Raw genomic sequence first — 56591 nt, 5'->3', positions numbered from 1 at the left:
ACCTTCGCCAACGACTGGCTGCGCGCCGACCACCCGGACATCAGCGGCACCCAGGCCGTCGCCATCAAGGTGCAGGGCGACCGCAGTGCCTTCCTGCACTGCCGTTTCCTCGGCCACCAGGACACCCTGTACGCCGACTCGACGGCCCCCGGCACCTTCGCCCGCCAGTACTACGCCCACTGCTACGTCGAAGGAGACGTCGACTTCGCCTTCGGACGCGCCACCGCCGTCTACGAGCACTGCCACTTCCGCACCCTGAACCGGACGGACCTGGCCGGGGCGCCGTACGGCTTCGTCTTCGCGCCCTCGACCGCTGTGGCCAACCCGCGGGGCTGCCTGGTGGTGCGGAGCCGCGTCAGCAGCGAGGCCCCGGACGCCTGCTACAAGCTGGCCCGCCCCTGGGTGCCCGGCTCCGACCCCACCGCCCGCCCCATGCTCACCGTCCGCGACACCTGGCTGGGCCCCGGCATCGACCCGGTCGCGCCCTACACCGACATGCGGGACGCCTACCCCTGGCAGTCCATGCGCTTTCGCGAGTACCGCAACCCGGGACCGGGCGCGGTGATCACCGTCCCCGCCGACCGGCCCCAGCTCACCGACGCCGAAGCCACGCTGCACACCCCGGCGGCCTACCTCGGCGACTGGCATCCCCGGCCGGCCCGCTCACTCTGATCGACGAAAGGACCCGCACGTCATGCGTCGCATCAGCACACTCACCGCATGCTCCGTCGCCGCCGCGTCCCTCGGACTCGGCCTCCTCGCCACCCCGGCCCACGCGGCGACCGTGGCCGTCAGCAACTCGACCGACCTGTCCAACGCCATCAAGAACGCCACCGCCGGCACGGTCATCCAGGTGCGCGGCGGCACCTACTACCCGACCGCGACCCTCCAGTCGACGGCCAACGGCACTTCGTCCTCCCCGATCACCCTCACCGCGTACGGCTCGGAGACCGTGAAGATCGACGGGTCCTCGCTGCCCTCCGGCTCCTGGATCTTCAAGCTGACCGCCGACTACTGGAACGTCTCCGGCATCACCTTCCAGAACTCCCCGGACAGCGCGGTCGTCTGCCAGTCGTGCACCGGCACCAACTGGAACAACATCAAGACCGTCAACGGCGGCGACTCCGGCTTCACACTCACCGGGGACGGCACCGTCAACAACACCGTGAAGAACCTGGACAGTTACGGCAACTACGACGCCGCCACCCACGGCCAGAACGCGGACGGCGTCGCCATCAAGTTCGGCTCGGGCACCGGCAACAGGGTCACCGGCGCGCGCCTCTTCAACAACTCGGACGACGGCATCGACCTGTGGTCCTTCTCCTCGCCGGTCACCATCGAGCACACCTGGTCCTTCGGCAACGGCAAGAACCGCTGGGGCGACTTAGCCTTCGAGGGCAACGGCAACGGCTTCAAGCTGGGCGGAAACGGCGTGACGGTCGCCCACGTCGTCAACAACTCGGCCGCCTGGGACAACGCCGGCAACGGCTTCACGGAGAACTCCGACACCGGCGCGATCGTCATCAACCGCACCACCGCCTACGCCAACGCCAAGTGGGGCTACTACTTCGCCACCAGCTCCGCAAAGCTCGGCAGGAACCTGGCCGTCGGCAACGGCAGCGGCCAGGTCGGCAAGGGTTCCAAGGTGACCTCGGCCGGCAACAACTGGGACTCCGGCATCAGCACCCCGTCCTTCGTCTCCACGGACGCCTCGACGACGTACAACGCCCGCACAACGGACGGCTCCCTGCCGACGACGACGTTCCTGACGACGGGCAGCACGACGATCGGAGCGACGATGAACTAGAGGATGAATGAGCGGCCGGAATTGCCGGGCCGGGTTCCATCCGGCCGTCCTGCCCTGCGGGTGCCGCAGCCGGCACAGCAACGTCACCGCCAAAGCGACCCGGCCCGACGGCGCTTCGTCGGAGATCTCCACGAAGCTCGTCGGGCCGATGCCCCCCCAGGAACTGCGCACCTTCGTGACCGACCCCAACTGACCGGCCCGTCCCTCAGGCCGAATTGGAGTGTATCGATCGGATAAACAGACTCGCGTTCGGGTTGTGATGCGCGTAGACAGTGCGTGACCTGGTGCAACAATCACCGAACACATCCCGGAGTTTCCATGCGGAAGTCCCTCAGGGCGGCTGCCGTCGTCGCGGCCTGTACCGTCGCGGGCGGCGCCCTGTACGCCGCCGGCGCGGCCACGGCCGGTCAGTCGACGGCGAACTCGACCCACGAGCCCTACAACATCGGGCTCCTGGTGAAGGACATCGACACCTACTACGGCACCACCGCCGACAGCAACGGCGTCTACCAGGCGTCCCCGGACAGCCCGTACGCCCAGGACCTGGCGCGTATGGACGCCGACGCCAAGCGCTACATCGACAAGGCGGCCCGCAAGGCGCACCGCCACGGCGAGAAGCCGGCCGTCGTCTTCGACATCGACGACACGCTGCTGCTCAGCCTCGACTACGAGAAGCGCTACAACTACACGTACAACTCGACCACCTGGGCCGACTACGTGAACAAGGCCGACCGTCCGGCCGTCTTCGGCAGCCCCGAGCTGGTGCAGTACGCCGCGTCCAAGGGTGTCGAGGTCTTCTACAACTCGGGTCTCAGCGAGGCGCAGCGCAGCGCCGCGGTCGAGAACCTGAAGAAGATCGGCGCCGATGTGAACCTCGACGCCGACCACATGTTCCTCAAGGACAAGGCCAACCCGCCGGCCTACCTGGGCGACTGCGCCACCCCGGGCACCTGGACCTGCACGACGGTGCAGTACAAGTCCGGCACCCGCAAGCACATCGAGGACGACCTCGGGTACGAGGTCATCGCCAGCTTCGGCGACCAGTACTCGGACCTGGAAGGCGGCTACGCCGGCCGTACGTACAAGCTGCCCAACCCGACGTACTTCGTCAGCTGATCCCGTCCGGATAGGCAGCGAGCAGCCGCTCGTACTCGGCCCCCGTCACCGGCAGCACCGTGCCGTGGCGGGGGCTGGCGGGCAGCGCATAGTCGGTGGACCGGGTCCACTTGCCCGAGGCGAGATCGGTGGTCTCGAAGGGCACATAGCCGCGCAGCCCGTACTCGTCGATGAACAGGTACCACTTGTTCTCGGTGTTCGACTTGAACACCGTCGGCCCCTCGCCGCGCTGGATGGAGCCGCTGCCGATGCAGTCGGCCACGAAGCCGTACGACGTGTCGGTCAGGTCCGTGGACTTCTCGGCCGTGATGAACTTCGAGCACGGCGAGCTGGAGCCGGGGTCCCGTTCGTCCTTGGTGAAGCGGTAGTACGTCTTCCTGTCCTTGATCACCGTCGAGTCGATCACGGAGTAGCCCGGGTCGTCCCAGACCTTCGGCTCGCTGAAGGTGCGGAAGTCCTTGGTGGTCGCGTAGAGCATCCGGTTGTACGTCGAGCCGGTGTGGTCGGGGTCGTCGGCGGCGTACAGCTTCGACGCCCAGAAGACCACGTACTCGTGCAGCCGGTCGTCCCAGTAGGCTTCCGGCGCCCAGGTGTTGCCCGCGTTGTCCGGTGCCACCTTCACCAGCCGCTGGTCCCTCCAGTGCACCAGGTCGGTGGACTCCCAGACCATGATGGATCTGCTGCCGTGCCGCTGGACGTAGTCCCAGCTGCCGCTGCTGTTCCGGTACATCCGCAGGTCGGTGGCGATCAGATAGAACCTGTCGCCCTTGGGGGAGCGGATCACGAACGGGTCGCGCAGGCCCTTCTCGCCGATGGTCGACGTCAGCACCGGCTTGCCCGCGTTCAGCTCCCGCCAGTGCAGCGGGTCGTTGCCCTTGCTGAGGGCATAGCGGATCTGCTCGCCGTCGGCGGTGCCCTCGCCGGTGAAGTACGCGAAGAGATAGCCCGCGTATGTGGGGTGCCGTGTGTGCGCGGAGCCCGGCGGAGCGGTCAGCAGGGTGAGGAAGAGGGCGGCCAGGAGGGGGGCCAGCAGGGTTCTGGTTCTGAGGCGCATGGCAGTCCTGTGGGAGTTTGGGGATTTCTGTTGATCGGTGCGCGCTCTCGGAGTGTGTCCAGTGACGATCAGCACGTCAATCGGTGTGCGGGCGTCTCGGGCGGCCGAAAGTTTCGGTCGATTTCGCTCGGGTGCGGCAACCCGCTTCGGCCATGGCGGCGACTGGAGTGCATCCCAACCTCCTAGGAAAGGAACGGCCAGTGCCGCAGAGCACCGGACGCCACCGCAGGACGCGCACCCTCTCGATCGCCGCCGCGGTGGCCGTGGCCGCGGGGGCCGGCGGCGTCTGCTTCGGCCTGTCGAACGGCGGCGCCCAGGCCGCCACGACCACGGTCACCGTGTCCACCACCGCCCAGCTGGAGTCGGCGGTCAAGAACGCCGCCGCCGGTACCGTCATCCAGGTGCGGGGCGGCACCTACCTACCCGGCCGCCACCCTCAAGTCCACGGCCAGCGGCACCAGTTAGCGCTTCCTGGTTGCCGCTGCCGGGGGCGGGGTTGCCGCCGTCTTCAAGATTCTTTACGAGTCGCCTTCGTCGTTCGCATGGGCTGCGAAGCCGCCGCCCACGGAGCGCTGCCGGCCGTCCGCCGTGCCGGTGATCGTGTAGCTGTCGTCCTTCGCGTCCCGGCCGCCGCGCTCGTGGTTGTACTGCCCGGCGAACACCCACTCGCCCTTGGGGACCGTACGACCCTCCTTGAGCACCCAGGTGTAGACCAGGAAGCCGTCCTGCTCGCCGACCGTGAGGGTGAAATCCTGCTCCGGCAGTGAGCGCCAGGCGCCGGCCGAACCGACCCCACCGGTCTGTGCGATCTTCAACTGCACGGTGAGGGACGTGAGTTGCTCGCTCGTCTTGAGCGTGAGGTTGCTCTGCGCCCAGAAGTCGTTGCTGTGCGGGTCCACTGATCCGTCCGACCGCAGCGGGCCGTCGCTCTCGCCGGCGGCCGGCGGAGTTGCGGAGGCGGAGGCCGGGGGCTGCGTGGAGGGCGAGCTGCTCGGCTTGTGGGACTCCGGCGCCCTGCCCGGCGTCGGGTCCGCCGGCGGTACGGGCGCACGGCTCGTCGCGTCCGGTGACGGCGTGGGGGTCGGCGAGACCGCGACCGTCTGCTGCGGCGGGTGGCTGTCGTTCCTCACCGCGGACGCCACCGCGTAACCGCCGACCGCGAGCATGCCCGCGACCGCGGCCGTGGCACCCACCACCCGCGCCCAGCCCCACACCGGCGCACGCGTGGCCCGGTGGTCGGGGCGGCTGTGCCCGCTCATCCCCCGCTCGATGCGGGCCAGCATGCGGGCCCGGTCGGGCTCGTGCGTCTCGGCCGCCTCGTGCAGCCGGGCGCGCAGCTCGTCGTGCACGTCCTGCTGCCTCATCGGTCCGTTCCTCCGGTCTCGCCGCCGCGCGCCATCGTCGCGTGCACCCTCTGTGGAACGCCCTCGGAGCCGAGCAGCCTCTGTAGCTCGGCCATGCCCTTGGACGTCTGGCTCTTCACCGTACCCACGGAAACACCCAGGGCGAGAGCGGTGTCCTTCTCCGACAGGTCGAACGCGTGTCGCAGCACCACACATGCCCGTTTCCGGAACGGCAGCCTGCGCAGCGCCTCCTGTACATCGACCACGCCCGCTATGTCGGGGTTCTCGGTCTTCTCCTCGCGCTGCGACCAGAACAGGGAGATCCGCCGGCGTTCCCGCACGGCGCTGCGGATACGGGTGCGGGCCATGTTGGCGACGACCCCACGGGCGTAGGCGACCGGGTGGTCCGCGGCGCGCACCCGGTCCCAGCGGTGCCACAGGGCGAGCAGCGCGTCCGCCGCAAGATCGTCGGCGGCGTCCGCCTCGCCGGTCAGCAGATGTGCGAGGCGGGACAGTTCGGCGTAGTGCCGTTCGAAGAAGGCATGGAACTCCACGGAGGCGGCGTCGTCGACGACAGTGCCCACGGGCGACCTCTCTGTGCGTGTCATGTGAATGCCATGTGGTCATCCGGAGGTGGCCCGGACGAGATCCGGAAGCGTAGCAGCGATCAACCGCTTGGTTCGTACGGGGCTTCGAACGCGGTCTGGCGGGTCGGCCCTGATTCCGTAACACGGCGAAAACCTGAAACGCGTTCAACGCGGGAACAATCCAGCCAGCATCCGCACTCGATCCATCAGGCAACAAGGAGCAGCCGCATGTCCGACACCAAGAAGGCGGCCGACCGGGCAAGTGCCGCGCCACCAGCGGCGAACGGCCTCGACCGGTTCTTCAAGATCTCCGCGCGGGGATCCACCCTCGGCCGGGAGATACGAGGCGGCTTCGCCACCTTCTTCACCATGGCCTACATCCTTGTCCTGAATCCGATCATCCTGGGCAGCGCCAAGGACAAGTTCGGCCACACCCTCGACACCGGCCAACTCGTCACCGCCACCGCGCTGGTGGCCTGCGTGATGACGATCATCATGGGCGTCGGCGGCAACCTCCCGCTCGCGATCGCCGCCGGCCTCGGCCTCAACGCCGTCGTCGCCTTCCAGCTCGCTCCGTTGATGAGCTGGTCCGACGCGATGGGCCTGGTCGTCCTGGAGGGCGCGCTGATCTGCGTCCTGGTCCTCACCGGGCTCCGAGAAGCGATCATGAACGCGATCCCGCAGCAGCTCAAGCAGGCGATCGGCGTCGGCATCGGCCTGTTCATCGCGTTCATCGGCTTCGTGGACGCCGGGTTCGTCAGCCGTATCCCGGACGCCGCGAACACCACCGTGCCCGTGCAACTCGGCGCCGTCGGGCGCCTCACCGGCTGGCCGGTCCTCGTCTTCTGTCTCGGCGTCCTGCTGACCATCGCGCTGCTCGCCCGCAAGGTGAAGGGCGCGATCCTCATCAGCATCGTGACGATGACCGTCGTCGCGATCGTCATCAACGCCGTCGCCGACATCAAGAGCTGGGGCCTGACCACCCCGAAGCTCCCGGACAAGATCGTCGCCGCCCCGGACTTCGGGCTCATCGGTCACTTCAGCCTGTTCGGCGGCTTCGCCAAGGCCGGTGTCCTCACCGCCGTCCTGCTCGTCTTCACCCTGATCCTGTCGGACTTCTTCGACGCCATGGGCACCATCGTCGGCATCAGCGCCGAGGCCGGTCTGCTCGACGAGAAGGGGCAGGTGCCCGGCATCGGGCGCGTCCTGTTCATCGACGGCGCCGCCGCCGTCGCCGGCGGTCTCGGCTCCGCCTCCTCCAACACCGCCTACATCGAGTCCGCGGCCGGCGTCGGCGAGGGCGCCCGCACCGGCTTCGCCAACCTGGTCACCGGCGGCCTCTTCGGCCTCGCGCTCTTCCTCACCCCGCTGCTGACGATCGTCCCGCTGCAGGCGGCGGCGCCCGCGCTGATCGCGGTGGGCTTCCTGATGATGACCCACGTCAAGCACATCGACTGGGACAGGTACGAGATCGCCATCCCGGCGTTCCTCACCATCGCCGCGATGCCGTTCACGTACTCGATAACCGATGGCATCGGCGCGGGCTTTTTGGCGTACGTCCTCATCAAGACGGTCCTCGGCAAGGCCAAGGAGGTCAACTGGCTGCTGTGGGGCGTCTCGGTGCTGTTCCTGGTCTACTTCGCGATCGATCCGGTGGAGCAGATCCTGGGGGTGAAGTAGGCGCCGGGGAGGGCAACTCCCCGGGGGCGCGGGGAACTGCGCGACCAGCCACAGTCGACCCGCAGCTGATCGCGCAGCGTCCTCACTTCAGCGCCGCCTGCATCATCGCCTTGGCCACCGGCGCCGCCAGTCCGTTGCCGCTCACCTCGGACCGAGCCGCATCCGACTGCTCCACCATCACCGCGACAGCGACTTCCTTGCCGCTGCTGTCCGACTTGCCGTACGAGGTGAACCAGGCGTACGGCGTCTTGCTGTTGTTCTCGCCGTGCTGGGCCGTACCGGTCTTGCCGCCCACGGTCGCCCCGTCGATCAGCGCGTTCGTACCGGTACCGTCCTTCACCACCGTCTCCATCGCCGACTGCAACTGCTCGGCCGTGCCGGAGCTGACGACCTGCTGCGTGTCCGCGCTGTCGTCATAGTCCTTCACCACATCACCGCCGCTGTCGGTGGTCTGCGACACCATGTGCGGCGAGACCAGCTTGCCGCCGTTGGCTATGGCAGCCGACACCATGGCCATCTGGAGCGGGGTCGCGGTGACGTCGAACTGGCCGATGCCGGAGAGGGCGGTCTGCGCCTTGTCCATGCCCGAGGGGTACACGCTGGCGTAGGCCCGCACCGGGACATCCTGCTGGTCGTTGTTGAAGCCGAACTTCTCAGCCATCGCCTTCACCTTGTCCTGGCCGAGGTCGACGGCCATCTTGCCGAAGACGTTGTTGCAGGAGTAGCGCAGGGCGGTCCGGATCGAGGCGTTCTCGCACGGAGCCGACTTGTTCTCGTTCTCCAGCGGGCGCGTCGTGCCCGGCATGACGTACGGGTCGGGGCTCACGGTGTGGTCGTCCACGTTCTTGTACAGCCCGCTCTCCAGCGCGGCCGCCGCCACGACCAGCTTGAACGTCGAGCCCGGCGGCAGCGGCTGGCGCAGCGCCCGGTTGGTGAGCGGCTTGTCCTTGTCCGCGTTGAGCCTCTTCCAGGCCGCCCCGGCCGTGTTCGCGTCGGTGAGCTGCGAGGGGTCGTACGACGGGGTCGACACCACCGCGAGGATCTTGCCGGTCTTCGGGTCGATGGCGACGGCAGCGCCCTTCGTGTCGCCGAGCGCGTCGTACGCCGCCTTCTGCACCGCCGGGTCGATCGTGGTGAGCACGTTGCCCGGGTCGGCGCGTTCACCGGTGACCGTGTCCAGCACGGACTTCAGCTGGGTGTCCGTGCCGTTGAGGAGGTCCTTGTAGATGCCCTCCAGCTGGGTCGGGGCGTAGGCCTGCGAGGCGTAGCCCGTCACCGCCGCGTACAGCTTGGCGTTCTTGTACGTCCGCTTGTATGCGAGGTCGCTCCCCTTCGTCCGCGCCGAGCCGGTGATCGAGTTCCCGGCCACGATGATGTTCCCGAGCGGCCGTGAGTACGTCTCGATCGCGTTCCGCCGGTTGTCGTTGTCGTCCGCGAGGGCCTTGCCGTCGTAGTACTGCACCCAGGTCGCCCTGACCAGCAGGGCGAGCACGAGCAGCAGTGCGAAGACGGACGCCCGCCTGATCGTCTTGTTCATCCCGCCGTGAAGACGATCGAGACACGGTCATTCGTTCCCCTGTGCCCGTTTTTCTCATCGCGCGTTCAGAAAACCGGCCTCGTACGCGGCGATCACCGCCTGCGTCCGGTCCCGGGTGCCCGTCTTCGCCAGCACCGCCGCGACGTGCGACTTCACGGTCGCGGGCCCGACGTCCATGCGACGGGCGATCTCCGCATTGGTCAGCCCCTCGGCCAGGTGCCGCAGCACCTCGCTCTCCCGCCCCGTGAGCCTGCTCACCCACGCCGGGGGCGCCGGCGCCCTGCGCGCGTGCTCGGCCGCGAGGGCCCGTACGGCCGACGGGAACAACAGGCTGTCGGTGCGCGCGACCAGCCGTACCGCCTGGACGAGCGCGTCGGCGTCCGCCCGCTTGAGCAGGAACCCGGCAGCCCCGGCGCGCAGCGCGTCGTACACGTACGAGTCGTTCTCGAAGGTGGTCACGACGACGACACGGGGCGGCTCGTCGAGCGTGGCGAGGATCTGCTCGGTGGCCCGGATGCCGTCGACCTCGGGCATGCGGACGTCCATCAGGACGATGTCGGGCCGCAACTCCCGTACGACGGACACGGCCTCGGCACCGGTCGCCGCCTCACCGACCACCTCCAGACCGGGCTCGGCGGAGAGGATGGCCCGCAGGGCGGTGCGGACCATGCGCTCGTCGTCGGCGAGGACGACCCGGATCGCGGGCGGGGTCATGCCGGTCCCTTCGTCGGTCACGTGGATCCCTTCAGCGGCAGTCGGACGTGCAGGCGCCAGGCACCGTCGGACGCGCCCGCCTGCGAGGTACCGCCCAGCAGCCGGACCCGGTCGGCGATGCCGCGCAGGCCGTGGCCGCCGCCGGGGCGGGGAGCGGGGCAGGTGTCCAGGGGGTTCTCGACGGTGATCTCCAGGTGGCCGTCGGCGGTGGAGATGCGCAGGCCGACCGGTTCGCCGGCGTGCTTGAGGGCGTTGCTCAGGCCCTCCTGCACGATCCGGTACGCCTCCCGGGAGACCAGCGGGGGCAGGGCGGCGGGGTCGGCGTCCACGGTGGCCGTCACGCGCTGGCCGCCCGCCCTGGTCCGGCGCAGCAGCCCGTCCAGATCGGCTGCGAGGGTCGGCGCGGGCGCGGTGCCCGGCGTGTCGCCGTCCCGCAACACGCCCAGCACCGCGTCGAGTTCGCCGACCGTGCGCCGGGTGGTGTCCTCGATCGCGGCGAGCGCCTCGCGGACGAACTCCGGGTCGGTGTCGAGGACGCGGCGGGCGGCGCTCGCCTGGAGGGTGACGGCGCTCAGCGCGTGGCCGACGGAGTCGTGCAGCTCGCGGGCGAGCCGGTTGCGTACGGCGAGGTCGGCGGCGCGGGCCTCGGCCGCGGCGAGCCGGTCCTCGGGCGTGGGCCCGAGCAGGGCGGGCGCCCAGCGGGCGAGCAGGGCGCCACAGGCGGCGGCGCAGGCGGCGAGGGTCAGCAGCATCGCGAGGCCGGCGATCGGTGACAGGGCCAACGCCCAGGGGTGATCGAGGGATTCGGGCAGTCCGAGCGGCCGGTCCCGCAGCGAGGCGAACAGGGGCAGCACGATGAGCACGACCGCGAACGGCGGTACGGCCAGCGACATCCCGGAGATGATCCCGCCGAGCCCCAGATGCAGGGTGAACCAGGCGGCCGTGCGCCCCCGCTCGGCCCGGGTCCGGGCCGGGCCGCGGGCCAGGGCGTCCGCGCCGACGCCGCACAGGGCGCGCGCGGCGCCCGACTCCAGCGGCCGGGTCAGCGGGAAGAGCGAGGTGACGGCGGCGATCGGCAACCCGACGGCGAACGAGCCGAGTTGCAGGGGCAGGGAGGCGAAGACGTCGTTCACGCCGGTGAACGGCCCCACGATCACCGAGCCGACGAGGACGTACGGCATGGCGAGCGCGCCGCCCAGGATCAGATGGATCCAGCGCCGCCGGGCCCGCCCGCCGAACAGGAAGCGCAACGCCTCGGTCACCTGGGGGCCTTGGCGGACCGGTCCGCGAAATGGTGGGCGGCGACGCTCGCCACGAGAAAGCCGACGATCATCTGCACAGCGTAGGTGAGGCTCATCGCCGGTGTCGGCCGGTCGGCGAGGTTGTGGGACGACACCAGGGTGGCGAGCGACACCCAGCCGCCCCAGCAGGCCACCGCCCCGGATCCGGCCCAGGCCAGGGCGAGCGGCACGGTGACCGGAAGCGGGCCACCGCGGCGGAAGGCGAGTTGGCAGGCGCCGGTGACGGCGGCCGCCAGGAAGCCGACGTACATCAGCTCCATGAGCCGGCCGCCGCTCGTGTTCCGCCCGGCCGTGACCCCACCGGCCCACAGGAGCCGGAACGTGCCCGGGACCAGGGCGAGCAGCGCCGCCGTCACGGCGGTCATCCGCTGCGCGGCCGCCGCGCTCGGCCTGGGCAGCTCCCACACCCGCCCCTGCCACAGATACCCCCACCGCTCGCGGGCGTACCCGACGAACAGCGTGCCCAGGGCGATCCCCTGCACGATGAACCCGCCGTACACGACGTCGAACACCCACGCGTGCAGGAACGGCCGGTCGTCGTGGCCCGTTCCGCTCCCGTGCACCATCATCTGCAGCGGGAACCCCACCATGATCGGCGCGAGCAGCCCGGTGGCGACCCACATCGGCACCGCGAGCAGCCAGGCGGGCACCCGCCGTCCCCACGGCTGCGTGAGCAGCAGCGCAAGCACGACGACGGCCGCGTCCATCAACACGGTGAGCCCGTTGGCGAGGGCCATGGTCACCCGGTGCTCCAGCAACGGGCTCCCGTCCGGGATACCGAGATGACTCCCGGCGATCCAGGCGACCTTGAGACAGAGATACGGCAGACAGGCGGCGATGGCGACGAGCCGCAGCACAGGACGTCGCCGCAGACCGCTGACAGCGGTCATGGTTGAGGAAGTCATGCCCCAACGCTCCCGCGCCCACGGGCCGGTCCACTTCCTGCGCGACGACGATCCGCCTCCGCCGGACGGGGGAGCCGCCGTCCTCCTCAGAGGCGCCGCGTAGCCAGCGTCAGCCGGTCCCGCGCGTCGAACAGGGCGTCCTTGATCATCTGTTCGTGGGCCGGGGTCAGGCGGGCCACCGGGACCGAGCAACTGATGGCGTCGCGGGCCGGGGTGCGGTACGGGATCGCGACGCCGAAGCAGCGCAGGCCCAGCGTGTTCTCCTCCCGGTCGACGGCGAAGCCCTGCTCGCGGACCTGGTGCAGTTCCTCGATGAGCTTCTCGCGGTCGGTGATGGTGTGCTCGGTCAGCGCCGGGAGGGTCTCCGGGAGGAGCTTGCGGACCTGTTCGTCGGTGTGGGTGGCCAGCAGCGCCTTGCCCAGGGATGTGGAGTGGGCGGGCAGGCGCCGGCCGACACGGGTGAAGGGGCGCAGGTAGTGCTGCGACTGGCGGGTGGCCAGGTAGACCACGTTCGTGCCGTCGAGACGGGCCAGGTGGATCGTCTCGGTCGTGTCGTCCGAGAGGCGGTTGAGGGTCGGGCGGGCCGCCTCCACCACCTCGTCCCCGTCGATGTAGGACGTGCCGACCAGCAGTGCCCGCACCCCGATGCCGTACCGGGTGCCCGTCGCGTCCGTCTCCACCCAGCCCAGCTCCACGAGCGTGCGCAGCAGCATGTACAGGCTGGACTTCGGGTAGCCCACGGCCTCCTGAACCGCCGCAAGGGAGTGCATACCGGGCTTTCCGGCGAAGTACTCCAGCAATTCAACGGTCCGTACCGCGGACTTGACCTGTGCCCCGCCGCCTGTCTCGCCTGCCGACATCGCCCTTGACCCCTTCGTTCGACGAGGACCTAGATATATAGTCTCCGAGCAGCACATTCATCATCAGAGACAGTGTTCAGTATATCGAACGCGGCTGATGGTTGACCCAGGAAATGCGGCCTTACTTGGAGGGACCCGCGGTGGCAGCAGCACCAGTCTGGAGTGTCGACCCGCGCACCGGGAAGCAGCGTGAACAGGTTGCGGTGGAGGCCACAGCCCAGGAGGTGGACGCGGCCGTCGGGGCGGCACACGCCGCGCGAGCCGCCCTCGCCGACCGCTCGGTCCGCTCCGCCTTCCTGCGCTCGGCCGCCGCCGGCCTGGACGCGGCCCGGGACGGCCTGGTCGAGACCGCCGACGCCGAGACCGCCCTCGGCCCGGTCCGGCTGACCGGCGAACTCGCCCGTACGACGTACCAGTTGCGGGCGTTTGCCGACATCGTCGACGAGGGCGCCTTCCTGGACGTCGTCATCAACCACCCCGACGACACCGCCACCCCGCCCATCCCGGACCTGCGCCGCTACAAGGTCCCGCTGGGCGTCGTGGCCGTCTACTCCGCCTCCAACTTCCCCTTCGCCTTCTCCGTCGCCGGCGGCGACACCGCGAGCGCGCTGGCCGCGGGCTGCCCGGTGGTCGTCAAGGCCCACCCCGACCACCCGGCCCTGTCCGAGCTGGTCGCCAAGGTGCTGCGCCGGGCCGCGGCCGAACACGGCATCCCCGAGGGCGTCGTCGGCCTCGTGCATGGCTTCGACGCGGGCATCGAGCTGATCAGGCACCCGCTGGTCACCGCCGCGGGCTTCACCGGTTCCGTGCGCGGCGGGCGGGCCCTGTTCGACGCGGCCGCCGCGCGTCCGGCACCGATCCCGTTCCACGGTGAGCTGGGCTCGCTGAACCCGGTCGTGGTGACCGAGGCGGCCGCGGCCGAGCGGGCGGAGGCCATCGGCTCCGGGCTCGCCGGATCCATGACCCTGGGCGTCGGCCAGTTCTGCGTCAAGCCGGGCCTGGTGCTGGTGCCGTCCGGCGCGGACGGCGACGCTCTTGTCAAGGCGCTCACGGACGCCGTCAGCGACACCGACGCGGGTGTCCTCCTCGACCACCGCATGCGGGACAACTTCATCGCCGGCGTCTCCGAGCGCGCTCAGCTGCCCGAGGTGGAGTCACCGGTCACACCGGGTGCGGGGGGCGAGCACACGGTGAGCGCGGGCTTCCTCACGGTTCCGGCTCAGAAGCTGGCCGAGGAGGGGGCGTACGACCTGCTGCTGGAGGAGTGCTTCGGGCCGGTGACCGTGGTGGTCCGGTACGAGGACGAGAGCGAGGCGACGGCGGTGCTGTCGCGGCTGCCGGGCAACCTGACGGCGACGGTTCACCTGTCCGGTGGGGAGGCCGCCGGTGAGGGCCGCGGTGCCGAGATCCTCGCCGAGCTGACTCCGCTGGCCGGGCGCGTGCTGGTGAACGGGTGGCCGACGGGGGTCGCCGTGGCGCCGGCCCAGCATCACGGTGGGCCGTACCCCGCGACCACCTCTACGTCCACCTCCGTGGGCGGTACGGCCATCGAGCGGTGGTTGCGGCCGGTGGTGTACCAGGGAGCGCCTGAGGCTTTGCTGCCCAAGGAACTTCGTGATGAGAATCCGCTGGGGCTGCCTCGGCGGTTCGACGGGGTTTTGGAGCGGTAACGCCGTAGCCCCGCGCCCCTGAGGTCGGCTGCCCCTGGGCAGGCACAAAGCTCACGAAGCTCCCCGGGCTCAGACACTCTCCTGCGAGAATCGGTCGATGGACATAGAGCTTCCCGAACTCCCCTTCCCCCTGCGGACCTACGGGCCCGACGGCAACTGGGCCTATGAGGGGGGTGTGCTCACCGGGTGGGCCGGGCCCCGGCAGGACCGGTTCGTCACGCCTACCGGTGAGGCCCTGGAGCCCGCCTCCGACGCGCCCCGGCTGCTCGGGGCGCCCGAGGGTGACTTTCAGCTGATCGCGCGGGTCACCGTCGGCTTCGGCGCCGCCTTCGACGCCGGCGTGCTCTACGTCCATGTGGGCGACCGCGCCTGGGCCAAGCTCTGCCTGGAGTACTCCCCGGACGTGCCCACCGTCTGCACGGTGGTCACCCGGGGACACTCCGACGACGCGAACTCCTTCACCGTGGAGGGGAGCTCGGTGTGGCTGCGGATCAGCCGCACCGGACGTGCCTTCGCCTTCCACGCCTCCCGGGGCGGCGAGCGCTGGACCTTCGTCCGGCTGTTCACGCTGGGCGAGGAGAAGGAGACCGGTGCGGCGCTGGTCGGCTTCATGACGCAGTCGCCGATGGGGGAAGGGTGCGTCGTGACGTACGACCACCTCGAGTTCCGGCCCGCCTGGCCGAGCGATCTGCGAGACGGAAGCTGAGCGTCTGTCGCGCCCGGTTCAGCCGGCACGGAACCGGAGCCGGTGCCGTCACGTCCTCCGTTGCATGATCAGTGAACGTGTCAGCGGAGCTCTGGTGATCCGCACCGCCTTGTCCGCCGAAACCGAGGTCATCGCCGATCTGCACGTCCGGGCCCGTTCGACGTACTACCCGGACGGCGTCCCGCAGGCCGACTTCGACTGGACCGAGTCCTGGCGCGGTTCCATCGAGCGCCCCGACGGACATGTGCTCTGCGCCGTCGAGCAGGGCCGGATCGTCGCCATCGCCTCCTTCCGTACCCCGGACGGCGCACCCGTGGACACGGTCAAGCTGTTCCAGTTCCACGTCGACCCCGGCCACTGGCGCGCGGGCATCGGTACGGCCCTGCACGCGGCCTGCGTGGAGGAGTGGCGGGCCGACGGCAAGCGGACGGCCGTGCTCGACGTGCACGCGGACAACCGGCGGGCCCAGGCCTTCTACGCCCGCCAGGGCTGGGTCCCCGACCCGGAGAACCCGCCCGCCGAGGGTGACCATCACCTCTTCCTGCGCTTCTCCGTGGCGGGGGAATGAACGTCGCTGTTTGAATGTTCACGTACCGGCGGAGAGAGCCTCCGTGCCGGTACGACCTGGAGAAGAGCCGAGAGCATGCGCGTCGAAATCTGGACGGACATCGCCTGTCCCTGGTGTTACGTCGGAAAGGCCCGTTTCGACCAGGCGCTGGCTGCCTTCCCGCACCGCGACGAGGTCGAGGTGGTGCACCGCTCCTTCGAGCTGGACCCGGGCCGCGCCAAGGGCGATGTGCAGCCGGTGATCACCATGCTCACGAAGAAGTACGGGATGAGCGAGGCACAGGCCCAGGCCGGCGAGGACAACCTGGGTTCCCAGGCCGCCGCCGAGGGCCTGGACTACCGGACCCGGGGCCGCGACCACGGCAACACCTTCGACATGCACCGCCTGCTGCACTTCGCCAAGGAGCAGGGCAGGCAGGACGAGCTGATCCAGATCCTGTACCGGGCGAACTTCGCCGAGGAGCGGTCCGTCTTCACCGAGGGCGACGAGCGGCTCGTGGAGCTGGCCGTCGAGGCCGGGCTGGACGCGGAGGCCGTCCGCACGGTGCTCGCCGACCCGGCCGCCTACGCCGAGGAGGTCCGGGCCGACGAGCGTGAGGCCGCCCAGCTCGGTGCGAACGGTGTGCCCTTCTTCGTCCTGGACCGCACGTACGGCGTCTCCGGCGCCCAGCCCGCCGAGGTCTTCACCCAGGCGCTGAGCCAGGCCTGGGGCGAGCGTTCCCCGCTGAAGCTGGTCGACCAGGGTGATGCCGAGGCATGCGGTCCGGACGGGTGCGCGGTGCCGCAGCACTGAGAAACCGCAGGTCGGCGCGGATGTATAAGCGCTCCTAAGTCAATCCACGTAAAAATCCGCAATGGACTACGACTTCATGGGGCCGCAGAGTGGACCCATGAAGACCACGGAGACGTTCGAGAGCCTCGTCCGCGCCGAGTTCAGCCCGGAGAACACCTACCTGAACACCGCGAGCAGCGGCCTGCTGCCCGCTCGTACCGTGGCCGCGCTGCACGAGGCGGTGACGATCCGGGCGGAGGGCAGGCCGCTCGATCCGCTGTTCGAGGACGTCGAGCTGGCCCGGGCTGCGTTCGCCCGGCTCGCCCAGGTGCCGGCGACCCGGGTGGCGGCGGGACCCTCGGTGGCCACCCAGACCGCTCTGGTCGCCGCCTCCTTGCCCGCCGGTGCCGAAGTCCTGACCGTCGAGGACGACTTCACCTCGGTCGTGAACCCCTTCCACACCAGGGGCGACCTCAAGGTGCGCGCGGTCCCGCTGGAGCGGCTCGCCGAGTCCGTGCGGCCCGGCACCGCACTCGTCGCGGTCAGTGCCGCCCAGTCCGCCGACGGCCGGATCGCCGACCTGCCCGCCCTGCGTGCGGCTGCCCTCACCCACGGGGCGCGCACCTACGTCGACTTCTCGCAGGCCGCCGGCTGGCTGCCGATGCAGGCCGACGCCTACGACTTCACCGTCTCCACGACCTTCAAGTGGCTGCTCGGCCCGCACGGGGCGGCCTTCCTCGTCGTCCCGGAGGACTTCGGCGGGCTGTCCCCGTTGCTGGCGAGCTGGGTCGCGGCCGAGGAGCCGTGGACCAGCTGCTACGGCCCGGTGGTCGAACTCGCCCACTCCGCACGGCGGTTCGACGTCAGCCCGGCCCTGTTCACCTTCACCGGGGTGCGCCACTCCCTGACCCTGATCGAGGAACTCGGCGTGGCCGCGGTACAGGCCCACGACCTGGCCCTGGCCGACCGGTTCCGGGCGGGAATCGCGGCCCTCGGCCACGAACCCCTGCCCGCCCCCGGCTCGGCGATCGTCTCGGTGCCCGGACTCGGTTCCCGGCAACCGGAGTTGAGCGAGGCGGGCATCGAGGTCTCCAACCGCGCGGGCAACCTCCGCGCGGCCTTCCACCTCTACAACACGCCCGCGGACGTGGACCGCCTGCTGACCGCACTGTCCGGCTGATCCGTTCAGGTCGCCTGCCAGGCCCCGCGCCAGGGGCCTCCGGCTGTCGCGCGGAGGCCCCTGGAACGGTGTGCGTCACGTCACCGGACGGGAGTGAAGTCCCTGGCCCCGATGAACTCCGGGCGCCGCACAGGCGCCGCGAACGGCTCCACCGCCGTGTTCTCCACGCTGTTGAACACGATGAAGACGTTGCTGCGCGGGAATGGCGTGATGTTGTCGCCGGACCCGTGCATGCAGTTGCAGTCGAACCAGGTCGCCGAGCCCGCCCGGCCGGTGAACAGCCGGATGCCGTACTCGCTCGCCAGCGCGGTCAGCGCCGCGTCGGACGGCGTGCCCGCGTCCTGCATCTGCAGCGACTTCTTGTAGTTGTCCTGGGGCGTGGCCCCGGCGCAGCCCAGGAACGTCCGGTGCGAGCCCGGCATGATCATGAGCCCGCCGTTGGTGTCGTGGTTCTCGGTCAGCGCGATCGAGACGGACACCGTGCGCATGTGCGGCAGGCCGTCCTCGGCGTGCCAGGTCTCGAAGTCCGAGTGCCAGTAGAAGCCGCTCGCGCCGAAACCCGGCTTGACGTTGATCCGGGACTGGTGGACGTACACGTCCGAGCCGAGGATCTGCCGGGCGCGGCCGACCACCCGCTCGTCGCGCACCAGGCGGGCGAACACCTCGCTGATCCGGTGCACTTCGAAGACCGAGCGGATCTCCTGCGACTTCGGCTCGACGATCGAGCGCTCGTCGGCCCGGATCGCCGGGTCGGCGACCAGCCGGTCCAGCTCGCGCCGGTAGACCTCGACCTCGTCCGGGGTGATCAGCTGGTCGACGGCGAGGAAGCCGTCACGCTCGTACGACTGGAGGCCGGCCGTCGTGATCGGGCCGGGCGTGTCCGGGGAGCCCCAGACGACCGGGTCCTGGCGGGGCGCGGTCACCTCCTCGGCGCCGCGGCTGGGGTACAGGTCGGTGACGGTGGTCATGGCGGTCACACCTCCTCGGGCTCGGTGAGCAGCGGGTAGACGCCGTTCTCGTCGTGGTCCTCCCGTCCGGTGACGGGCGGGTTGAACACGCAGATGCAGCGGAAGTCCTCCTTGACCCGCAGCGTGTGCCGCTCGTGCCCGTTCAGGAGGTACATGGTGCCGGGAGTGATCGTGTACGTCTTCCCGGTCTCGTGGTCGGTGAGTTCGGCCTCGCCCTCGACGCAGACGACGGCCTCGATGTGGTTGGCGTACCACATCGACGTCTCGGTCCCGGCATACAGGACGGTCTCGTGCAGGGAGAAGCCGACCCGCTCCTTGGCGAGGACGATCCGCTTGCTCTCCCAGGTGCCGGACTTCGCCCGGACGTGCCGGTCGGTGCCTTCGATGTCCTTGAACGATCGGACGATCACGGTGCTGTGCTTCCTCCTCGGTGGATGGTGCTAGGCGGTTTCGCGGACGGCGCGGGCGACGACGCTGAGGCCCTCGTCCAGCTCTTCGGGGGTGACGGTGAGGGCGGGCAGCAGCTTGACGACCTCGCCCTCCGGGCCGGACGTCTCGATGAGCAGCCCGAGTTCGAAGGCCCGCCGGGCGACCCGCGAGGCCCGGCCCTTGTCGTGGAACTCCAGGCCCCACACCAGGCCGCGGCCGCGGTACTCCCGCACATCGGCGAGGTTCTCCTCGGTGATCGAGATCAGCGCCTGCTCGATCTGCTCGCCGCGGGCCCGGGTCTGCTTCTCCATGGCGGAGCCGTCGGCCCAGTACGTCTCCAGGGCCGCGGTGGCGGTGACGAACGCGGGGTTGTTGCCGCGGAAGGTGCCGTTGTGCTCGCCCGGCTCCCAGACGTCGAGTTCGGGCTTGAACAGGCACAGCGCCATCGGCAGGCCGTACCCGCTGATCGACTTGGACACGGTGACGATGTCGGGCACGATCCCGGCCTCCTCGAAGGAGAAGAAGGCTCCCGTCCGGCCGCAGCCCATCTGGATGTCGTCGACGATCAGCAGCATGTCCTGCCGCTCGCACAGCTCCTTGAGGGCGCGCAGCCATTCGGGCCGGGCGACGTTGATGCCGCCCTCGCCCTGCACGGTCTCCACGATCACCGCGGCCGGCTTGTTGAGACCGGAGCCCTGGTCCTCCAGGAGCCGCTCGAACCACAGGAAGTCAGGCACCGTGCCGTCGAAGTAGTTGTCGAAGGGCATCGGCGTGCCGTGCACCAGCGGGACACCGGCGCCGGCCCGCTTGAACGCGTTGCCGGTGACGGCGAGGGAGCCCAGGGACATCCCGTGGAAGGCGTTCGTGAACGACACGATCGCCTCCCGCCCCTTCACCTTCCGGGCCAGCTTCAGCGCCGACTCGACGGCGTTGGTGCCGGTCGGCCCCGGGAACATGACCTTGTACGGCAGGTCGCGCGGGCGCAGCACCAGGTCCTGGAAGGTCTGCAGGAAGGAGCGCTTGGCCGTGGTCGACATGTCCAGGCCGTGGGTCACGCCGTCCCGGGACAGATAGTCGATCAACGCCCGTTTCAGGACCGGATTGTTGTGGCCGTAGTTGAGCGAGCCGGCACCGGCGAAGAAGTCGAGGTACGCATGTCCGTCCTCGTCGTACATCCGGCTGCCCTGCGCACGGTCGAACACGGTGGGCCAGCCGCGGCAGTAGCTGCGCACCTCGGACTCGAGGGTCTCGAAGACACTGAGGTCGGGCTGGGTGATGGTCACGGTGAATCGCTCCTCAAAGCGCGGTGGGGGTCAACGGGCCTATGCGGTAGAGGACTTCGGGGTCGTGCTGGCCGTCCGGGAACAGGTCGGCGGGAAACAGCACCTCCCGGTCGAGGTCCGCGCCGTGCCGGGCGGCGAACGAGGTGAACAGGCGCTCGGAGGCCGTGTTGCCGGGGGTGATGGTGGTCTCGATGCCGGTGATCCGGCCCTCGCCGGCCAGCCGGGCGGTCAGCCCGTCCAGCAGCGCGGCGGCGATGCCGCGGCCCCGGTGGGCGGCGTCGACGGCCACCTGCCAGACGAGCAGGATCCCGGGACGGTCGGGCCGCACGTACCCGGTGACGAAACCGACGGGCTCGCCGTCCGCGCCGCGCGCCACCGCCGAGGTGCCGGCGAAGTCCCGGCACCACAGCAGATAGCTGTACGAGGAGTTCAGGTCGAGGGTTCTCGAGTCCTTGGCGATACGCCAGAGCGCGGCTCCGTCGGACACCGCCGGTCGGTCGATGAACAGGTCTGCTTGTGCGGCAGTCATGCGGCACGAATTTAGCGAGGCAAATTCAGTAATGCACGGGCGCGGTGGCCGGGGATGCGGAATGGTGGGGAGCGGGCTGGCGAAATGCCCGGATTACCCCACCATGAAAGGGGACAAAAACACCCCATTGTGGAGTGTGTCACAGCATGGAAACCCGCTAGAAGCCCGTATGAAAAACTCCCTGTTTAGCCTCGCAAAAAGCGGGCAGAAGAATACGGGAAGCTATCGTCGGGTGAATTAGCGGGAATTGTGAAGCCCATTTGAATTCAGATTTCAGTCCGTGGTCACCGCCAGGCTGCGTCCGCCGCGCGGCGGGCTCCGGCCAGGTCCACCGTCAGCCCCCGCTCGGCGAGGGCCACCCCCAGGGCCGACAGGGAGCTGTGCACGGCACCCGGCGCCGCGTCCGGGCCGTAGTGATTGACGCGGATCATCTCCTTGGCCAGCGCGCCGCCGCCGGCGGCCAGCGGGAGCGCGGGGTCGCCCGCCAGGGCCCGGGCCACCAGCTCCGACGCCACCACCCCGGAGGGGACCCGCAGCGTCGTCGCGACCGGCGCCGCGTCCCTCGCCTCGTGGACGTAAGGCTCCAGGCCCCCGCCCAGGACCGCCGCGCCCGCCCGGGTGGCCGCAGCGGCCGACGCGTGCCGGGCCATCACCGTCTGCGCGCCCGCCGCCTCGATCCGCTCCAGGCACGCCTCCAGCGCCAGCATCTCCAGCTGGGCCGGAGCGTGCAGCAGGGCCTTGCGGCCGCCGTCGATCCAGCGCTCCTTCCAGTCGAGGAGGGAGAGGTAGGAGCGGCGCGGGGCGTTCGGGTTGGCCGCCATACGGGACCACGCCCGCTCGCTCACCGAGATCGCCGACACGCCCGCCGGGCCGCCCATCGCCTTCTGGGCCCCGATCACACACAGGTCCACACCCCATGCGTCCGGCAGCACCGGCTCCGCCCCCACGGAGGCGACCGCGTCCAGGTAGAACAGCGCGCCGTGCTCCCGCACCGCCTCGCCGATCTCCGCGACCGGGTTGGTGTTGCCGGTCGCCGCCTCCGCATGGACGAGCGAGACGAAGTCGATCTCCGGGTGCTCGGCGAAGGCCTCCCGGATCTGGGCGGGGGTGACCGCCGTGTGGAACGGGACGGACAGGTCGTACACCGTCGCGCCGCAGTCCCGCAGCCAGTCGCCGAAGGTCTGCCCGTACGGGCCCGTGATCACGTTCAGCGCGGTCGTGCCCGGACCGGCCGCCGCGCGGATCGCGCCCTCCAGCGGCAGCAGCGCCTCGCCCTGCGTGATCACCACGTCCTGCCGGGTGTCCAGCAGCCGGGCCACCCGGTCCTCGATGGCGGCGAAGCGCTCGGCGCTCAGCGGGGGCAGGTCGAGGAAGGGGTGGGTCACGGCGGGCTCTCTCTTCGTTCGCGGGGGTCGACTCCACCGATCTTAGGTCCAACGGCTCCGTAACCATCGGTTTGATTTGAGAGACTCAAACTCTTCCTTATAATCGGAACCCATAGTTCCCTCACAGGGAGATCCCCCCATGAAAACGCTCCTCGGACGCCGGACCCGCGCTCTGGCAGCCATCACCGTGACGGCCGGGCTCGCGCTCGTGGCCGGCTGCTCCTCGGACAACGGGGGGAGCGGCAAGACCACCGTCAAGGGGGTCCACCTCGTCAAGGCCGGTCAGCTGACCACCTGCACCCACCTGCCGTACCCGCCGTTCCAGTCGGAGATCAACGGCAAGGTGCAGGGCTTCGACGTCTCCCTCATCGATCTCGTCGCCAAGGACCTGGGCGTCAAGCAGCAGATCCTCGACACGCCGTTCGAGAACTTCAAGACCGGCGCGTTCCTCAACTCCGGCCAGTGCGACCTGGCCGCCGCCGGCATGACCATCACCGCCGAGCGCAAGAAGAACGTCGACTTCTCCGACCCGTACTTCGAGGCCACCCAGGCCGTCCTCGTCGACAAGAAGAGCGGCATCACCTCCCTCGCGGACGTCAAGGCCAAGGGCAAGAAGCTCGGCGCCCAGGCGCAGACCACCGGCGAGGACTACGTCAAGGGCAAGGGCTTCGACCCGATCTCCTTCGAATCCTCCGACGCGGTCCTCAACGGTCTGCGCACCGGACAGGTCCAGGCGGTCGTCATCGACTACCCGGTGGTCCAGGGCTGGCTGAAGGACAAGGCCAACGCGGACGCCTTCAAGGTCGTCGACAACCTGAAGACCGGCGAGCAGTACGGCTTCACGGTGAAGAAGGGCAACACCGCCCTGCGCGAGGCCGTCAACAAGGCCATCAAGGCCGCCAAGGCCGACGGCACCTACAAGAAGCTCTACGAGCAGTGGATCGGCCCGTACAGCGCCTCCGTCGCCTCTCCCGCCGCCTCATGACCGATACCGACGTACAACTCCAGCCGAAGAAAAAGGGACTGACCCGGCGTCAGAAGCGCAGCCTGTCCCGGGGCGTGCAGTACGCCGTCTTCGCCGCCGCCGTGATCGCCTTCGCGGTCACGGCGGACTGGGGCCGGCTGCAGAACCAGTTCGCGCAGGCCGACATCGCCCGGCAGATGTTCCCGGACGTCATCACGCTGGCGCTGAAGAACACCGTGCTCTACACGCTGTCCGGCTTCGTCGTCGGGCTCGTCCTCGGCATGGTCATCGCCCTGATGCGACTGTCCTCGGTGGGGCCCTACCGCTGGGTCGCGAGCGTCTACATCGAGATCTTCCGCGGCCTGCCCGCCCTGCTGATCTTCATCTTCGTCGGGGTCGCCGTACCCCTGGCCTTCCCCGGCACGGAGATCCCCGGCGGCACCTACGGCAAGGTCGCCATCGCGCTCGGCCTGGTCTCGGCCGCGTACATGGCGGAGACGATCCGCGCGGGCATCCAGGCCGTGCCCAAGGGGCAGCTGGAGGCGGCCCGTTCGCTGGGCTTCTCGCCCGCCCGGGCCATGGTCTCGATCATCATTCCGCAGGCCTTCCGGATCATCCTGCCGCCGTTGACCAACGAACTCGTCCTGCTCTTCAAGGACTCCTCGCTGGTGCTCTTCCTCGGCGTCACCCTGGAGGAGCGCGAACTGTCCAAGTACGGCCGCGACCTGGCCAGTACGACCGCCAACTCCACGCCGATCCTGGTCGCGGGCCTGTGCTACCTGCTGGTCACGATCCCGCTCAGCCTCGTCGTGCGCCGCATGGAGTCCAAGTCCCAGGAGGCGATCCGGTGAGCCGCCCGGAGATCCAGGTACGCGACCTGCACAAGTCCTTCGGTGACAACGACGTCCTGCGCGGCATCGACCTGGAGATCGGCCAGGGCGAGGTCGTCTGCGTCATCGGCCCCTCCGGCTCCGGCAAGTCGACGCTGCTGCGCTGCGTCAACCTGCTGGAGGAGCCCACCAAGGGCCAGGTCTTCGTCGGCGGCACCGAGGTGACCGACCCCGACGTCGACATCGACGCCGTACGCCGCCGTATCGGCATGGTCTTCCAGCAGTTCAACCTGTTCCCGCACCTGAACGTCACCGAGAACCTCACGCTCCCGCAGCGCAGGGTCCTCAGGCGGGACAAGGCGACCGCCGCCGAGGTCGCCGCCGAGAACCTCGCCCGGGTCGGCCTGTCCGAGAAGGCCGACGCCTACCCGTCCTCCCTCTCCGGCGGCCAGCAGCAGCGCGTGGCCATCGCCCGCGCGCTCGCCATGGGCCCGGAGGTCATGCTCTTCGACGAGCCGACCTCGGCGCTCGACCCGGAACTGGTGGGCGACGTCCTCGCCGTCATGCGCATGCTCGCCACCGAGGGCATGACGATGATGGTCGTCACCCACGAGATGACCTTCGCCCGCGAGGTCGCCGACCGGGTCGTCTTCATGGACGGCGGCGTGATCGTCGAGGAGGGCAGCCCCGGCCAGGTCATCGGCAGCCCCCGGCACGAGCGCACCCGCCACTTCCTGTCCCGCCTGCTCGACCCGGCGATGGCCGAGGTGGAGGAGGAGACCTCGGACCAGGTGGGCAAGACCGAGGCCTAGGGTCTTTCGTTTGGATCAGGCCGGATCAGGGCGCGGTGCCAGACCCCGCGAGCCCGGCATGATCCAAACGACAGGCCCTAGCTCACTGACAGGACCGATTGCCGGCTCATTAAGGTGCCGTACATGAGCGATCGAGCGGTGCTGCACGTGAAGGGCCGGGTCCTGGCGGGGCCCGAGGACGTCCGTGACGAGCTGTGGGTGGTCGGGGGCCGCGTCTCCTACGACCGCCCCGCCGGCGTCCGTGACGTCCGGACCGTGGAGGGCTGGGCCCTGCCCGGCCTGGTCGACGCGCACTGCCATGTGGGCCTGGGCGCGCAGGGCCCGGTCGATGCGGACACCGCCGAGAAGCAGGCGCTGGCCGACCGGGAGACCGGGACCCTGCTGATCCGCGACGCGGGCTCGCCCTCCGACACCCGCTGGGTCGACGACCGCGACGACCTCCCGAAGATCATCCGGGCCGGCCGGCACATCGCCCGCACCCGCCGCTACATGCGGGGCTACGCCCACGAGATCGAACCGGACGAGCTCGTCGCGTACGTCGCCCAGGAGGCCCGGCGCGGCGACGGCTGGGTCAAGTTGGTCGGCGACTGGATCGACCGCGACCTCGGCGACCTGTCCGCGTGCTGGCCGCGCGAGGCGGTCCGGGCGGCCATCGCCGAGGCCCACCGCCTCGGCGCCCGCGTCACCGCGCACTGCTTCGCCGAGAGTTCCCTCGGCGACCTGGTCGAGTCGGGCATCGACTGCATCGAGCACGCCACGGGGCTGACGGAGGACCTGATCCCCCTGTTCGCCTCGCGGGGCGTCGCCATCGTCCCCACCCTCGTCAACATCGCCACCTTCCCGCAGCTGGCGGCCGGCGGCGAGACCAGGTACCCGCGCTGGTCGGCACATATGCGCCGGCTCCACGAGCGGCGCTACGACACCGTGCGCGGCGCCTACGACGCCGGCATCCCGGTGTACGTCGGCACGGACGCGGGCGGCTCACTGGCCCACGGCCTGGTGGCGGCCGAGGTCGCCGAACTCGTCACCGCGGGCATCCCGCCGATCCAGGCGCTGTCGGCGACGAGCTGGGGCGCCCGGGCCTGGCTGGGCCGCCCCGGACTGGAGGAGGGCGCACCGGCCGATCTGGTGGTGTACGAGTCCGATCCGCGGGCGGACGTACGGGTGCTGGCGGCGCCGCGCCGGGTGGTGCTGAACGGGCAGGTGGTGGAGTAGGGGTGGCACGGAGGAACGGGTGTGCCCAGCGATCCGAAAACCCGTACGGAATCTCCACGATGGAGTGAAGTAACGCAGGATCGCTGACCGTTCACCCACAGTGCGTACAAGGTTGACGGGTCCCAAGCATGTTCCGTCTGGGGGTCCCACCGCCTTGAACAGCAACAACTTCCGCATGCCCGCACGCCGTCTCGCCACGGTCGCGACGGTCACCGCCCTGGCCGCAGGTCCCGCGGTCCTGGGCGCGGGCGCCGCGCACGCGACCACCGACCACGGTCGCGCCTCCGCCGTCGTGCTCCGCACCGGACTCGACGTGTCCCTGCTCAACAAGACCGTGAACGTCCCGCTCGCGGTCTCCCTCAACGAGGTCCAGGCGCCCGAGAGCGCCGAGAAGACCGCGCTCACCGCCCGGCTCGACGGCGTGGACGGCGGCAGGCCGTTCACGGTCCTCGGCGCGCAGGTCGCGTCGGCCGGAGCCACGGTGAACGACAGACTCGCCGAGGGCTCGGTCCGCGTCGCCCACGCCAGCCTGCACGTCCCGGGCCTGCCCCTGCTCTCCCTCGTGGAGGTCGGCACGGTCACCGCGAAGGCGACCTGCGCCGCGGGGAAGCGGCCCGTCGCCGCCGCGAACGTCCTCGGCGCCGTCACGGTCCTCGGCAAACGCGTCACGCTCACCGCCGGCGGCCCCACCGAGGTGAAGGTACCCGGCGTCGGAGAGGTCCGCCTCGACCTCTCCCGGCGCAGCACCACGTCCCGCACGGCAGCCGCCACGGCCCTCGAACTCAAGGTCTCCGTCAACCCGTTGAAGCTCAACGTGGCCGACGTGGAAGGAACGATTACTCTGGCCAAGGCCACCTGCGAGTCACCGATGTACCCGCCCACCGGGCACCCGGTACCGAGCCACGACCCGGCATCCGACGTGAAGCCCCAGGGCGCCCGTACCGATCTCGCGGAGACGGGCGGCAGCTCGGCGACGCCGTACATCGCGGGCGGGGCGCTGGCGTTGGTGCTGGCGGGCGGCGGAGCGGTGACGGTGGCGCGGCGCCGCAAGAGCTGAGGGAAACCCTGGTGGGGTCAGCCCAGCGCTCGCTCCAGCCCCACCAGGAATCCGTTCACCGTGGCCCTGTCCCGTACGGCCATACGTATCCAGTCGCCGTCCAGCCCGGGGAAGGTGTCCCCCCGCCGCACGGCGTAGCCCAGCTCGCGCAGCCGGTGCCGTACGACCGCCGCCCCGGGCATACGGACCAGTACGAACGGTCCCTCCGCAGGCGAAACCACCCGCACACCCCGGTCGGCGAACGCAGCCAGCCCCGCCACCAGGTGGGCCCGGTCCGCCGCGATCCGGTGTGCCGCGTGGGCCGCCTCCGCCAGCGCCCGCGGCGCCACACACGCCCGCGCCGCGGCCAGCGCCGGCGTCGACACCGGCCACAGCGGCTGAGCCCGCTCCAGCTCGGCGACCGTCTCCGGCGCGGCCAGCACATAGCCGATACGCAGCCCGGCCAGCCCCCAGGTCTTGGTCAGACTGCGCAGCACGACGAGACCGGGCACATCGGTCCGCCCGGCCAACGCCTCCCGCTCACCCGGCACCGCGTCCATGAACGCCTCGTCCACCACCAACGTCCGCCCCGGACGGGCGAGTTCGGCGATCGTGGCGGCCGGGTGCAGGACCGACGTCGGATTCGTCGGATTCCCGACCACCACCAGATCGGCGTCCTCCGGGACGTCTCCGGGATCCAGCCGGAAGCCGTCCGCCTCCCGCAGCAGCACCCGGTGCACGGTGTGCCCCGCATCCCGCAGCGCCGCCTCCGGCTCGGTGAACTGCGGATGCACGACCACCGGCTGCCGCACCTTCAGCGCCCGCGCCAGCAGCACGAACGCCTCCGCCGCGCCCGCCGTCAGCAGCACCCGCTCCACGGGCAGCCCGTGCCGCGCCGCCACCGCCGCCCGCGCGGCCCGCCCGTCCGGGTAGGCCGCGAGGGACGACAGGGACCCGGCGATCTCCTCCCGCAGCCAGGCCGGAGGCGTGTCCGCGCGGACGTTGACCGCGAGGTCGACCAGGTCGGCCCCGTCGTCACGGACCTCGGCGTCCCCGTGATGGCGCAGATCGTCCCCGGTGTGCTCAGTGCGCATGGCTGTGCGAGTGCCCCCCGTGGTGATGGTGCCCGTGGTGGTGGCCGTCGTCGTCCGGGTGGAAGTGCGGCTGCTGCGGCAGCCCCACCTTGTCCTCGAAGCCCGGCAGCGCGATCCGGTACACGCAGGAGTCGCAGTTCATCCGCAGATCGCCCTTGACGGCCTCCGCGTACCGCTCCATCACCAGGTCCAGCAGCTCCGGCTCCGGCCCGATGACGTCCGCCGAGCGCACCTCGACCTCCGGATGCGCGGCCGCCCAGCCCTCCGTCTGCTGCCGCACCCGGTCCGGCAGGATCCCGGTGAACAGGAAGTAGGGGAGGACCACGATCCGCCGCGCCCCCAGCCGCACGCACCGGTCGAGCCCGCTCGGCACGTCCGGCGCCGCCAGCGACACGAACGCCGTCTCCACCCCGGCGTACCCGCGCCCCTCCCACAGCAGCCGCGCCGCCTTGTACACCTCGGCGTTGGCGTCCGGGTCGGTGGAGCCCCGGCCCACCAGCAGCACGGTCACGTCGGCCCGGTCCTCGGGTGTACGGGCCGTGCCCCCGAGGGCCTCGTCCAGCCGCCGCTCCAGCACGTTCAGCAGCGACGGGTGCGGGCCGAGCGGGCGGCCGTAGGTGTACGAGATACCCGGGTGCCGCTCCTTCTCGCGGGTCAGCGCGGCCGGGATGTCCCCCTTGGCGTGTCCGGCGGACACCAGCATCAGCGGCACGGCCGCGAACCGCCGTACGCCGCGCTCGACCAGGTCGGTGACGGCCTCGCCCAGCGGCGGCGGGGACAGCTCGATGAAACCGCCCGCGACGGGCAGATCGGGGTGGCGGCGGCCCAGCTCCCGTACGAAGTCGCGGAACGCCTCGGCTCCGGCCTCGTCCCGGGTCCCATGGCCGGCGATGAGCAGGGCGGGCGGCGGGGTGGTCACGGTTTCTCCTCGGTGGAAATCGGGTGGTACAGCAGGGCGTTGAGCGCGGCGGCGGCGACCGCCGAACCGCCCTTCTCGGACACGTTGCTCACGGCGGGCAGCCCGCTCGCCCGCAACGCTTCCTTGGACTCGGCCGCGCCGACGAAGCCGACGGGCAGGCCGATGACGAGCGCGGGCGAGGCGTCCAGGGTCAGCAGCTCCTCCAGGGCGGTCGGCGCACAGCCGATCACCCACAGGGCGCCGGGCCCGACCTCCTCGTACGCGAGCCGGATCGCGTGCGCCGAACGGGTCAGCCCCGGCCCGGCCTCGGCGTCCTTCAGCCGGCACACGGTCTTTCGCCGGGTGATGCCGGCCGCGACCATCTCCACGTCCACGACGACGGGTGCCCCGGCGTGCAGCGCGGCATGCGCCTTGACCAGGTCGCCCTCGTCCGTGACGAGGTCACTCGCGTACTCCAGGTCGGCGGCGGAGTGGATGACCCGTTCCACCACCGCCCGGGTCAGCGGCGGGAAGTGCGAGGTGTCCAGCCGGGCGCGCAGCCGCCGGAAGGACTCCTGCTCGATGGGGTGGACCACACGGTTCACTGGACGCCCTCCTGCGATGCCTGCCAGCGGTAGCCGCGCGGGGTCACCATGCGCCCCGCGATGTCCCGGGTCGCCGTGTTGCCCACGGTCACGACCGTCATCATGTCGACCGTCGCCGGGTCGAGCGCGGCCAGCGTCGTCAGCCGGCTCGACTCGTCCGGCCGCGAGGCGTTGCGTACGACACCGACGGGCGTCGCCGGCTCCCGGTGCCCGGCGAGGATCGCCAGCGCCTTGGGCAGCTGCCAGTCGCGGCCCCGGGAACGCGGGTTGTAGAAGGTGACCACGATGTCCGCCTCGGCCGCAGCCCGCACCCGCCGCTCGATGACCTCCCACGGCGTGTGCAGGTCGGACAGGCTGATCGACACATGGTCGTGGCCCAGCGGCGCGCCCAGGATCGCCCCCGCGGCCAGCGCGGCCGTCACGCCCGGCACACCGACCACGTCGATGTCGTCGGACGCCTCGGCGAGCGCGGGGGAGGCCATGGCGTACACGCCCGCGTCCCCGCTGCCGATCAGCGCCACCGCATGCCCCTTGCGGGCCTCGGCGACTGCCGTACGGGCCCGCTCCTCCTCCGCGCCGAGCCCCGACTCCAGCACCCGGGTGCCGGGCCGCAGCAGATCGCGGATCTGGTCCACGTACTGGTCGAGCCCGACCAGCACGGAGGCACGGCGCAACTCGGCCGTCGCGCGCGGGGTGAGCAGGTCCCGGGCACCCGGGCCGAGCCCGACCACCGCGAGCCGCCCGCGCCCCGGACGCCGTACGACGGCACAGGTCGCCATCGCCGGCCGGGCCGCCGACTTCCGCTTGGGCACGAGGAGTTCACCGCCGCGCACGAGTGCGGCCGCCTCGGCGACGGACGGGGTGCCGACGGCCGCGAGCGGCGCGTCCGACGGGTTGGGCACCGCCACGGCCGCCAGCTCCTCGGCCGGGTACGTCACCAGGGGCACCCCCAGCCGCTCGGCGGCGGCGACGATGCCGGGCTCCTCGGACTTGGCGTCCACGGTGGCGAGTTCGGCCACCGCCTTCGGCGAGAGGCCCGCCTCCCGCAGCGCCTCCTCGACCAGCCCGAGCACCTCCTCGGCCGGCGCGCCCTTGGAGGCGCCGACGCCGACCACCAGGGACGGCGGCCTGAGCAGCACCTCCCGCTCGCCCGCTGCCACGGCCCGGTCGGTGAGCCGGATCGTGTACGACCCCTGCGGCGCGGTCGGCAGCGGCGGCAGCGGCCACGGCACCTCGGCCTCCAGCGCGACGGGTTCGCCGTCGAGCAGGGCCCGCGACACCACGGCGACCGACCCCTCGTAGGGGAACCCGAGGGTGTCCAGACCCGGCAGCCCCACGGCGTCCGTCGCGGTCGTCACCACCGGCTCGGCCCCCAGCAACGCGCCCACCTCGCGGGCGAGTTCGTTGGCGCCGCCGCCGTGCCCGCCGACCAGCGACACCGCGAACCGGCCGCCCTCGTCCACGCACACCACGCCCGGGTCCGCCGCCTTGTCGCCGAGCAGCGGCGCGAGCAGCCGTACCGTCGCGCCCGTGGCCAGGAAGCACACCAGCTGCTCGCACTCGGCGAACGCGGCCCGGACGGCCTCGCCGACCAGGCCGTCGTACACCCGCGTACGGTCCGGCCAGGCCGCGGCCAGCCGGTCGCGCGCCGCCGTCCCCGCCGCGGTGGCGGAAATGAGGCCGATCACTGGGCAACTCCTTCACTAGACGCCGGGGTCCTGATGCCCCACAGCAGGAAAACGGGATTGGTCGCCGCCAGCCGGGTCACGTCCCCCGGCAGCGGCGCCAGCCGCGACGACTGCAACAGCACCCCGTCACAGGTGAACCCGGCACCCGTCAGCGCCTCGCGCGCCGCCGGTACCCGGTCCAGGGCGGCCATGGCGACCACGACGGTCCGCCGCGCCCGCCGCGCACACGCCGTGACGATGGTGGGCAGCTCGCGCCCCCCGCCACCGACGAACACGGCGTCGGGATCGTCACCGAGGCCGGACAGCGCGGCCGGTGCCGCGCCGTGCACCACGTCCACGTCGACACCGTGCGCCCGCGCGTTGGCGCGGATCCGCTCGACTCCGTCGCCGGTCTTCTCGACGGCGACCACGGCCGCGCCGAGCCGCGCGCACTCCACGGCCACCGAACCCGAACCCGCGCCGACGTCCCACACCAGGTCGCCCAGGCGCGGCCCGAGCCGGGCGAGCGCCAGGGCCCGCACCTCGAACTTGGTGATCATCGAGTCCCGGTGCGCGAACTCGCTCTCGTCCAGCGCCCACCGGTCCGGCCGCGCGGGCACCCCGGCGACCGTGCGCACGGCACCGAGCGCCCGTGTCTCGTCCAGGCACAGCACCACGCTCACCGCCGTACCCCAGTCCCGGGCCGCGGCCTCGGCGGGCGTCACCCGCTCCACACGCTCGCGCTCCGGATCGCCGAGCGCGCTCGCCACCACCAGGACACGGTCGTCGCCGAGCGCGGCCCCCAGCTCGGCGGGCCCGGCCCCCGGTCCGGTCAGCACGGCCACCTTCGGGTGCGCCCGGCACACGGTGACAGCCGTACGCAGGTCACGCCCGTGCGCACTCACCACCACCGCGTCGTCCCAGGGCAGCCCGAGCCGCGCGAACGCGGTGGCCACGGAGGACACCCCGGGCCGCACGTCCAGCCTCCCGGCCCCGAACCGCTCGGCCAGCGCCCGCACGATCCCGAAGAACCCGGGATCCCCGGAGGCCAGCACGACCACCGGCAGCTCCTTGCCGACGTACTCCCCGATCGCGTCCAGGGCGGGCGCCAGCGGCCCGAGCACGATCCGCTCCGCGCCCTCGGGCAGCCGTACGGCGTCCAGATGGCGCCGCCCGCCGACGACCAGAGCGGCACCGGCGAGGACGTCCCCGGGAACCGGCGGCGCCTCCGTCGACGTACCCGTACCGACGACCGTGATCAACTGTTCGCACCCCGTTCGCGCAGCGCCCGCCGCGCCTGGGGATCGGCCTTGCGGTACCCGTGGAAGTGACCGGGGTGGTACAGGTGCGAACGCGTCCCGTGGGCGTCCAGCGCCGGGCCGACCAGGAAGAGCGTGTGCTTCCAGAGCTTGTGCTCCTTGACCGTCTCCTCCAGCGTGCCGATCGTGCACTTCACGACCAGCTCCTCCGGCCAGGTCGCCTGGTAGGCGACGACCACCGGGGTGTCCGTCGGGTAGCCGCCCTCCAGCAGCTCCCGCACCAGCTGGCCGCTGCGCGCCGCCGACAGGAAGAGCGCCATGGTGGTGCCGTGCCGGGCGAACTCGCGCACCTCCTCGCCGGGCGGCATCGGCGTCTTGCCGCCGCCCAGCCGGGTCAGGATCACGGACTGGGCGACCTCCGGGATGGTCAGCTCGCGCTGCGCGAGCGCGGCGACGGCGGAGAAGGAGGAGACGCCGGGCACGATCTCGGTCTCGATCCCGATCTCGGCGCACCGGTCCACCTGCTCCTGCGTGCCGCCCCACAGTGCCGGGTCGCCGGAGTGGATCCGCGCGACCCTCAGGCCCTCGGCCCCGGCCCGCCGGTACACGGCCACGACGTCCTCCAGGGACATGGTCGCCGAGTCCAGGATCTCCGCGTCCACGCGCGCGTGCTCCAGGACCTCCGCCTGGACCAGGCTCGCGGCCCAGATCACCACATCGGCCTCCGCGATCGCGCGCGCGGCGCGGAACGTCAGCAGATCGGCGGCGCCGGGGCCGGCACCGACGAACGTCACCTTGCCGGTGGGGGCATCGGCCATGGGAAGGGGTCCTCTCGTACGGAAACGCAGGTCAGAAGCGGGTGGAATGTCAGGGTCTGGGGCAGTGCGGACCGCGCCGGATGTGCGCGAAGGCCCCTCCATCGGATAGCAAGGGCCTATGGCGGTCTTTGTCGCGCTCGGCGCGTTCCTGATGACGCTGGCCGGCGGCTGGACGGCACAGCGCGTGACCGACCGTCGCCATCTCGTCCTGGGACTGGCCGGCGGCCTGATGCTGGGCGTGGTCGGACTGGATCTGCTGCCGGAGGCGCTGCACGCGGCCGACCGCGAGATCTTCGGCGTACCCGCGGCCCTGCTGCTGTTCGTGGCCGGCTTCCTGCTGGCCCATCTGGTGGAGCGCACGCTGGCCGCGCGCCAGGCGGCCCACGGCGGTGACGAGCACAACCACCGCGCGCCCGAGGTGGGCCTGACGGCGGCCGCCGCGATGGTCGGCCACAGCGCCATGGACGGCGTGGCGATCGGCGCGGCCTTCCAGGTGGGCGGCGGCATGGGCACCTCCGTCGCACTCGCCGTGATCGCGCACGACTTCGCCGACGGCTTCAACACCTTCACGATCACGAGCCTGTACGGCAACGAGCGCCGTCGCGCGATACGCATGCTCGTGGCCGACGCCTGCGCCCCCCTCGTGGGCGCCCTGTCGACCGCCTTCTTCCACATCCCGGAACCGGTGCTCGGCGGCTATCTCGGCCTCTTCGGCGGTGTACTGCTCTACCTCGCCGCCGCCGAGATCCTCCCCGAGGCCCACCACGAACACCCCGCCCGCTCCACCCTTCTCTGCACAGTGGCGGGCGCGGCCTTCATCTGGCTGGTGGTCGGCATCTCCGGCGGCTGACCGCACCGGCCGCCTCACAGCTTCCCGCCCCGCCCGCCGTCGCGCCGCGGCGGCGCGATCAGCGTCGAGAGGTACGGCAGCGGCTCCCCGTCCAGCTCGGCGGCCGGCCGCACCGACTCCTCCGGCAGCCCGAGCGCCGACCCCCACACGGCGTTCCCGATCCGCCCGGTCTCCCGCAGCGCCTCGGCGACCTCGGCGGCCTGCCGCCCGAACTTGTACGCCACGACGGTCCCCGGCCCGGCCAGCGCCTCCTTCAGCACGGCGGAACCGGCCGTCACCGGCACCAGCGTCAGCGGCTCGGTCCCCTCGGTCAGCACGGCCCCGGACCGCGCCGCCAGGTCCTGCATGGCGGTGATCCCGGGCACGGTCTCCACCACGGCACCCGGCACCAGCTCCACGATCGTCTGCGCGAGATACGTGAACGTCGAGTACACGTTCGGATCCCCGATGGTGGCGAAGGCGACGGACCCGTGCGTGCGCAGCAGCCCGGCGACCCGCTCGCCCGCCGCGTCCCAGGCGGCCTCCCGGCGCGCCCGGTCGGTCCGCTCGTTCAGCGCGAACACCACCCGGACGACCTTCTCCTCGGGCACGTAGTGCAGCACGGTCGCCTCCGCCCGCCCCCGCTCCCCGGTGTCCATCACGGGTACGACGACGACGTCGGCCGCGCGCAGCGCGTTGACCCCCTTGACGGTCACCAGCTCCGGGTCACCCGGACCGACCCCGACTCCGATCAGCCTGCTGCTCATGACGTCCGGCACCTCTCCACGAACCGACGGGCCACACCGGGCTCGGACGCCCAGTGCGTGTGCAGATAACTCGCGTGCACACCCTGCTGTACAAAACCTTCGACCCGCCGCACCGGGGTCCGTACACCCCAGGCGGGAGCCGCACCGGCGCCGGGCTCGACGACCGTGCGATGGAACTCGTGCCCGCGCATCCGCGTCCCCGCGACGGCCAGCACACTGTCTCCGACGGCCACCGCGTCCCGGTAGCCGAGGGTGAGCCGTTCCGTCATCCGCGCGGTGGCGTCCAGCACCCCGCACATGGGCCGCCCGTCCAGCTCCCGGCAGAGATAGAGCAGCCCGGCACATTCGGCGGCGACGGGGGCGCCGCTCAGTGCCAGTTCGGCGATGGCCTTACGGAGGGGTTCGTTGGCCGACAGCTCGGCGGCGTACACCTCGGGGAAGCCACCACCGATGACCAGGCCTGCGGTGCCGTCGGGCAGTTGCTCGTCGCGGAGGGGATCGAAGGTGACGACTTCGGCCCCGGCGGCGGTGAGGAGCTCGGTGTGCTCGGCGTAGGAGAAGGTGAAGGCCTCACCGCCGGCCATGGCAACACGCGGCGCTCGCTTCTCGGCCGACCTCGTCGGGTGGTCGTGGGCGGGCACGACGGGGGTCCAGGGGGCGGAGCCGCCTGGGAGGGCACCGGCAGCACGGGCAAGTGCCTCCAACGCGGCCAGGTCACACCCCTGAGCCACCTGCGCCGCCATGGCCCCGACGGAGTCGACCGCGGCGGAGCGCCGTTCGGCGACCGGCACCAACCCCAGATGCCGAGAAGGCGTATCCACCTGGGCAGCCCGCCGCAACACACCCAGCACAGGCACCCCGGAGGAATCCAACGCCTCCCGCAACAACTCCTCGTGCCGGTCCGACCCGACCTTGTTCAGGATCACGCCCCCGATCCGCACCTCCGGATCCCAGGACGCGAACCCGTGCACCAGCGCCGCCACGGACCTCGACTGCGACGAAGCGTCCACGACCAGCACCACCGGCGCCCGCAACAGCTTGGCGACATGGGCCGTGGACGCGAGTTCCCCCTCGCCCGCGGCCCCGTCGTACAGCCCCATCACGCCCTCGACCACGGCGATGTCGCAGCCGCGCGCCCCGTGCAGGAACAGCGGAGCGACCAGCTCCGGCCCGCACAGGTACGCGTCGAGGTTGCGCCCCACGCGCCCGCTGGCGAGCGCGTGATACCCGGGGTCGATGTAGTCGGGCCCGACCTTGTGCGGGGACACGGTGAGCCCCCGGCCGGCCAGCGCCGCCATCAAGCCCGTGGCAACGGTGGTCTTGCCGCTGCCGGACGAGGGCGCGGCAATGACCAACCGGGGCACAGAAGTCACCACTCGATGCCCCTCTGACCCTTCTGACCGGCGTCCATCGGGTGCTTGACCTTGGACATGTCGGTCACCAGATCCGCGAGGTCCACCAGCTTCTCCGGCGCGTTCCGCCCGGTGATCACGACATGCTGAGTACCGGGCCGGTTCCGCAGCACCTCCACGACCTCATCCGTGTCCACCCACCCCCAGTGCATCGGGTACGCGAACTCGTCCAGCACGTACAGCTGGTACGTCTCGGCCGCCAGGTCCCGCTTGACCTGCTCCCAGCCCTCCCGGGCCTTCTCCTCGTTGTCCATCTGGGCATCGCGCTGGACCCAGGACCAGCCCTCGCCCATCTTGTGCCAGTCGACGGTCCCGCCCTGCCCGGAGGCGCCGAGCACCCGCAGCGCGTTCTCCTCGCCGACCTTCCACTTCGCCGACTTGACGAACTGGAACACCCCGATCGGCCACCCCTGGTTCCAGGCGCGCAGCGCAAGACCGAAGGCGGCCGTCGACTTGCCCTTGCCGATCCCGGTGTGCACGACGACCAGTGGCCGGTTACGTCGCTGACGCGTCGTCAGGCCGTCGTCCGGTACGACACTCGGTTGTCCCTGCGGCATTACGCGGCCCTCCTCGAAGTCCCCTGCACGTCCCTGACCAGCCCGGCGATGGAATCCGCCCGCAACTCGTCCAGCGTCACCGCCGTACCCCCCAGCTCACCCGCGAGCTGCCCGGCGAGCCCGAGCCGCACCGGCCCCGACTCGCAGTCCACGACCACGGACGCGACCCCCTCGGCCGCGAACAGCCGCGCCGCCCGCCCCGCCAGCGCCACCGGCTCCGGACCACCGGTGGCCCGCCCGTCCGTCACCACCACGACCAGCGCCCGCCGCGCCGGATCCCGCAGCCGCTCCACCCGCAGCACCTCGTGCGCCTTGAGCAGCCCGGCCGCGAGCGGGGTACGACCGCCCGTCGGCAGCGACTCCAGCCGGGCGGCCGCGGCATCGACGGAAGAGGTCGGCGGCAGGGCGACATCGGCCGCGGCGCCCCGGAAGGTCACGAGCCCCACCTTGTCCCGCCGCTGATAGGCATCCAGCAGCAGGGACACCACGGCCCCCTTCACGGCGCTCATCCGCTGCCGCGCCGCCATCGATCCGGAGGCGTCCACGACGAACAGAACGAGATTGCCCTCGCGGCCCTCCCGCGTCGCCTGCCGCAGATCGTCCCGGCGCAGCACCAGCCCCGGCCCGGACCGCCCCCGCGCCCGCTGGTGCGGGGCGGCGGCCTGCACGGTCGCCGCCAGATGCAGCTTGGTCAGCGTGCCCTGGGGGCGCCGGGCCCCGGTCGTGCGCCCGTGCTCGGTCCGCGCCCGCGAGCGCCGCCCGGCGGCACCCTCACCGAGGCCCGGCACGCTCAGCACCTTCGTACGAAACGGCTCGGCGGCCCGTACGGCCGACTGCTCCTGCGCACCGGAGGCCTGCGGCTGACCGCCGTCACCGGCCTCGGGCTGCGCGGCAGTGCCGCCGTCGCCCTCGGGACCGCTGTCGGGCGCCGGCCGGCCACCGCCGCCACCGGGCCCGTCGGGGTCCGGATCGTCGTCGCTCTCTGCGGAGAACTGCTCCAGCGTCTCGTCCAGTTTGTCCTCGTCAAGACCCGGCGCGTCGAACGGATTCCGCCGCCGCCGGTGCGGCAGCGCGAGCAGCGCGGCCTGCCGGACGTCCTCGGCGAGCACGTCCGTCCGCCCGGCCCACGCGGCCAGCGCGGTCGCCGTACGCGCCATCACGATGTCGGCGCGCATACCGTCCACCTCGAAGGCGGCACAGGTCGCGGCGATCTGCCGGAGAGCGGCGTCGCCCAGCCGGACCTGCGGCAGCAACTCCCTTGCCGCGACGATCCGGTGCCGTACGGCCGCCTCCTCCTCGGCCCACCGTGCGGCGAAGCCGGCCGGGTCGTCGTCGTAGGCGAGCCGCCGCCGTACGACCTCCACCCGCTGGTCCGGCTCCCGCGAAGCCGCGACCTCCACGGTCAGCCCGAACCGGTCGAGCAACTGCGGCCGCAGCTCGCCCTCTTCGGGGTTCATGGTGCCGACGAGCAGGAACCGGGCCGCGTGCCGCACCGAGACACCCTCGCGCTCGACGTAGGACGCGCCCATCGCCGCCGCGTCCAGCAGCAGGTCGACCAGGTGGTCGTGGAGGAGGTTGACCTCGTCCACGTACAGGATCCCGCGGTGCGCGTCGGCCAGCAGCCCCGGCTCGAACGCCTTCACGCCCTCGGCGAGCGCCCGCTCGATGTCGAGGGCGCCGACCAGCCGGTCCTCGGAGGCGCCGACGGGGAGTTCGACCATCCGCGCGGGCCGCGACGTACCGGCCCCGGTCTCGTGCGGGCCGTCCGGGCAGGACGGGTCCGGCGCCGCCGGGGCACAGGAGAACCGGCACCCGGGGACCACGGACACCTCCGGCAGCAGCGCCGAAAGGGCCCGTACGGCCGTCGACTTGGCGGTGCCCTTCTCGCCGCGCACCAGCACACCGCCGACCGCCGGCGACACGGCGTTCAGCAGCAGCGCGAGCCGCAGGTCGTCCTGGCCGACGACGGCCGTAAAGGGAAAGGGGGTGGTCACTGGTCGCCCTCCAAGTCGCCTTCCAGCTCCAGGTACGTGGCGCGCAGCCGCTCCAGCGTGTCCGCGTCCGGCTCCGCCCACAGCCCGCGGTCCGCCGCCTCCAGCAGCCGCTCGGTGATCCCGCGCAGCGCCCACGGGTTGGACTTCTTCATGAAGTCCTGGTTCTCCGGGTCGAAGACGTACTCCGCGCTGAGCTTCTCGTACATCCAGTCGTCGACCACGCCCGCCGTGGCGTCGTAGCCGAACAGGTAGTCCACGGTCGCCGCCATCTCGAAGGCGCCCTTGTAGCCGTGCCGGCGCATGGCCGCCATCCAGCGCGGGTTGACCACGCGGGCGCGGAAGACGCGGTGTGTCTCCTCGCCGAGCGTGCGGGTCTTCACCTGGTCCGGTACGGCACTGTCACCCACGTACGCCTCGGGGTTGGCGCCCGTCAGGTGCCGGACCATGGCGACCATGCCGCCGTGGTACTGGAAGTAGTCGTCGGCGTCCACCAGGTCGTGCTCGCGGGTGTCCACGTTCTTCGCCGCCACGGCGATCCGCCGGAACGCGGTCTCCATGTCCCCGCGCGCCGCCCGGCCGTCGAGCCCGCGCCCGTACGCGTACCCGCCCCACACCGCGTACACCTCGGCGAGGTCCGCGTCGCTGCGCCAGTTGCGGGCGTCGATCAGCGGCAGCAGACCGGCGCCGTACGCCCCCGGCTTCGAGCCGAAGATACGGGCCGTCGCGCGCCGCCGGTCACCGTGCCCGGCGGTGTCCTCGTCGACGTGCGCCCTGACGAAGTTCCGCTCGCCCGGCTCGTCCAGCTCGGCCACCGTCCGCACCGCGTCGTCGAGCAGCCCGACGACGTGCGGGAACGCGTCCCGGAAGAAGCCGGAGATGCGGACCGTGACGTCGATGCGCGGCCGGCCCAGCTCCGCCAGGGGGATCACCTCGAAGCCCGTCACCCGGCGCGAGGCGTCGTCCCAGACCGGACGGCAGCCCAGCAGCGCCAGGATCTCGGCGATGTCGTCGCCCTGGGTGCGCATCGCGGACGTGCCCCAGACCGTCAGCCCGACGGACTTCGGGTACTCACCGGTGTCGCTCAGATACCGCTGCACCAGCGACTCGGCGAGCGACTGGCCGACCTCCCAGCTCAGCCGGGACGGAATCGCCTTGGGGTCGACGGAGTAGAAGTTCCGGCCGGTCGGCAGGACGTTGACCAGACCCCGGGTCGGAGAGCCCGACGGGCCCGCCGGGACGTAACCGCCGTTCAGCGCCCGCAGGATGTGCCCGATCTCGTCGGTCGTGCGGGCCAGCCGCGGTACCACCTCCGTGCAGGCGAACTCCAGCACGGCCACCGCGTCCGGGAGTTCGGTGCCGATGGCCTCGCGCACGAGCGCCGGGACCGCCGTACCGTCCCAGCCCCGCTCCTCCATCCCCTCGGCCAGTCGCCGGCACAGCTGCTCCAGCAGGTCGATCGCGTCGGCGGCCGTGCGCGACGGACCCTCGGCCAGGTCCGTCAGCTCGACCGGCACCTTCACCGGCGCGCCCGGTTCGGCCAGCAGTTCCTTCTCCACCAGCCCGAAGTGAGCGGCCAGCGACGCCCGCAGCCCCGGCAGCGCGTTCGCCTGCCCGCCCCACACCTGTGAGGCCCGCAGCACCGCGAGGACCAGGTTCACGCGGGGCTCGGCGACCGGCCCGCCGCCCAGGATGTGCAGGCCGTCCCGGATCTGGACGTCCTTGATCTCGCACAGATAGCCGTCGATGTGCATGACGAACTCGTCGAAGTCGTCGTCGTCCGGCTGCGCGTCCACATGCAGGTCGTGGTGCAGCTCGGCTGCCTTGACCAGGGTCCAGATCTGCGCCCGCACGGCCGGGGCCTTCGTCGGGTCCAGGTCGGAGACGAGCGCGTACTCGTCCAGCAGCTGCTCCAGCTTGGCCAGGTCGCCGTAGGTGTCGGCACGCGCCATCGGCGGTACGAGGTGGTCGACCACCGTGGCATGCCCGCGCCGCTTGGCCTGGGTGCCCTCGCCGGGGTCGTTGACGATGAACGGGTAGATCAGGGGGAGGTCGCCGAGGACGGCGTCCGGCGCACAGCCCCCGCTCAGCCCGAGGCCCTTGCCGGGCAGCCACTCCATCGTGCCGTGCTTGCCCATGTGCACGATGGCGTCCGCGCCGAAGCTGTTGTCGAGCCACCTGTACGCCGCCATGTAGTGGTGGGACGGCGGCATGTCGGGGTCGTGGTAGATCGCGATCGGGTTCTCGCCGAAGCCGCGCGGCGGCTGGATCATCACGACGACGTTCCCGAACTGGAGGGAGGCGAGGACGATGTCGTCGCCGTCCACGTACAGGCTGCCCGGCGGCTCGCCCCAGGCCTCCAGCATGGCGTCCCGCAGCTCGGGGTCGAGCTTGTCGAACCACGCCCGGTAGTCGGCCAGCGGCACCCGTGCGGGCGCGGCGGCCAGCTGGTCCTCGGTGAGCCACTCGACGTCGTGCCCGCCGGCCTCGATGAGCCGGTGGATCAACTCGTCGCCGTTGTCGGGGTATTCGGTGAGGCCGTAGCCGGCGTCCCGGAGGGCGTCCAGGACGCGCACCGCCGACGCGGGCGTGTCCAGGCCGACCGCGTTGCCGACGCGCGAGTGCTTGGTCGGGTACGCGGTGAAGACGAGCGCGAGCTTCTTGTCGGCGTTCGCCTTGTGCCCCAGCCGCGCGTGCCGTACGGCGATTCCGGCGACGCGCCCGGCCCGCTCGGGGTCGGCGACGTACACCGGCACGTCGTCCGGGCCCTGCTCCTTGAAGGAGAACGGCACCGTGATCAGACGCCCGTCGAACTCGGGGATCGCGACCTGCATCGCCGCGTCCATGGGGGAGAGGGCGGCGTCGGACTCGTCCCAGGCGCTCTTGGAGGAGGTCAGGCAGAGGCCTTGCAGAACGGGCACGTCGAGGTCGGCGAGTGCCCCGATGTCCCAGGCCTCCTCGTCGCCGCCCGCCGAGGCCTGCGAGGCGTGCGTGCCGCCGGCGGCGAGGACGGTGGCGACCAGGGCGTCGGTCCGGCCGAGGATCTCGTACAGAGCGGCGTCCGCGCCCCGCAGCGAACCGCAGTACACGGGCAGGGCGTTGGCGCCGTGCGCCTCGATCGCGTCGCACAGCGTGTCCACGAAGGCGGTGTTGCCGCTCAGCTCGTGGGCCCGGTAGAAGAGCACGCCGACGGTGGGACGTCCGTCCCTGATGTCGTACGAGCCGTGCACCCCGTACTCCGGCATCTTCCGCGGTTCTTCGAACCCCTCACCGGTCAGCAGCACGGTGTCGGAGAGGAACCGGGCCAGCTCGGTCAGGTTCTCGGGCCCGCCCTCGACCAGGTACTTCAGCGCCTCCGCCACGACACCCGCCGGAACGGACGACTCGGCCATCAGCTCGGCGTCCGGCACGGCCTCGCCGCCCAGCAGCACGGTCGGGATCCCGGACGCCCTCAGTGCGGCCAGCCCGTCCTCCCAGGCGCGCTTGCCGCCCAGCAGCCGTACGACGGCGATGTCCGCGCCCTCGATCAGCCCCGGCAGCTCCGCGGCCACGTCGACCCGGGTCGGGTTGCCGATCCGGTACGCGGCGCCGGAGGCCCGGGCCGCCAGCAGATCGGTGTCGGCGGTCGACAACAACAACACTGTGCTCATGCGGGTGCTCCCGGTGGAATGAAAGGCAGTCCTTGCGGCGCGCCCGACTCGATGAGCCGCCAGAGCGCGTCCGTGTCCGCGTGCTGTTCGATCAGGTCGCCGAGCCGGTCGAGCTGCTCCTCGCGCAGCGCGGCGAACGAGGTGTCGGGGGCCGGCACGAAGCGGCGGCCCGCGGCGGCCGCCACCTCGCGCAGGAAGGCCCGCCGGAAACCGTCCGACTCCAGGGAGCCGTGCCAGTGGGTGCCCCAGGCCTGGCCGACCCGGCAGCCGTCCAGGAAGGCTTCACCGCCTGCGACTTCGGCAACCCCGTGATGGATCTCGTACCCCTCGACGTGCTCGCCGAGGGCCTCGCCCGCGGGCCGGGTGAGGATCTTCTCGCGGGCGAACCGCACCCGCACCGGCAGCACCCCGAGGCCCTGGACCTGCCCGGCGCGCGACTCGACCTCGTCCTCGATGTGCTCGCCGAGGATCTGGAAGCCGCCGCAGATGCCGAGGACCGGGCGTCCTTCCGCGGCCCTTCTGACGAGGGCGTCCGCGAGGCCCCGCTCCCGCAGCCACGCGAGAGCCCTGACCGTCCCCCGAGTTCCCGGGATCACCACGAGGTCGGCGTCCGCCAGCTCCTCCGGCCGGTCCACGAACCGCACCACGACACCCGGCTCGGCGGCCAGTGCGTCCACGTCCGTGAAGTTGGACATGAGCGGGATCGCGCAGACGGCGACGCGCAGGACGTCCTCACCGACGGGCGGGGCGGTGTTCGACTCGCGTACCGTCCCGCGCAGGGAGACCCTCAGGCCGTCCTCCTCGTCGATGCCGAGCCCGTGCCGGAAGGGCAGCACGCCGTACGTGTGCCGTCCGGTGAGCCCGTGCAGCATGTCGAGTCCGGGCTCCAGGAGGGAGACGTCCCCGCGGAACTTGTTGACCAGGAACCCGGCGACCAGCTCCTGGTCCTCGGGCGAGAGCAGGGCGACCGTCCCGAAGAAGGAGGCGAAGACCCCGCCCCGGTCGATGTCGCCGACGACCAGCACGGGCAGCCGCGCGTTCCGCGCGATCCCCATGTTCACGATGTCGGTGCGCCGCAGATTGATCTCCGCGGGCGAACCGGCCCCCTCACAGATCACCGCGTCATACGTGCCCCGCAACTCGGCCAGGCAGTCCAGGACGGTGCCGAGGAGCTGCTGCTGGCGTCCCCCGTGGTACCCGCGTGCGCTCAGCTCGCCCACCGGCTTGCCGAGCAGCACCACCTGGCTGCTCTGTTCGCCGCCCGGCTTGAGCAGCACGGGGTTCATCAGCGCGGTCGGCTCGACGCGACAGGCCTGGGCCTGCATGGCCTGCGCCCGCCCGATCTCGGCACCCTCCCGCGTCACGAACGAGTTGAGGGACATGTTCTGCGCCTTGAAGGGCGCGACCTTGACGCCCTGGCGCACCAGCCACCGGCAGATCCCGGCCGTCACGACGCTCTTGCCTGCGTCGGAGGTGGTGCCGGCGACGAGGAGACCACCGTTCACTTGCCACGTCCCTTCACGAGTCGGCGCGCGGCGACCGTGGCGCCGAGCGCGAGCAGGCCGACGCGGCGCGAGAGCCGTACGGCCCGGTCGATGTCGGTGACCCGGACGGCCCGCCCGGCGTCCCCGTTGAGGACGGGCCGGTGCTCGACGCGCCCGCCGTAGGACAGCGTCCCGCCCAGCCGCACGCCGAGGGCGCCCGCGAACGAGGCTTCGACGGGCCCGGCGTTGGGGCTCGGGTGCTTGCGTGCGTCGGCCCGCCAGGCGCGCAGGGCGCCGCGGGGGTCGGGTCCGGCCGCGGCGGCGAGTACGGCGGTCAGCCGCGCCCCGGGCCAGCCGGCGAGGTCGTCGAGGCGGGCGGAGGCCCAGCCGTAGCGGCGGAAGCGGGCCGACTTGTGTCCCACCATCGCATCCAGGGTGTTGACGGCCCGGAACCCGAGCAGGCCCGGCACCCCGCCCACCGCACCCCACACCAGCGCACCCACGACGGCGTCGGAGGTGTTCTCGGCGACGGACTCGACCACGGCGCGGGCGATCCCGTCGGCGTCGAGGGCCTGCGGATCCCGACCGCACAGATGCGGCAGCCGCTCGCGGGCGGCCGCCATGTCACCGGCCTCCAGGGCGCGCCCGACGATCCGGGCCTCCCGGGCCAGCGAAGTGCCCCCGACGACGGCCCAGGTGGCGGCACCGGCCAGCGCGACGGAAGCGACGGGGGAGCGGCGTACGGCCCGTTCGGCCACGACCCCCAGGGCGACGGCGCCGCCGGCGCACACGGCGGTGTGCAACGCGCCCCAGCCGCGGTGGTCGTGCCACAGCACGCGTTCCACGGCTGCGGCCGCCCGCCCGAACGCGGCGACCGGGTGCCCGCGGCGCGGATCGCCGAGGAGCAGGTCGCCGAGAAGGCCGGCGGCGGCGCCGTACGCGTACGAGCGATCGGCACCCATCGGCTCAGCCGGCCGTGGGCTCAGGGACGGGCCTGGTACTGGTCCTCGATCGGCAGCCGAGCATGGCGATATGTGTCCTCACTCAGGGTGTCCGCGCCCTGGTTCGACGAGACCGGCGGTGAGAGTTCCTGGCTCCCGGGGTGTTCTTCCCCGGTGACAGTGGCGGGACCGCGCCGGATTCGCACCGGCTTCCTCTCCTGCCGCCGTACATGGCCTGGGCAGTCCACCACGCAGCCGGAAGAGCCGTCAACTTGCCTTTGACCTGGGACGGTGGACTGTGCTGAGGCCCACATCGCCGGCCCGCCGGGCGCTGCCGGACGTCCGGGTTGCGGTGAATTCCCCTCCCCCCGGGCGGCATTCGGGGGATCCCCCTTGTGCTCACGGGAACGGGAGGATCTGCACGAGCGCGTACGTCTCATACGGGATGGAACGGACGCGGGATGGCGAAGGGCACTCCTGACGCCGAACTTCCGCGGGCGACCGCGCGGTTGCGGAGCGAGGACGGTCAGGTCACCGGCGCCGGGGCCGCGGACACACGTCCGCCCTGCCGCTCCGGCTGACACGCCGGCCCGGCAGGGCGGATGCGGACATCGAAGTCCAGGCCGTCAGGGCTTGGCCACGATCAGATAGATCCCGTAGGCCACCGCGGCCGCACAAGCCGCGAAGCACACGTACGCACCGGTCACAGCGAGCCCCGCGGACCCGCCCTGCGCGGCAGCCTTCTCGCGGCGCGACAGGCCGTTGACGCCGAGGGTGAACAGGGCCACCAGGCCCACCGTGAACGCGAGGCTGACGCCGAAGACGGAGCCGAGAGCCGCCCAGTCGATCTTCATGGGGATGATTCCTTCAGTTACCGGGTGCTCGGGTCAGACCGCGGCGGCCGGCGGGGCCGCCGGAGCCGCAGGGGCCGGGTCGGTGGCCGGGGCCGGGATCGTGGCCGTCAGGTTCTCGGTGACGGTGCCCGCGGGGGGCGGGGTCACCGCGGCGATGGCGGTGGTCACCACGCCGGCCGGCTCAGCAGCGTCGTCGGGGGCGACGTCGGTGTGGTCGACGACCTCGCGACGGGAGATCTTCCAGATCACGGCGCTGGCGCCGACGAGGAAGACGGCGACGGCCGCGGTGCCCCAGTCACCCAGGTCCGTGACGGACTCGGCGCCCGCGCCGACCAGCGCGGCGGCCGGGAGGGTGAGCGCCCAGGCGGCGAACATGCGGGTCGCGGTGGACCAGCGGACCACACCGCCCTTGCGGCCGAGGCCCGCACCCATCACCGAGCCGGAGACGACATGGGTGGTGGAGAGGGAGAAGCCCAGGTGGGACGAGGCCAGGATGGCCGTGGCCGCACTGGTCTGGGCGGCGAAGCCCTGCTGCGGCTCGAGGTCGGTCAGCCCCTTGCCCATGGTGCGGATGATGCGCCAGCCGCCGATGTAGGTGCCGAGCGCGATGGCCAGGCCCGCGGAGAGGATCACCCAGGTGGGAGGGTTGGAGCCGGGGGCGATCGCACCGCCCGCGATCAACGCGAGGGTGATGATGCCCATCGTCTTCTGCGCGTCGTTGGTGCCGTGGGCCAGGGAGACCAGGCCGGCGGAGGCGATCTGCCCGGCGCGGTAGCCCTTGCGGGTGGCCTCGCCCCCGGCGTTGCGGCCGATGCCGTACGAGAACCGGGTGGCGAGCATCGCGGCGAGTCCGGCCACGATCGGGGCGGCGACCGCCGGGAGCAGGACCTTGGTGACCAGGACGTCACCGTGGACGGCGCCGAAGCCCGCGGAGGCGACGGTGGCGCCGACCAGGCCGCCCATCAGGGCGTGCGAGGAGCTGGAGGGCAGTCCCACCAGCCAGGTCAGCAGGTTCCAGAGGATGGCGCCGACCAGGGCGGCGAATATGACTTCGGGGCGTATGCCGTTCTCGTCGACGAGACCCTTGGAGATCGTGTTGGCGACCTCCACGGAGAGGAAAGCGCCTACAAGGTTGAGTGCGGCGGACATGGCCACCGCGACCTTGGGCTTGAGCGCACCGGTCGAGATGGTCGTGGCCATCGCGTTGGCGGTGTCGTGGAAACCGTTCGTGAAATCGAACGCGAGTGCGGTTACCACCACAATCGCGAGGATCAGCGAGAAGCTTTCCATTTACCCAGGCAATCGTTCGAGGTCATTGGCTGTTGGACCGTAGGCAACCTGGGTGAACGGAAGATGAACTGAGGCGGGCTTGAGGGTGTCGAGAGTGGGGGATTGGGGTTCCGCTCGCATCTGACGCCCCAGGCGCCCCTTGGCTACCGGCCTCGCGCGAAGGCCCGCAGCCGGCTCGGCGGCCCGTTGAAGAGATTCGTGTCACCCAGCAGGCCCCCCTGGGTGCCGTACTGCCAGAAGGTCCAGGAGGGCCAGCCGCCCGGCAGCGATCCCGGCTCCGACGTGCCGTGACGGGCGATCCACAGGGGGTGGTCCGAGGCGAACGCGCGGCTGTCACCGGTGCAGGCGTCCCACCATTCGGCGGTGGTGTAGATCACCGGGCGGCGGCCGGTCGTCCGCTCGACCTCGTCGCTGAAGGACCGGATCCAGCGGACCATCCGCTTCCAGCCCAGCCCGTAGCACGGGTGCTTCTCGTCGTACGGGTTGTACTCGATGTCGAGCGCGGGCGGCAGCGTCCAGCCGTCCGCCCGCCAGCCGCCGCCGTGCCGTACGAAGTACTCGGCCTGCTCGGCGCCCGAGGACTTGTCGGGCAGTGCGAAGTGGTACGCGCCGTGGACCAGGCCCGCCTGGCGGGCGCCGTCGTACTGCTGGTCGAAAAGGGGATTGCGGTAGGTCGTGGACTCGGTCGCCTTGACGTAGGTGAACCGTGCGCCGTCCGACCGGGCGGCCGGCCAGTCGACATGACTCTGGTAGGACGACACGTCGTGTCCTCGGGGCAGCCCGGCCGCGGACACCGACGGCCCCGCGGAGGCGGCCGCCGTGCCGGCGAGGGCGAGCGTCGCCGCGGCTGTTGCCGCGAGGAGAGCCGCGCGGCGACGGGAAGGTGTGCGGTCACGGGCCATGTGTCCCCCTGGAGTGGAGGCGGAACGTCGTCCGGCGAGCGAGGAAGATCATTAAATGCCCGGTGATCGCCAATACACGCTTATTTGATTGTTTTCAAGGTGATGTTCCCCCGTTCGGGCGTACGATTTCAGGCCCGATCCTTGACGGCGGACCGCTCGACGCCGGGCCGGCTGGCAGGATCCCCGCATGGCTGAACAGCGGCGGGATCCGGAAGTGGCAGAGGCACGCGCCTGGGAGGGGGTGGTCGCGACGGCCCGCCGGACCGTCGCCGACGGGCTGGTCGTCGGCACCTCCGGCAACGTGTCGGCGCGCGTCGGGGACCTCGTGCTGGTCACCCCTTCGGGCGTGCCCTACGACCGGCTGACCCCGGACGACATCACCGGCGTCGACCTCGACGGGCGGCAGGTGCTCGGCACGCTCGTGCCGACCAGCGAACTGCCCATGCACCTCGCCGTCTACCGCACCACCGACGCCCGCGCCGTCGTCCACACCCATGCGGTGCACGCCACGGCCGTCTCCACCCTCCTGACCGAGCTGCCCCCGATCCACTACATGGCCGGAGCCATGGGCGGCCCCGTCCGGGTCGCCCCCTACGCGACCTACGGCACGGACGAACTGGCCGAGAACATGCTCCGCGCCCTCGCCGGCCGCTCCGGCTGCCTCCTGCGGAACCACGGCATGATCACCTACGGGACCACCCTCGACCAGGCCTACGACCGCACCGCCCAGCTGGAGTGGATGTGCCACCTGTGGCTGACGGCATCCGCGGTACCGGGACTGGCGCCCTCCCTTCTGACGGAGGAACAGATGGGAGAGGCCGGGGCACGTTTGAAGGAGTACGGCCAACGGAGGTGACTCCCGCTGAGCCTGCGGCTTTCTCCGAGGCGGCTCCGTGAGTCGCCGTGTGGCCGCAGGGCGGTGCCGGACCGGCGCGCACCCCTCTTCTCTTTGTCCCGCATCTTCTCTTCGTCCCGCGCCACACGTCCTCTCCGTCCCGTGCCGCACGCCGGACTTCGGCTCCGCTCAGCCCTCCGCTGGCCGTCGGCCCGGACCGCCACGACACTGGACCCGTGCGCACCGTCAAAGCGACCGCCGCCGCACTCACCGCGGTCCTGGCCGCCGGCGCGGCATCCGTGGCCGCCGGCCGTCTCGCCAGCGACGCCGCGCTGAAGGCGCCCGCGGGCCGCCCCCTGCCCACCGAACCCCGGCTCACCGTGCACGGCACCGCCGCAGGACGGATCGCGCTCACCCGCGACCTGGCCTCCCTGCGCCCCGGCACCTACGGTCTCGCCGGTGACGGCTCCCACGCGGTCGTCGGCCCCGTCCTGGAGGCGGCCGAGCACACCGCCGACACCGTCGTACGCCGTCTCGTACGCGTCACGCACGGCACCCTCGCCCCCGGCGACGCCGTCTGGCTCACCCCGAACCTGTACGTCGGCAATCCGGGCGCCGCCCTCGGCCTCGACCATGCCGACATCGACATACCCGGTGAACTCGGTGCCCTGCCCGCCTGGTTCGTGCCCGGCTTCCGGGACACCTGGGTGATCGCGGTACACGGCCTCGGCACCACCCGCGAGCAGGCCATGAACGTCATGGCGTTCCTGCACGGCCGCCGCCTGCCGGTCCTCGCCCTCGCCTACCGCGGCGACCTCGGCGCCCCGCGCCCGCCGGACGGGCTGGGCCACCTCGGCGAGACCGAATGGCGCGATGTCGACGCGGCGATCCGCTACGCCGTCCGCTACGGCGCCCGCCGGGTCATCCTCCTCGGCTGGTCCACCGGCGCCACCATGGCCCTGCGGGCCGCCGAGCACTCCGCCGTGCGCGAGCGCGTCGCCGGGCTCGTCCTCGACTCCCCGGTGCTCAGCTGGCCGGCCACCCTGCGCGCCCTCGCCCAGGCCCGCCACACTCCGGAGCCGCTGCTGCCGCTCGCGGTGCGGGCCGCGCAGGGCCGGGCCGGGCTGCAGGCCGACCGGCACGCCGAGGCCGACTCGGAGCGGCTCGCCGTACCCACTCTGATCATCCACGGCCCGGACGACACGGTCGCCCCGTGGGAGTACTCCCGCCGCCTCGCCGCCCGCCGCCCCGACCGCGTTGCCCTGCACACGGTGCCCGGGGCCCCGCACGCGGCGATGTGGAATGCGGACCCCAAGGGGTACGAGGAACGCCTGCGCCGGTTCCTGACCCCCCTGATGTGACCGCGCCCCCGATCCCGCCGTGCAAGTCGGAAGCCCCGGTTCCAGCCGTTCCGTTTAAGGCTGTACGACTGGCCTGAAGATGTCTCCTCGCCCGGCACCGGACCCGGTGCGTTGGCCAGCCCCGTCGCCCCCCGTGACATTCCGTTTGGGTTTTCGGACCGTCAACCGGAAGACTGCACCCGTGACGTCCCGTATCCCGCGCGACTCCAGGCTTCGACTCGTCCGACCGCGACCCCTGGCCGCCGCCCCCCGAGCTGTGAACCAGCGGCGCCCGCGCCGCCCCGCCCCCCGGCCACCGGAGGGCACCCCGGCCCCTGGCGAGCTGGCCAGAATGGCGCGGACCGGTCTGGCCGGCGCGGTCCGCGTCGCCCGCTGGGCCGACGCCGCTCTCGGTCCCGGCCGGGACAGCGCCACCACCGACGGCAAGGCCACCCTCTCCGACGCGACCGCGGAACGCGCCGCAACCGACCTCGGCCTGAGCGCCGCTCAGGTCCGCGCCGACTGGGACACCGCCCGCCTCGCGGGACTCATCGAGGTGCACGGGGACAGCGCGCGCCCCGGCTGGCGGCTGCGCGCCTGGGACCGCGACGACAGCGCCGTACTGCGCGGCTGGGTCGCCCTCTTCGACGCCTGGTCGCTCGCCTGCCCGGAACCGGCCGGCCCGGAGCCCGCCGCCGTGGCCGAGGTCGTCTCGGCGATGCCCCAGGTGCTCTCCTTCCTCCAGCTGTCCGCCGGTCCCGTCCCGGTCGAGCAGCTGCTCGACCTGCTCCAGCAGCGGGTCACCGAACTGCGCACCGAGCGCTGCGAGGTCCCCTACGGGCCGGGCGCCGCCGACTCCGCGGGGCCCGCGGAGACTCTGAGCCCGGCGGAACCCGCTCCTGCCGGGGACACCCCGCTCGCCCCCCTCCTCGACTGGGCCGTCAAGGCCCTCGCCTCCGTCGGCGCCCTGACCTCCGGCGACGGCCAGGCCACCCTCACCCCGCTGGGCAGCTGGGCGGTCTGGGTCAAGCTGGAGCAGATCTGCGTGGCCGCACAGAGCCCCGCCGGCAACATCGAGCAGTCCGCCGAGGACATGCTCCGCGGCTGCGCGCAGCTGCGTCCCAACGCCGCCCGCGCCGAGTACCGCGCCTGGCTCGCCGCCCGCCCCGTCGGCAGTGCCGTCACCGAACTGCTCGGCGCCGCCCGTGGTGAGGACGCCCTGCTGCGCGGTCTCGCCTTCGAGGCGCTGCGCGTCGTCGGTGCCCCCGCCGAGCCCGACGTACGCTCCGTCGTGGACGAGCCGGCCCTGAGGCCGTACGCCCTGCTGTGGCTCGCCGAGCACGACGGCATCGACCCCGAGGACGCCCACGAGGTCCTCACCCGGGAAGAGGCCACCTGGCTGTGGGTCGACACCGCCGCCGCCGTCGCCGACCATGGCGAGACCGCGATGCTGGTACGGCACCTGGAGGCCGCGGTGCAGCCCACCGTCCCCGTGCTGCTGGACGAGGTCCGCGCCGTCGGCCACCCGCGCACCGTGCAGGTCCTGGTCGCGCTCGCCGCAGCCCACCCCGACCCCGCCCTGGCCAAGGCCGTGCGCCGGGCCGCCTTCCAGGTGCACACCGGCGGATAGCCGCGGCCGGTGGGACCGGGCCGCTCAGGCGCCGATCTCGGGGGCGTACGTCCCGAAGCTCCAGATGTTGCCCTCGGCGTCCCGGGCCATGTAGTCACGCGAGCCGTAGTCCTGGTCCGTCGGGGGCATCAGGATCTCCACGCCGTGCTCGACGGCCTGGTCATGGTGGGCGTCCACGTCGTCCACGACGATGTACACCCCCGCGGGACCCGCGTCCTTCATCGCCGCGTCGAACAGGCCGCCGCGGCCCTTGGAGCCGACCATCACCGCGCCGTTGCCCTGGACCAGCTCGGCATGTATCACCGTGCCGTCCGCCCCTTCGTACACCGACAGCTCGGTGAAGCCGAAGGCCTCCGTGAGCTGCTTGATCGCCGCCTTCGCGTCCGCGTACAGCAGCGTCGGGTAGATGCTCGGCCGTCCGCCCGTGCCTGCCATGCCGATCACTCCTTCGTGCGTCGGTTGCGCCGTGGCTTCGAGTCTTGCAGCCCCCACTGACAACGCCTCGTGCGAAGCCGCCCAGCCGTGCCTCCCGGTCCGGGCGTGCTGTACGTCACGTCACCCTCCGCGCGTCGCCCGGAGCAGCCGGTCCGAACGCATGGACGTAGAAAAACAGCTTGCACGGCCCCGTTAGACTTGTCCGCATGGCCATTCTCCTCGCGCATTAGACGGCGGGAACGTCCTCAGCCGCCCATCCCGCCAATCCACCCGCCCTGGAGTCTGTCCGTGATCTCCGCCTCCGGTATCGAGCTGCGCGCCGGTGCGCGCGTCCTCATCGAGAGCGCCACTTTCCGTATCGCCAAGGGTGACCGTATCGGCCTGGTCGGCCGCAACGGCGCCGGCAAGACCACCCTGACCAAGTGCCTGGCCGGAGAGGGCATCCCGGCCGCAGGCCAGATCGCCCGCTCCGGCGAGGTCGGCTACCTCCCGCAGGACCCCCGCACCGGCGACCTCGACGTCCTCGCCCGCGACCGCATCCTCTCCGCGCGCGGCCTGGACGTGCTGATCCGCAAGATGCGCGAGAACGAAGAGCGCATCGCCAACGGCAAGGGCGGCACCCGCGAGAAGGCCCTCAAGCAGTACGAGCGCCAGGAGACCGAGTTCCTCACCAAGGGCGGGTACTCCGCCGAGGCCGAGGCCGCCACCATCGCCGCCGCACTGAACCTCCCCGACCGGGTGCTCGGCCAGCCCCTGCACACGCTCTCCGGCGGTCAGCGCCGCCGTATCGAGCTGGCCCGCATCCTGTTCTCGGACGCCGACACGCTGCTGCTCGACGAGCCGACCAACCACCTCGACGCGGACTCGATCATCTGGCTGCGCGACTACCTGAAGACCTACCGCGGCGGCTTCATCGTGATCTCCCACGACGTCGACCTGGTCGAGACGGTCGTCAACAAGGTCTTCTACCTCGATGCGAATCGTTCAACGATCGACGTCTACAACATGGGCTGGAAGCTCTACCAGCAGCAGCGCGAGGCCGACGAGAAGCGCCGCAAGCGCGAGCGCGCCAACGCCGAGAAGAAGGCCGCCCAGCTCAACGCGCAGGCCGACAAGATGCGTGCCAAGGCCACCAAGACGGTCGCCGCGCAGAACATGGCCCGCCGCGCCGACAAGCTGCTCTCCGGCCTGGAGGCGGTCCGCCAGTCCGACAAGGTCGCCAAGCTCCGTTTCCCGGAGCCCGCGTCCTGCGGCAAGACTCCGCTGATGGCCGAGGGCCTGTCGAAGTCGTACGGCTCGCTGGAGATCTTCACCGACGTCGACCTGGCCATCGACAAGGGGTCGAGGGTCGTCATCCTCGGCCTCAACGGCGCCGGCAAGACCACCCTGCTGCGTCTGCTCGGCGGGGTGGAGCAGCCCGACACCGGCGAGGTCGTCCCCGGCCACGGCCTCAAGCTCGGCTACTACGCCCAGGAGCACGAGACCCTGGACGCCGACCGCACGGTTCTGGAGAACATGCGCTCGGCCGCCCCGGACATGGACCTGGTCGAGGTCCGCAAGGTGCTGGGCTCGTTCCTGTTCTCCGGTGACGACGTCGACAAGCCCGCCGGCGTCCTCTCCGGCGGTGAGAAGACCCGGCTCGCCCTCGCCACCCTGGTCGTCTCCTCGGCGAACGTGCTGCTCCTGGACGAGCCGACGAACAACCTCGACCCCGCCAGCCGCGAGGAGATCCTCGGCGCGCTGCGCACCTACAAGGGCGCGGTCGTCCTCGTCACCCACGACGAGGGCGCCGTCGAGGCGCTCCAGCCCGAGCGGATCATCCTGCTGCCGGACGGTGTCGAGGACCTGTGGGGCTCCGACTACGCGGATCTCGTCGCCCTGGCGTGACCGAAAGCCTGATCCACTGCGTATGGATCATTCGGCCGATCCGTGATCCATCATCTGTGTGAGATCTCCTCGTATCGAGGTGTGTCGTACATCGATTTCGCGGCCGATCCCTTGACCCCCAAGGGATCGGCCGCCTCGCGTCCCTGACCTGGCACTTCGCGAATCCACCCGTTCGGCTCTGCGGACACACCGCTCTGGAATCGCAGATTCCGCTTGTGGGGATGTGCTCCTGTCGTCACAACGATGTCTCACGGACCTTGCCGAATGGGTGGCCATCACGCCCCGGAGGGGTGATCATGAGGAGACCAGAGCGCACTTCCCATGAGGAGGCACGGGTGGCCGAGACTCTGAAGAAGGGCAGCCGGGTGACCGGCGCCGCGCGCGACAAGCTCGCGGCAGACCTGAAGAAGAAGTACGACTCCGGTGCGAGCATCCGGGCGCTGGCCGAGGAGACCGGCCGCTCGTATGGCTTCGTACACCGGATGCTCACCGAGTCGGGTGTCGTGCTACGTGGGCGCGGCGGAGCGACCCGGGGCAAGAAAGCCGCCTCGGTCTGACTCCGGGCGGTCCACCGGCTTCGATGGTGGCCACCCGGTCGGTTGTCTGATCGGCCGGGTGGTTACTGTGCAGTCACTTAGCATGCCGTACGGCAATGCGTGATGACTGCACTCATCGGAGGCGCCCCATGGCTTCGCCTGACCAGGACCTCGCTCCTGTACTCGACAAGGACGGCGTACGGCTCACCGTCGACGACGCGCTCGCCACGGTGACGCTGACCAACCCGGCCAAGCGCAACGTGCAGAGCCCCGCTCTGTGGCGGGCGCTCGCCGAGGCGGGTCGGCTGCTGCCGGGCTCCGTCCGTGTCGTCGTGCTGCGTGGCGAGGGCAAGTCCTTCTCCGCCGGGCTGGACCGGCAGATGTTCACCCCGGAGGGGATCCCGGGCGAGCCGACCTTCACCGAACTCGCGCGCCGTGACGACGCCGGGCTCGACGCCGCCATCGCCGGATACCAGGACGCGTTCACCTGGTGGCGGCGGAACGACATCGTGTCCGTCGCTGCTGTCCAGGGGCACGCCATCGGTGCCGGGTTCCAGCTCGCGCTCGCCTGCGACCTGCGAGTCGTCGCGGACGACGTGCAGTTCGCCATGCGCGAGACCAGCCTCGGCATCGTCCCCGACCTGACCGGCACGCATCCGCTGGTCGGACTGGTCGGGTACGCCCGCGCGCTCGAGATCTGTGTCACCGGGCGCTTCGTGCAGGCCGAGGAGGCGGTGGCCTCCGGGCTGGCCAACCTCGCGGTGCCCGCCGGGGAACTCGACGGTGCGGTGCGGGACTTGGCCGGGGCGCTGTTGGCTGCGCCGCGGGATGCGGTGGTGGAGACGAAGGCGTTGTTGCGGGGTGCGGTCGGTCGTACGTATGAGGAGCAGCGTGCGGCTGAGCGTGCCGCTCAGGCTCGGCGGTTGCGGGACTTGGCCGGCGTGGGCGAATGAACTCTGCGCTGGGCAGGCCCCCGGCGTTGGTCGCTGTGCCACTCGTTCCGCCCTGCGGAACGACTGCCCACAGCGGGAGGGCGTTCAGCCCACGCTCGTGACCAGTACCGCCACCGTCGGGTGGTCCTCCAGTGTGTCTCGTACGGTCGCGCGCACCTGTCGGGCCACGTCCACGGCTCGGTAGTCCGTTCCCACCGCCACCTCCACCCGGACGTGGCGGTGAGGGAGTGACGTGTCGCCTGTGCGTTCCTCGATGTGCACCGCACGTCCCAGGCCGCCGAGTGAGCCCGTCAGCTGGGTCACCCCGGGGACGCAGAGCGCGGCGGCGCTCACGCGGGACTCGTCCGGATGCGTGGGTTCCCGGGCGGGCGGCGGCTGCGGTGCAGGTGCCTGCGTAGCCTGCCCGTCCGCCGGATCCAGCAGGTCCGTCACCCGCAGGTCCACCTCGGCGACCGCCAGGCCCAGCCGCTCCGCTGCGGCCGTCGCCAGGGCCTGCCGCAGCCGGGACGCCGTCGTGGGCAACGGCTCGGCCGCCGTGGCGGCGAAGTCCGCCGTCACCCGCAGCGCGCCCGGCGGCAGCGCGCTCGGCGGGGCCGGTACGACCGGCTCGGGGACGTCCAGCGGATCGGCGAGCGTGATCCGCAGCGCGCCCAGCCGCGCACCCGGCACTCCTGCTGCCGCGTGTCCCAGCACCGCTACGGCCGCCG

At 71.6% G+C, this 56591-nt stretch carries 52 protein-coding genes, 2 pseudogenes and 1 riboswitch (2 of these 55 running past the window's edge); of the genes and pseudogenes, 23 read left to right on the top strand and 31 right to left on the bottom strand.

All coding sequences use genetic code 11. The annotated features are described in order from the left end of the window. From AQI88_RS04110 to AQI88_RS04095, 4 genes are all read left to right on the top strand, one after another. Positions 1-672, top strand: the 3' portion of a protein-coding gene (locus AQI88_RS04110) for a pectinesterase family protein (protein ID WP_066992006.1). Its footprint begins 456 nt before the window's first position; 672 of the gene's 1128 nt are visible here — the last part of the coding sequence; its start codon lies off the left edge, out of view; it ends in the stop codon at positions 670-672. A gap of 22 nt (positions 673-694) precedes the next feature. Beyond that, complete coding sequence (locus tag AQI88_RS04105; protein WP_066992003.1) at positions 695-1807, top strand: right-handed parallel beta-helix repeat-containing protein; 1113 nt, start codon at positions 695-697, stop codon at positions 1805-1807. A 7-nt stretch (positions 1808-1814) separates the two neighbouring features. Continuing rightward, positions 1815-2000, top strand: a complete 186-nt coding sequence (locus tag AQI88_RS04100) for a hypothetical protein (RefSeq protein ID WP_066992001.1) — start codon at positions 1815-1817, stop codon at positions 1998-2000. 125 nt (positions 2001-2125) lie between these two features. Then, positions 2126-2923 carry an HAD family acid phosphatase gene (locus AQI88_RS04095; protein WP_066991998.1) on the top strand — a complete coding sequence of 266 codons (798 nt, stop codon included), beginning with the start codon at positions 2126-2128 and terminating at the stop codon, positions 2921-2923. Positions 2924-2930: 7 nt separating this feature from the next. On the opposite strand, the pseudogene AQI88_RS04090 reads toward AQI88_RS04095, so the two are convergent. After that, positions 2931-3977 (bottom strand): annotated as a pseudogene (locus tag AQI88_RS04090) (glycoside hydrolase family 43 protein); the annotation flags it as partial. Between the two features lie 200 nt (positions 3978-4177). Between AQI88_RS04090 and AQI88_RS47425 the strand changes: the two are divergent. Then, positions 4178-4439 (top strand): annotated as a pseudogene (locus AQI88_RS47425) (right-handed parallel beta-helix repeat-containing protein); the annotation flags it as partial. A 56-nt stretch (positions 4440-4495) separates the two neighbouring features. On the opposite strand, the gene AQI88_RS04085 reads toward AQI88_RS47425, so the two are convergent. Beyond that, the gene (locus tag AQI88_RS04085) at positions 4496-5341 is read right to left on the bottom strand and encodes a hypothetical protein (RefSeq protein ID WP_066991995.1); all 846 of its coding nucleotides are present in this window, start codon (positions 5339-5341) and stop codon (positions 4496-4498) included. Continuing rightward, entirely contained in the window at positions 5338-5904 is a 567-nt protein-coding gene (locus tag AQI88_RS04080) for a SigE family RNA polymerase sigma factor (RefSeq protein ID WP_066991992.1), read from the bottom strand. Before AQI88_RS04080 ends, AQI88_RS04085 begins: the two co-directional genes overlap by 4 nt. 231 nt (positions 5905-6135) lie before the next feature. Here AQI88_RS04080 and AQI88_RS04075 point away from each other — a divergent pair, with 231 nt between their 5' ends. Beyond that, positions 6136-7587, top strand: a complete 1452-nt coding sequence (locus AQI88_RS04075) for an NCS2 family permease (protein ID WP_066991989.1) — start codon at positions 6136-6138, stop codon at positions 7585-7587. 82 nt (positions 7588-7669) lie between these two features. On the opposite strand, the gene AQI88_RS04070 is transcribed toward AQI88_RS04075, so the two are convergent. The 5 genes from AQI88_RS04070 to AQI88_RS04050 all read right to left on the bottom strand — a co-directional run bounded on the left by AQI88_RS04070 (position 7670) and on the right by AQI88_RS04050 (position 12904). Continuing rightward, complete coding sequence (locus AQI88_RS04070) at positions 7670-9124, bottom strand: peptidoglycan D,D-transpeptidase FtsI family protein (protein ID WP_066991986.1); 1455 nt, start codon at positions 9122-9124, stop codon at positions 7670-7672. A 54-nt stretch (positions 9125-9178) separates the two neighbouring features. After that, positions 9179-9838 carry a response regulator transcription factor gene (locus AQI88_RS04065; protein ID WP_066993618.1) on the bottom strand — a complete coding sequence of 220 codons (660 nt, stop codon included), beginning with the start codon at positions 9836-9838 and terminating at the stop codon, positions 9179-9181. Positions 9839-9855: 17 nt separating this feature from the next. Then, the gene (locus AQI88_RS04060; protein WP_066991983.1) at positions 9856-11100 is read right to left on the bottom strand and encodes a sensor histidine kinase; all 1245 of its coding nucleotides are present in this window, start codon (positions 11098-11100) and stop codon (positions 9856-9858) included. Beyond that, complete coding sequence (locus tag AQI88_RS04055) at positions 11097-12044, bottom strand: hypothetical protein (protein WP_244184033.1); 948 nt, start codon at positions 12042-12044, stop codon at positions 11097-11099. The genes AQI88_RS04060 and AQI88_RS04055 overlap by 4 nt, the downstream gene beginning before the upstream one ends. A gap of 86 nt (positions 12045-12130) precedes the next feature. Continuing rightward, on the bottom strand, positions 12131-12904 hold the full coding sequence (locus AQI88_RS04050) for an IclR family transcriptional regulator (protein ID WP_066991977.1): 774 nt from the start codon (positions 12902-12904) through the stop codon (positions 12131-12133). 140 nt (positions 12905-13044) lie between these two features. Here AQI88_RS04050 and AQI88_RS04045 point away from each other — a divergent pair, with 140 nt between their 5' ends. The 5 genes from AQI88_RS04045 (at position 13045) to AQI88_RS04025 (ending at position 17799) form a co-directional block, all read left to right on the top strand. Continuing rightward, a complete protein-coding gene (locus tag AQI88_RS04045) occupies positions 13045-14574 on the top strand; it encodes an aldehyde dehydrogenase (NADP(+)) (protein WP_079057384.1) in 1530 nt (509 codons plus the stop codon). 97 nt (positions 14575-14671) lie between these two features. Continuing rightward, positions 14672-15280 carry a DUF1349 domain-containing protein gene (locus tag AQI88_RS04040; protein WP_066991971.1) on the top strand — a complete coding sequence of 203 codons (609 nt, stop codon included), beginning with the start codon at positions 14672-14674 and terminating at the stop codon, positions 15278-15280. Between the two features lie 64 nt (positions 15281-15344). Further along, a complete protein-coding gene (locus AQI88_RS04035; RefSeq protein ID WP_208615710.1) occupies positions 15345-15848 on the top strand; it encodes a GNAT family N-acetyltransferase in 504 nt (167 codons plus the stop codon). Positions 15849-15923: 75 nt separating this feature from the next. Beyond that, the gene (locus AQI88_RS04030; protein WP_066991966.1) at positions 15924-16640 is read left to right on the top strand and encodes a DsbA family oxidoreductase; all 717 of its coding nucleotides are present in this window, start codon (positions 15924-15926) and stop codon (positions 16638-16640) included. 97 nt (positions 16641-16737) lie between these two features. Next, the gene (locus AQI88_RS04025; RefSeq protein ID WP_066991963.1) at positions 16738-17799 is read left to right on the top strand and encodes an aminotransferase class V-fold PLP-dependent enzyme; all 1062 of its coding nucleotides are present in this window, start codon (positions 16738-16740) and stop codon (positions 17797-17799) included. A gap of 80 nt (positions 17800-17879) precedes the next feature. On the opposite strand, the gene thpD is transcribed toward AQI88_RS04025, so the two are convergent. The 5 genes from thpD to AQI88_RS04000 form a co-directional block, all read right to left on the bottom strand. After that, on the bottom strand, positions 17880-18767 hold the full coding sequence (gene thpD, locus AQI88_RS04020) for an ectoine hydroxylase (protein WP_066993613.1): 888 nt from the start codon (positions 18765-18767) through the stop codon (positions 17880-17882). Between the two features lie 5 nt (positions 18768-18772). Next, a complete protein-coding gene (locus AQI88_RS04015) occupies positions 18773-19177 on the bottom strand; it encodes an ectoine synthase (RefSeq protein ID WP_066991960.1) in 405 nt (134 codons plus the stop codon). Positions 19178-19207: 30 nt separating this feature from the next. Then, a complete protein-coding gene (gene ectB / locus AQI88_RS04010; RefSeq protein ID WP_066991957.1) occupies positions 19208-20479 on the bottom strand; it encodes a diaminobutyrate--2-oxoglutarate transaminase in 1272 nt (423 codons plus the stop codon). Positions 20480-20492: 13 nt separating this feature from the next. Next, positions 20493-21008, bottom strand: coding sequence for a diaminobutyrate acetyltransferase (ectA, locus tag AQI88_RS04005; protein ID WP_066991953.1), 516 nt, complete (start codon positions 21006-21008; stop codon positions 20493-20495). 284 nt (positions 21009-21292) lie between these two features. Continuing rightward, positions 21293-22393 carry a pyridoxal-phosphate-dependent aminotransferase family protein gene (locus tag AQI88_RS04000; protein WP_066991950.1) on the bottom strand — a complete coding sequence of 367 codons (1101 nt, stop codon included), beginning with the start codon at positions 22391-22393 and terminating at the stop codon, positions 21293-21295. A gap of 139 nt (positions 22394-22532) precedes the next feature. On the opposite strand from AQI88_RS04000, the gene AQI88_RS03995 reads away from it, so the two are divergent. The 5 genes from AQI88_RS03995 (at position 22533) to AQI88_RS03975 (ending at position 27271) form a co-directional block, all read left to right on the top strand. Beyond that, a complete protein-coding gene (locus AQI88_RS03995; protein WP_066991948.1) occupies positions 22533-23378 on the top strand; it encodes a transporter substrate-binding domain-containing protein in 846 nt (281 codons plus the stop codon). Continuing rightward, positions 23375-24208 carry an amino acid ABC transporter permease gene (locus AQI88_RS03990; protein WP_066991946.1) on the top strand — a complete coding sequence of 278 codons (834 nt, stop codon included), beginning with the start codon at positions 23375-23377 and terminating at the stop codon, positions 24206-24208. Before AQI88_RS03995 ends, AQI88_RS03990 begins: the two co-directional genes overlap by 4 nt. Next, positions 24205-24999 carry an amino acid ABC transporter ATP-binding protein gene (locus AQI88_RS03985; RefSeq protein WP_066991943.1) on the top strand — a complete coding sequence of 265 codons (795 nt, stop codon included), beginning with the start codon at positions 24205-24207 and terminating at the stop codon, positions 24997-24999. Before AQI88_RS03990 ends, AQI88_RS03985 begins: the two co-directional genes overlap by 4 nt. 123 nt (positions 25000-25122) lie before the next feature. Beyond that, positions 25123-26214 carry an amidohydrolase family protein gene (locus tag AQI88_RS03980; RefSeq protein ID WP_079057383.1) on the top strand — a complete coding sequence of 364 codons (1092 nt, stop codon included), beginning with the start codon at positions 25123-25125 and terminating at the stop codon, positions 26212-26214. 154 nt (positions 26215-26368) lie between these two features. Continuing rightward, entirely contained in the window at positions 26369-27271 is a 903-nt protein-coding gene (locus AQI88_RS03975) for an SCO1860 family LAETG-anchored protein (protein WP_066991937.1), read from the top strand. Positions 27272-27288: 17 nt separating this feature from the next. Here the strand turns inward: AQI88_RS03975 and cobC are convergent, their stop codons facing one another. Genes cobC through cobM form a run of 6 tightly spaced genes read right to left on the bottom strand, consistent with a single transcriptional unit; the run spans position 27289 to position 33591 of the window. Beyond that, on the bottom strand, positions 27289-28344 hold the full coding sequence (gene cobC, locus AQI88_RS03970; RefSeq protein WP_066991934.1) for an Rv2231c family histidinol phosphate aminotransferase CobC: 1056 nt from the start codon (positions 28342-28344) through the stop codon (positions 27289-27291). Further along, on the bottom strand, positions 28334-29263 hold the full coding sequence (locus AQI88_RS03965; protein ID WP_066991931.1) for a sirohydrochlorin chelatase: 930 nt from the start codon (positions 29261-29263) through the stop codon (positions 28334-28336). Before AQI88_RS03965 ends, cobC begins: the two co-directional genes overlap by 11 nt. Beyond that, positions 29260-29847, bottom strand: a complete 588-nt coding sequence (locus AQI88_RS03960) for a precorrin-8X methylmutase (RefSeq protein ID WP_066991929.1) — start codon at positions 29845-29847, stop codon at positions 29260-29262. The genes AQI88_RS03965 and AQI88_RS03960 overlap by 4 nt, the downstream gene beginning before the upstream one ends. After that, a complete protein-coding gene (cobJ, locus tag AQI88_RS03955) occupies positions 29844-31535 on the bottom strand; it encodes a precorrin-3B C(17)-methyltransferase (protein WP_066991926.1) in 1692 nt (563 codons plus the stop codon). Before cobJ ends, AQI88_RS03960 begins: the two co-directional genes overlap by 4 nt. After that, positions 31532-32776, bottom strand: coding sequence for a bifunctional cobalt-precorrin-7 (C(5))-methyltransferase/cobalt-precorrin-6B (C(15))-methyltransferase (locus AQI88_RS03950; protein WP_066991923.1), 1245 nt, complete (start codon positions 32774-32776; stop codon positions 31532-31534). The genes cobJ and AQI88_RS03950 overlap by 4 nt, the downstream gene beginning before the upstream one ends. Then, positions 32773-33591: a precorrin-4 C(11)-methyltransferase gene (gene cobM, locus AQI88_RS03945; RefSeq protein WP_066991920.1), complete on the bottom strand. Its 819-nt coding sequence runs from the start codon at positions 33589-33591 to the stop codon at positions 32773-32775. Before cobM ends, AQI88_RS03950 begins: the two co-directional genes overlap by 4 nt. A gap of 118 nt (positions 33592-33709) precedes the next feature. Between cobM and AQI88_RS03940 the strand changes: the two genes are divergently transcribed. Then, entirely contained in the window at positions 33710-34441 is a 732-nt protein-coding gene (locus tag AQI88_RS03940; RefSeq protein WP_066991917.1) for a ZIP family metal transporter, read from the top strand. Positions 34442-34455: 14 nt separating this feature from the next. Here the strand turns inward: AQI88_RS03940 and cobI are convergent, their stop codons facing one another. The 10 genes from cobI to AQI88_RS03890 form a co-directional block, all read right to left on the bottom strand. Next, positions 34456-35187, bottom strand: a complete 732-nt coding sequence (gene cobI / locus AQI88_RS03935) for a precorrin-2 C(20)-methyltransferase (protein WP_107118483.1) — start codon at positions 35185-35187, stop codon at positions 34456-34458. Continuing rightward, on the bottom strand, positions 35184-36563 hold the full coding sequence (locus AQI88_RS03930) for a cobyrinic acid a,c-diamide synthase CobB (RefSeq protein WP_066991912.1): 1380 nt from the start codon (positions 36561-36563) through the stop codon (positions 35184-35186). The genes cobI and AQI88_RS03930 overlap by 4 nt, the downstream gene beginning before the upstream one ends. Then, a complete protein-coding gene (cobO, locus tag AQI88_RS03925; protein WP_066991909.1) occupies positions 36557-37156 on the bottom strand; it encodes a cob(I)yrinic acid a,c-diamide adenosyltransferase in 600 nt (199 codons plus the stop codon). Before cobO ends, AQI88_RS03930 begins: the two co-directional genes overlap by 7 nt. After that, positions 37156-39150: a putative cobaltochelatase gene (locus AQI88_RS03920; protein WP_066991906.1), complete on the bottom strand. Its 1995-nt coding sequence runs from the start codon at positions 39148-39150 to the stop codon at positions 37156-37158. Before AQI88_RS03920 ends, cobO begins: the two co-directional genes overlap by 1 nt. After that, positions 39147-42797 carry a cobaltochelatase subunit CobN gene (gene cobN / locus AQI88_RS03915; RefSeq protein WP_107118457.1) on the bottom strand — a complete coding sequence of 1217 codons (3651 nt, stop codon included), beginning with the start codon at positions 42795-42797 and terminating at the stop codon, positions 39147-39149. Before cobN ends, AQI88_RS03920 begins: the two co-directional genes overlap by 4 nt. Beyond that, positions 42794-44302 (bottom strand): cobyric acid synthase, encoded by a 1509-nt coding sequence (locus AQI88_RS03910; RefSeq protein WP_066991900.1) that lies wholly within the window; start codon positions 44300-44302, stop codon positions 42794-42796. Before AQI88_RS03910 ends, cobN begins: the two co-directional genes overlap by 4 nt. Beyond that, positions 44299-45243: a cobalamin biosynthesis protein gene (locus AQI88_RS03905; RefSeq protein ID WP_066991898.1), complete on the bottom strand. Its 945-nt coding sequence runs from the start codon at positions 45241-45243 to the stop codon at positions 44299-44301. The genes AQI88_RS03910 and AQI88_RS03905 overlap by 4 nt, the downstream gene beginning before the upstream one ends. A gap of 102 nt (positions 45244-45345) precedes the next feature. Further along, positions 45346-45487: riboswitch (cobalamin riboswitch) on the bottom strand. A 361-nt stretch (positions 45488-45848) separates the two neighbouring features. Further along, positions 45849-46076, bottom strand: coding sequence for a hypothetical protein (locus AQI88_RS03900; RefSeq protein WP_066991896.1), 228 nt, complete (start codon positions 46074-46076; stop codon positions 45849-45851). Positions 46077-46109: 33 nt separating this feature from the next. Beyond that, complete coding sequence (locus AQI88_RS03895) at positions 46110-47366, bottom strand: inorganic phosphate transporter (protein WP_066991893.1); 1257 nt, start codon at positions 47364-47366, stop codon at positions 46110-46112. 143 nt (positions 47367-47509) lie between these two features. Next, positions 47510-48268: a lysozyme gene (locus tag AQI88_RS03890; RefSeq protein ID WP_066991890.1), complete on the bottom strand. Its 759-nt coding sequence runs from the start codon at positions 48266-48268 to the stop codon at positions 47510-47512. A gap of 187 nt (positions 48269-48455) precedes the next feature. Between AQI88_RS03890 and AQI88_RS03885 the strand changes: the two genes are divergently transcribed. The 3 genes from AQI88_RS03885 (at position 48456) to AQI88_RS03875 (ending at position 52073) form a co-directional block, all read left to right on the top strand. Continuing rightward, complete coding sequence (locus AQI88_RS03885; protein ID WP_066991887.1) at positions 48456-49124, top strand: class II aldolase/adducin family protein; 669 nt, start codon at positions 48456-48458, stop codon at positions 49122-49124. A gap of 215 nt (positions 49125-49339) precedes the next feature. Then, the gene (locus AQI88_RS03880; RefSeq protein ID WP_066991884.1) at positions 49340-50464 is read left to right on the top strand and encodes an alpha/beta hydrolase; all 1125 of its coding nucleotides are present in this window, start codon (positions 49340-49342) and stop codon (positions 50462-50464) included. A gap of 331 nt (positions 50465-50795) precedes the next feature. After that, positions 50796-52073: a hypothetical protein gene (locus AQI88_RS03875; RefSeq protein WP_066991881.1), complete on the top strand. Its 1278-nt coding sequence runs from the start codon at positions 50796-50798 to the stop codon at positions 52071-52073. Positions 52074-52097: 24 nt separating this feature from the next. On the opposite strand, the gene AQI88_RS03870 is transcribed toward AQI88_RS03875, so the two are convergent. Beyond that, positions 52098-52508 carry a VOC family protein gene (locus AQI88_RS03870; RefSeq protein WP_066991878.1) on the bottom strand — a complete coding sequence of 137 codons (411 nt, stop codon included), beginning with the start codon at positions 52506-52508 and terminating at the stop codon, positions 52098-52100. Positions 52509-52796: 288 nt separating this feature from the next. Between AQI88_RS03870 and AQI88_RS03865 the strand changes: the two genes are divergently transcribed. The 3 genes from AQI88_RS03865 (at position 52797) to AQI88_RS03855 (ending at position 55884) form a co-directional block, all read left to right on the top strand. Beyond that, positions 52797-54395 (top strand): ABC-F family ATP-binding cassette domain-containing protein, encoded by a 1599-nt coding sequence (locus tag AQI88_RS03865; protein WP_066991873.1) that lies wholly within the window; start codon positions 52797-52799, stop codon positions 54393-54395. Between the two features lie 335 nt (positions 54396-54730). Further along, a complete protein-coding gene (locus AQI88_RS03860) occupies positions 54731-54952 on the top strand; it encodes a helix-turn-helix domain-containing protein (RefSeq protein WP_023551707.1) in 222 nt (73 codons plus the stop codon). Between the two features lie 128 nt (positions 54953-55080). Beyond that, complete coding sequence (locus AQI88_RS03855) at positions 55081-55884, top strand: enoyl-CoA hydratase/isomerase family protein (RefSeq protein WP_066991870.1); 804 nt, start codon at positions 55081-55083, stop codon at positions 55882-55884. An 84-nt stretch (positions 55885-55968) separates the two neighbouring features. On the opposite strand, the gene AQI88_RS03850 is transcribed toward AQI88_RS03855, so the two are convergent. Further along, positions 55969-56591 carry the 3' portion of a nucleopolyhedrovirus P10 family protein gene (locus tag AQI88_RS03850; RefSeq protein WP_066991867.1) on the bottom strand. Its footprint extends 100 nt past the window's final position, so 623 of the gene's 723 nt are visible here — the last part of the coding sequence; its start codon lies off the right edge, out of view — the gene reads right to left on this strand; its stop codon occupies positions 55969-55971.

This window comes from Streptomyces cellostaticus (genome assembly GCF_001513965.1).
GTDB lineage: Bacteria > Actinomycetota > Actinomycetes > Streptomycetales > Streptomycetaceae > Streptomyces > Streptomyces cellostaticus.
The sequence above is the reverse complement of the archived record's forward strand: the minus strand, read 5'-3'. Positions and strand labels throughout refer to the sequence as shown.

What these genes read in the sequence shown, in the direction of transcription:
- AQI88_RS04105 (WP_066992003.1), top strand. Translation starts at nt 695, where the DNA reads ATGCGTCGCATCAGCACACTCACCGCATGCTCCGTCGCCGCCGCGTCC.
- cobI (WP_107118483.1), bottom strand. Translation starts at nt 35,187, where the DNA reads ATGAGCAGCAGGCTGATCGGAGTCGGGGTCGGTCCGGGTGACCCGGAG.
- cobO (WP_066991909.1), bottom strand. Translation starts at nt 37,156, where the DNA reads ATGCCGCAGGGACAACCGAGTGTCGTACCGGACGACGGCCTGACGACG.
- AQI88_RS04085 (WP_066991995.1), bottom strand. Translation starts at nt 5,341, where the DNA reads ATGAGGCAGCAGGACGTGCACGACGAGCTGCGCGCCCGGCTGCACGAG.
- cobC (WP_066991934.1), bottom strand. Translation starts at nt 28,344, where the DNA reads ATGCGCACTGAGCACACCGGGGACGATCTGCGCCATCACGGGGACGCC.
- AQI88_RS04030 (WP_066991966.1), top strand. Translation starts at nt 15,924, where the DNA reads ATGCGCGTCGAAATCTGGACGGACATCGCCTGTCCCTGGTGTTACGTC.
- AQI88_RS04040 (WP_066991971.1), top strand. Translation starts at nt 14,672, where the DNA reads ATGGACATAGAGCTTCCCGAACTCCCCTTCCCCCTGCGGACCTACGGG.
- AQI88_RS04095 (WP_066991998.1), top strand. Translation starts at nt 2,126, where the DNA reads ATGCGGAAGTCCCTCAGGGCGGCTGCCGTCGTCGCGGCCTGTACCGTC.
- AQI88_RS03900 (WP_066991896.1), bottom strand. Translation starts at nt 46,076, where the DNA reads ATGAAGATCGACTGGGCGGCTCTCGGCTCCGTCTTCGGCGTCAGCCTC.
- AQI88_RS03980 (WP_079057383.1), top strand. Translation starts at nt 25,123, where the DNA reads ATGAGCGATCGAGCGGTGCTGCACGTGAAGGGCCGGGTCCTGGCGGGG.
- AQI88_RS03895 (WP_066991893.1), bottom strand. Translation starts at nt 47,366, where the DNA reads ATGGAAAGCTTCTCGCTGATCCTCGCGATTGTGGTGGTAACCGCACTC.
- AQI88_RS04035 (WP_208615710.1), top strand. Translation starts at nt 15,345, where the DNA reads ATGATCAGTGAACGTGTCAGCGGAGCTCTGGTGATCCGCACCGCCTTG.
- AQI88_RS03990 (WP_066991946.1), top strand. Translation starts at nt 23,375, where the DNA reads ATGACCGATACCGACGTACAACTCCAGCCGAAGAAAAAGGGACTGACC.
- AQI88_RS03885 (WP_066991887.1), top strand. Translation starts at nt 48,456, where the DNA reads ATGGCTGAACAGCGGCGGGATCCGGAAGTGGCAGAGGCACGCGCCTGG.
- AQI88_RS04065 (WP_066993618.1), bottom strand. Translation starts at nt 9,838, where the DNA reads ATGACCCCGCCCGCGATCCGGGTCGTCCTCGCCGACGACGAGCGCATG.
- AQI88_RS03855 (WP_066991870.1), top strand. Translation starts at nt 55,081, where the DNA reads ATGGCTTCGCCTGACCAGGACCTCGCTCCTGTACTCGACAAGGACGGC.
- AQI88_RS04100 (WP_066992001.1), top strand. Translation starts at nt 1,815, where the DNA reads ATGAGCGGCCGGAATTGCCGGGCCGGGTTCCATCCGGCCGTCCTGCCC.
- AQI88_RS03905 (WP_066991898.1), bottom strand. Translation starts at nt 45,243, where the DNA reads ATGGGTGCCGATCGCTCGTACGCGTACGGCGCCGCCGCCGGCCTTCTC.
- thpD (WP_066993613.1), bottom strand. Translation starts at nt 18,767, where the DNA reads ATGACCACCGTCACCGACCTGTACCCCAGCCGCGGCGCCGAGGAGGTG.
- AQI88_RS03940 (WP_066991917.1), top strand. Translation starts at nt 33,710, where the DNA reads ATGGCGGTCTTTGTCGCGCTCGGCGCGTTCCTGATGACGCTGGCCGGC.
- cobN (WP_107118457.1), bottom strand. Translation starts at nt 42,797, where the DNA reads ATGAGCACAGTGTTGTTGTTGTCGACCGCCGACACCGATCTGCTGGCG.
- ectA (WP_066991953.1), bottom strand. Translation starts at nt 21,008, where the DNA reads ATGACTGCCGCACAAGCAGACCTGTTCATCGACCGACCGGCGGTGTCC.
- AQI88_RS03995 (WP_066991948.1), top strand. Translation starts at nt 22,533, where the DNA reads ATGAAAACGCTCCTCGGACGCCGGACCCGCGCTCTGGCAGCCATCACC.
- AQI88_RS04025 (WP_066991963.1), top strand. Translation starts at nt 16,738, where the DNA reads ATGAAGACCACGGAGACGTTCGAGAGCCTCGTCCGCGCCGAGTTCAGC.
- AQI88_RS04050 (WP_066991977.1), bottom strand. Translation starts at nt 12,904, where the DNA reads ATGTCGGCAGGCGAGACAGGCGGCGGGGCACAGGTCAAGTCCGCGGTA.
- cobM (WP_066991920.1), bottom strand. Translation starts at nt 33,591, where the DNA reads ATGGCCGATGCCCCCACCGGCAAGGTGACGTTCGTCGGTGCCGGCCCC.
- AQI88_RS04070 (WP_066991986.1), bottom strand. Translation starts at nt 9,124, where the DNA reads ATGAACAAGACGATCAGGCGGGCGTCCGTCTTCGCACTGCTGCTCGTG.
- AQI88_RS03870 (WP_066991878.1), bottom strand. Translation starts at nt 52,508, where the DNA reads ATGGCAGGCACGGGCGGACGGCCGAGCATCTACCCGACGCTGCTGTAC.
- AQI88_RS04075 (WP_066991989.1), top strand. Translation starts at nt 6,136, where the DNA reads ATGTCCGACACCAAGAAGGCGGCCGACCGGGCAAGTGCCGCGCCACCA.
- AQI88_RS03890 (WP_066991890.1), bottom strand. Translation starts at nt 48,268, where the DNA reads ATGGCCCGTGACCGCACACCTTCCCGTCGCCGCGCGGCTCTCCTCGCG.
- AQI88_RS04055 (WP_244184033.1), bottom strand. Translation starts at nt 12,044, where the DNA reads ATGACTTCCTCAACCATGACCGCTGTCAGCGGTCTGCGGCGACGTCCT.
- AQI88_RS03875 (WP_066991881.1), top strand. Translation starts at nt 50,796, where the DNA reads ATGGCGCGGACCGGTCTGGCCGGCGCGGTCCGCGTCGCCCGCTGGGCC.